The sequence below is a fragment of the Paracoccus sp. TRP genome, assembly GCF_000185925.1.
GTDB lineage: Bacteria > Pseudomonadota > Alphaproteobacteria > Rhodobacterales > Rhodobacteraceae > Paracoccus > Paracoccus kondratievae.
Genome location: NZ_AEPN01000006.1, coordinates 106,758 through 154,954 on the forward strand (window position 1 = coordinate 106,758; position 48,197 = coordinate 154,954).

Annotated in this window: 47 protein-coding genes and 1 pseudogene (1 of these 48 only partly in view); 13 read left to right on the plus strand and 35 right to left on the minus strand. The window is 64.5% G+C overall.

All coding sequences use genetic code 11. The annotated features are described in order from the left end of the window. From cysE to fabF, 21 genes and pseudogenes are all read right to left on the minus strand, one after another. Positions 1-479, minus strand: the 5' portion of a protein-coding gene (cysE, locus tag PARACOCCUSGL_RS0105760) for a serine O-acetyltransferase (RefSeq protein ID WP_010394094.1). Its footprint begins 361 nt before the window's first position; the window shows 479 of its 840 coding nt (coding positions 1-479); it begins with the start codon at positions 477-479; its stop codon lies off the left edge, out of view. A 64-nt stretch (positions 480-543) separates the two neighbouring features. After that, entirely contained in the window at positions 544-1,266 is a 723-nt protein-coding gene (locus PARACOCCUSGL_RS0105765; protein ID WP_010394098.1) for a DUF2793 domain-containing protein, read from the minus strand. Further along, positions 1,259-5,152, minus strand: a pseudogene (locus tag PARACOCCUSGL_RS20295) (glycoside hydrolase/phage tail family protein). Before PARACOCCUSGL_RS20295 ends, PARACOCCUSGL_RS0105765 begins: the two are co-directional and overlap by 8 nt. An 18-nt stretch (positions 5,153-5,170) precedes the next feature. Then, a complete protein-coding gene (locus tag PARACOCCUSGL_RS0105775; RefSeq protein ID WP_010394100.1) occupies positions 5,171-5,608 on the minus strand; it encodes an NlpC/P60 family protein in 438 nt (145 codons plus the stop codon). Continuing rightward, positions 5,605-6,423, minus strand: a complete 819-nt coding sequence (locus PARACOCCUSGL_RS0105780) for a DUF2163 domain-containing protein (RefSeq protein WP_010394103.1) — start codon at positions 6,421-6,423, stop codon at positions 5,605-5,607. The genes PARACOCCUSGL_RS0105775 and PARACOCCUSGL_RS0105780 overlap by 4 nt, the downstream gene beginning before the upstream one ends. Continuing rightward, the gene (locus PARACOCCUSGL_RS0105785) at positions 6,420-7,052 is read right to left on the minus strand and encodes a DUF2460 domain-containing protein (RefSeq protein ID WP_010394106.1); all 633 of its coding nucleotides are present in this window, start codon (positions 7,050-7,052) and stop codon (positions 6,420-6,422) included. Before PARACOCCUSGL_RS0105785 ends, PARACOCCUSGL_RS0105780 begins: the two co-directional genes overlap by 4 nt. Positions 7,053-7,055: 3 nt before the next feature. Next, on the minus strand, positions 7,056-7,721 hold the full coding sequence (locus PARACOCCUSGL_RS0105790; protein WP_029371601.1) for a phage tail tape measure protein: 666 nt from the start codon (positions 7,719-7,721) through the stop codon (positions 7,056-7,058). After that, a complete protein-coding gene (locus tag PARACOCCUSGL_RS22670) occupies positions 7,624-7,962 on the minus strand; it encodes a phage tail assembly chaperone (protein WP_083825816.1) in 339 nt (112 codons plus the stop codon). The genes PARACOCCUSGL_RS0105790 and PARACOCCUSGL_RS22670 overlap by 98 nt, the downstream gene beginning before the upstream one ends. Then, positions 7,959-8,291, minus strand: coding sequence for a gene transfer agent family protein (locus PARACOCCUSGL_RS0105795; protein ID WP_010394111.1), 333 nt, complete (start codon positions 8,289-8,291; stop codon positions 7,959-7,961). The genes PARACOCCUSGL_RS22670 and PARACOCCUSGL_RS0105795 overlap by 4 nt, the downstream gene beginning before the upstream one ends. Next, on the minus strand, positions 8,278-8,691 hold the full coding sequence (locus PARACOCCUSGL_RS0105800) for a phage major tail protein, TP901-1 family (RefSeq protein ID WP_010394113.1): 414 nt from the start codon (positions 8,689-8,691) through the stop codon (positions 8,278-8,280). The genes PARACOCCUSGL_RS0105795 and PARACOCCUSGL_RS0105800 overlap by 14 nt, the downstream gene beginning before the upstream one ends. 12 nt (positions 8,692-8,703) lie before the next feature. Beyond that, positions 8,704-9,123: a DUF3168 domain-containing protein gene (locus tag PARACOCCUSGL_RS0105805; protein ID WP_010394115.1), complete on the minus strand. Its 420-nt coding sequence runs from the start codon at positions 9,121-9,123 to the stop codon at positions 8,704-8,706. Beyond that, positions 9,120-9,470, minus strand: coding sequence for a head-tail adaptor protein (locus PARACOCCUSGL_RS0105810; protein ID WP_029371603.1), 351 nt, complete (start codon positions 9,468-9,470; stop codon positions 9,120-9,122). The genes PARACOCCUSGL_RS0105805 and PARACOCCUSGL_RS0105810 overlap by 4 nt, the downstream gene beginning before the upstream one ends. Continuing rightward, positions 9,467-10,090 carry a hypothetical protein gene (locus PARACOCCUSGL_RS0105815; RefSeq protein WP_010394119.1) on the minus strand — a complete coding sequence of 208 codons (624 nt, stop codon included), beginning with the start codon at positions 10,088-10,090 and terminating at the stop codon, positions 9,467-9,469. Before PARACOCCUSGL_RS0105815 ends, PARACOCCUSGL_RS0105810 begins: the two co-directional genes overlap by 4 nt. 141 nt (positions 10,091-10,231) lie before the next feature. After that, on the minus strand, positions 10,232-11,398 hold the full coding sequence (locus tag PARACOCCUSGL_RS0105820) for a phage major capsid protein (RefSeq protein ID WP_029371604.1): 1,167 nt from the start codon (positions 11,396-11,398) through the stop codon (positions 10,232-10,234). Between the two features lie 22 nt (positions 11,399-11,420). Further along, positions 11,421-11,957 carry an HK97 family phage prohead protease gene (locus tag PARACOCCUSGL_RS0105825; RefSeq protein ID WP_040601730.1) on the minus strand — a complete coding sequence of 179 codons (537 nt, stop codon included), beginning with the start codon at positions 11,955-11,957 and terminating at the stop codon, positions 11,421-11,423. Between the two features lies 1 nt (position 11,958). Continuing rightward, the gene (locus PARACOCCUSGL_RS0105830; RefSeq protein ID WP_010394124.1) at positions 11,959-12,192 is read right to left on the minus strand and encodes a hypothetical protein; all 234 of its coding nucleotides are present in this window, start codon (positions 12,190-12,192) and stop codon (positions 11,959-11,961) included. A 1-nt stretch (position 12,193) separates the two neighbouring features. After that, positions 12,194-13,387, minus strand: a complete 1,194-nt coding sequence (locus tag PARACOCCUSGL_RS0105835) for a phage portal protein (protein ID WP_010394126.1) — start codon at positions 13,385-13,387, stop codon at positions 12,194-12,196. 122 nt (positions 13,388-13,509) lie between these two features. Beyond that, positions 13,510-14,850: a DNA-packaging protein gene (locus tag PARACOCCUSGL_RS0105840; protein ID WP_010394128.1), complete on the minus strand. Its 1,341-nt coding sequence runs from the start codon at positions 14,848-14,850 to the stop codon at positions 13,510-13,512. Then, positions 14,801-15,163, minus strand: coding sequence for a hypothetical protein (locus tag PARACOCCUSGL_RS20300; protein ID WP_010394130.1), 363 nt, complete (start codon positions 15,161-15,163; stop codon positions 14,801-14,803). The genes PARACOCCUSGL_RS0105840 and PARACOCCUSGL_RS20300 overlap by 50 nt, the downstream gene beginning before the upstream one ends. A 261-nt stretch (positions 15,164-15,424) precedes the next feature. Further along, positions 15,425-16,603, minus strand: a complete 1,179-nt coding sequence (gene mltG, locus PARACOCCUSGL_RS0105850) for an endolytic transglycosylase MltG (RefSeq protein WP_010394132.1) — start codon at positions 16,601-16,603, stop codon at positions 15,425-15,427. Beyond that, the gene (fabF, locus tag PARACOCCUSGL_RS0105855) at positions 16,600-17,862 is read right to left on the minus strand and encodes a beta-ketoacyl-ACP synthase II (RefSeq protein ID WP_010394134.1); all 1,263 of its coding nucleotides are present in this window, start codon (positions 17,860-17,862) and stop codon (positions 16,600-16,602) included. The genes mltG and fabF overlap by 4 nt, the downstream gene beginning before the upstream one ends. A gap of 236 nt (positions 17,863-18,098) precedes the next feature. Between fabF and PARACOCCUSGL_RS0105860 the strand changes: the two genes are divergently transcribed. The 5 genes from PARACOCCUSGL_RS0105860 (at position 18,099) to PARACOCCUSGL_RS0105880 (ending at position 23,784) form a co-directional block, all read left to right on the plus strand. Then, entirely contained in the window at positions 18,099-19,274 is a 1,176-nt protein-coding gene (locus PARACOCCUSGL_RS0105860; protein WP_010394137.1) for a toxic anion resistance protein, read from the plus strand. Further along, on the plus strand, positions 19,271-20,317 hold the full coding sequence (locus PARACOCCUSGL_RS0105865; protein WP_010394139.1) for a DUF2927 domain-containing protein: 1,047 nt from the start codon (positions 19,271-19,273) through the stop codon (positions 20,315-20,317). The genes PARACOCCUSGL_RS0105860 and PARACOCCUSGL_RS0105865 overlap by 4 nt, the downstream gene beginning before the upstream one ends. An 82-nt stretch (positions 20,318-20,399) precedes the next feature. Next, positions 20,400-21,524 carry an SPFH domain-containing protein gene (locus PARACOCCUSGL_RS0105870; RefSeq protein ID WP_010394143.1) on the plus strand — a complete coding sequence of 375 codons (1,125 nt, stop codon included), beginning with the start codon at positions 20,400-20,402 and terminating at the stop codon, positions 21,522-21,524. A 9-nt stretch (positions 21,525-21,533) separates the two neighbouring features. Then, a complete protein-coding gene (locus tag PARACOCCUSGL_RS0105875; protein ID WP_010394145.1) occupies positions 21,534-22,841 on the plus strand; it encodes a hypothetical protein in 1,308 nt (435 codons plus the stop codon). 22 nt (positions 22,842-22,863) lie between these two features. Next, positions 22,864-23,784 (plus strand): carbohydrate kinase, encoded by a 921-nt coding sequence (locus tag PARACOCCUSGL_RS0105880; RefSeq protein WP_010394148.1) that lies wholly within the window; start codon positions 22,864-22,866, stop codon positions 23,782-23,784. Between the two features lie 73 nt (positions 23,785-23,857). Here PARACOCCUSGL_RS0105880 and hflX read toward each other — a convergent pair whose 3' ends face one another. The 9 genes from hflX to PARACOCCUSGL_RS0105925 form a co-directional block, all read right to left on the minus strand. Beyond that, entirely contained in the window at positions 23,858-25,165 is a 1,308-nt protein-coding gene (gene hflX, locus PARACOCCUSGL_RS0105885) for a GTPase HflX (protein ID WP_010394150.1), read from the minus strand. Continuing rightward, a complete protein-coding gene (hfq, locus tag PARACOCCUSGL_RS0105890; RefSeq protein ID WP_010394165.1) occupies positions 25,166-25,399 on the minus strand; it encodes an RNA chaperone Hfq in 234 nt (77 codons plus the stop codon). A 76-nt stretch (positions 25,400-25,475) separates the two neighbouring features. Continuing rightward, the gene (locus PARACOCCUSGL_RS0105895; protein ID WP_010394168.1) at positions 25,476-27,098 is read right to left on the minus strand and encodes a potassium transporter TrkG; all 1,623 of its coding nucleotides are present in this window, start codon (positions 27,096-27,098) and stop codon (positions 25,476-25,478) included. Between the two features lie 9 nt (positions 27,099-27,107). Next, entirely contained in the window at positions 27,108-28,484 is a 1,377-nt protein-coding gene (trkA, locus tag PARACOCCUSGL_RS0105900; protein WP_010394170.1) for a Trk system potassium transporter TrkA, read from the minus strand. Positions 28,485-28,653: 169 nt separating this feature from the next. After that, a complete protein-coding gene (locus PARACOCCUSGL_RS0105905) occupies positions 28,654-30,042 on the minus strand; it encodes a sigma-54 dependent transcriptional regulator (RefSeq protein WP_010394172.1) in 1,389 nt (462 codons plus the stop codon). Continuing rightward, positions 30,039-32,297, minus strand: coding sequence for a PAS domain-containing sensor histidine kinase (locus PARACOCCUSGL_RS0105910; protein ID WP_029371612.1), 2,259 nt, complete (start codon positions 32,295-32,297; stop codon positions 30,039-30,041). Before PARACOCCUSGL_RS0105910 ends, PARACOCCUSGL_RS0105905 begins: the two co-directional genes overlap by 4 nt. A gap of 84 nt (positions 32,298-32,381) precedes the next feature. Continuing rightward, positions 32,382-33,848 (minus strand): response regulator, encoded by a 1,467-nt coding sequence (locus tag PARACOCCUSGL_RS0105915; RefSeq protein WP_010394177.1) that lies wholly within the window; start codon positions 33,846-33,848, stop codon positions 32,382-32,384. A 9-nt stretch (positions 33,849-33,857) separates the two neighbouring features. Continuing rightward, positions 33,858-35,015 carry a nitrogen regulation protein NR(II) gene (locus tag PARACOCCUSGL_RS0105920; protein ID WP_010394179.1) on the minus strand — a complete coding sequence of 386 codons (1,158 nt, stop codon included), beginning with the start codon at positions 35,013-35,015 and terminating at the stop codon, positions 33,858-33,860. After that, positions 35,012-36,061, minus strand: coding sequence for a tRNA-dihydrouridine synthase (locus tag PARACOCCUSGL_RS0105925; RefSeq protein WP_010394181.1), 1,050 nt, complete (start codon positions 36,059-36,061; stop codon positions 35,012-35,014). Before PARACOCCUSGL_RS0105925 ends, PARACOCCUSGL_RS0105920 begins: the two co-directional genes overlap by 4 nt. A gap of 229 nt (positions 36,062-36,290) precedes the next feature. Here PARACOCCUSGL_RS0105925 and PARACOCCUSGL_RS0105930 point away from each other — a divergent pair, with 229 nt between their 5' ends. From PARACOCCUSGL_RS0105930 to PARACOCCUSGL_RS0105950, 4 genes are all read left to right on the plus strand, one after another. Further along, complete coding sequence (locus PARACOCCUSGL_RS0105930; protein ID WP_010394185.1) at positions 36,291-37,673, plus strand: L-serine ammonia-lyase; 1,383 nt, start codon at positions 36,291-36,293, stop codon at positions 37,671-37,673. A 126-nt stretch (positions 37,674-37,799) separates the two neighbouring features. Beyond that, positions 37,800-38,693: a hypothetical protein gene (locus tag PARACOCCUSGL_RS21200; protein ID WP_138918289.1), complete on the plus strand. Its 894-nt coding sequence runs from the start codon at positions 37,800-37,802 to the stop codon at positions 38,691-38,693. A gap of 93 nt (positions 38,694-38,786) precedes the next feature. Further along, complete coding sequence (locus PARACOCCUSGL_RS0105945) at positions 38,787-40,988, plus strand: YjbH domain-containing protein (RefSeq protein WP_010394189.1); 2,202 nt, start codon at positions 38,787-38,789, stop codon at positions 40,986-40,988. After that, positions 40,985-41,650: a YjbF family lipoprotein gene (locus tag PARACOCCUSGL_RS0105950; protein WP_010394193.1), complete on the plus strand. Its 666-nt coding sequence runs from the start codon at positions 40,985-40,987 to the stop codon at positions 41,648-41,650. The genes PARACOCCUSGL_RS0105945 and PARACOCCUSGL_RS0105950 overlap by 4 nt, the downstream gene beginning before the upstream one ends. A gap of 188 nt (positions 41,651-41,838) precedes the next feature. Here the strand turns inward: PARACOCCUSGL_RS0105950 and PARACOCCUSGL_RS0105955 are convergent, their stop codons facing one another. From PARACOCCUSGL_RS0105955 to PARACOCCUSGL_RS0105970, 4 genes are all read right to left on the minus strand, one after another. After that, positions 41,839-42,042: a hypothetical protein gene (locus PARACOCCUSGL_RS0105955; RefSeq protein WP_029371618.1), complete on the minus strand. Its 204-nt coding sequence runs from the start codon at positions 42,040-42,042 to the stop codon at positions 41,839-41,841. A gap of 214 nt (positions 42,043-42,256) precedes the next feature. Then, positions 42,257-43,039 carry a metal ABC transporter permease gene (locus PARACOCCUSGL_RS0105960; RefSeq protein ID WP_010394197.1) on the minus strand — a complete coding sequence of 261 codons (783 nt, stop codon included), beginning with the start codon at positions 43,037-43,039 and terminating at the stop codon, positions 42,257-42,259. Between the two features lie 6 nt (positions 43,040-43,045). Further along, the gene (locus PARACOCCUSGL_RS0105965) at positions 43,046-43,813 is read right to left on the minus strand and encodes a metal ABC transporter ATP-binding protein (RefSeq protein WP_010394199.1); all 768 of its coding nucleotides are present in this window, start codon (positions 43,811-43,813) and stop codon (positions 43,046-43,048) included. Continuing rightward, positions 43,810-44,313, minus strand: coding sequence for a Fur family transcriptional regulator (locus tag PARACOCCUSGL_RS0105970; protein ID WP_010394201.1), 504 nt, complete (start codon positions 44,311-44,313; stop codon positions 43,810-43,812). Before PARACOCCUSGL_RS0105970 ends, PARACOCCUSGL_RS0105965 begins: the two co-directional genes overlap by 4 nt. Before the next feature lie 80 nt (positions 44,314-44,393). On the opposite strand from PARACOCCUSGL_RS0105970, the gene PARACOCCUSGL_RS0105975 reads away from it, so the two are divergent. Next, a complete protein-coding gene (locus PARACOCCUSGL_RS0105975; protein WP_010394203.1) occupies positions 44,394-45,326 on the plus strand; it encodes a zinc ABC transporter substrate-binding protein in 933 nt (310 codons plus the stop codon). A gap of 171 nt (positions 45,327-45,497) precedes the next feature. Beyond that, positions 45,498-45,674 carry a hemin uptake protein HemP gene (hemP, locus tag PARACOCCUSGL_RS21380; protein WP_010394206.1) on the plus strand — a complete coding sequence of 59 codons (177 nt, stop codon included), beginning with the start codon at positions 45,498-45,500 and terminating at the stop codon, positions 45,672-45,674. A gap of 21 nt (positions 45,675-45,695) precedes the next feature. Here the strand turns inward: hemP and PARACOCCUSGL_RS0105985 are convergent, their stop codons facing one another. Beyond that, a complete protein-coding gene (locus PARACOCCUSGL_RS0105985; RefSeq protein ID WP_010394209.1) occupies positions 45,696-47,114 on the minus strand; it encodes a pseudouridine synthase in 1,419 nt (472 codons plus the stop codon). 108 nt (positions 47,115-47,222) lie between these two features. On the opposite strand from PARACOCCUSGL_RS0105985, the gene PARACOCCUSGL_RS0105990 reads away from it, so the two are divergent. Both PARACOCCUSGL_RS0105990 and PARACOCCUSGL_RS0105995 read left to right on the plus strand, forming a co-directional pair. Continuing rightward, positions 47,223-47,672: a nucleoside deaminase gene (locus PARACOCCUSGL_RS0105990; RefSeq protein WP_010394212.1), complete on the plus strand. Its 450-nt coding sequence runs from the start codon at positions 47,223-47,225 to the stop codon at positions 47,670-47,672. A 94-nt stretch (positions 47,673-47,766) separates the two neighbouring features. Then, the coding region (locus PARACOCCUSGL_RS0105995; protein WP_304412096.1) for a biotin carboxylase N-terminal domain-containing protein at positions 47,767-48,197 on the plus strand (431 nt) is incomplete at its 3' end.

Below are 48,197 nucleotides of genomic sequence, written 5' to 3' on the forward strand. Positions count from 1 at the left end.
GCCGGGTGGATATCGACGCCAAAAACCTCCGAGCAGCGCATCTGCACGAAATAGGCCATGTCGCTCCGGCCCTGCTGCCACAGCCAATGCCCGATGCGATAGGCTTGCAGCGCCTGATAACCTTTAAAGAACAGGATCGGCTGCATCAGCCGGTGGGTAGCCGGATCACGGTCATAGACCGCCAACAGATCGGCCTGCGCCGCCGAAGAAAGCTCGGGCGCGCGGGAAAAAGCGTCGTCCGCAATCTCGCGCAAGATCTGCTCACTCATCTCGCGCGAGGCAAGTTTCAGCGAAAAACGATAGGCCAAAGCCGCCTCAAAGGTGGCGTGGTGCAACAGCCCGGCATGGATCAGCGCCCCCAGCAGGGGTTCGTCGCGCACGGCGATCCGCGCTTCGCGCTGGATACGGCCCCAGACCGAATCGCGCGGGGCGTCCCGCGCGTCCGATAGCGGCTCGATCATATCTTTCTGCAGGTTCATTCAGGCGCGCCCGTCAGTTTCATTCACCGAGTCTAGCGGAAACCGACGGGCGCGAAAAGTCTGCTCAATCCGGCAGCCGCAATTCCCACCAATGCAGGACGACACGCACCTTGCCACCAGCGAACTGGCCGCCCTTTGCAGTCAGCCTCAGTGGCACAGGCTCCCAGAACACCATGGGTGGCGACAAAAGCCCCCGCGCCCATGAGCCCTGCGCCTTGCCAAGCCCCTGGCCAAACCGGACAAGACTGTCTGCATTGCCCGGCGTGCCCAGCGACCATGAGGTCGCGCCACCCGTGATCCCCTCGATCACCCGCGCCGTCGCGCCGAAGACCAGCGCCCCCGCGGGAATGAATATCGCCGTATCGAATGAGGGGCCCTGCCCCAGCGCAACATCCTCGGACAGCTGCCGCGCAAGCAGCCCCGAACCATGGCGGCCCAGCGTCACCGCACCCGGCACCCAGTGTGAACCGTCATGGATCGCCGTCACCCCTTCATCGGCAATGATCGCGCGGCGGCCAAAGCCCGGCTGAACAAAGATCCAGCCTCCGTTTGCGCCAATGGCGATCTTGCCGCCCTGCCCCTCCCAGGCGTTGACCGCACCTTGCGGCACACCCCAACACAGCCCTTCGGCCACCGTATCGGGCGGGTTGATACGCGTCACGCTTTGCATGACCAGATCGACCTGACCGTCCAGGCGCATCAGCGCCTCGTTGACGGTGACATGTTTTTGCGCCTGCGCCGGCATCAGCAGCGGCAGGTCGCAGTTGGCGGTCGTATTCTCAGACATGGATCATCCTTTTTGCATAGGGACCCGCTCCGAACAGGTCGGAAAGCTGGGCAACCTCAAGGGCAAGGCCGCCTCCTGTTGCGGCCTCGGCCCAAACATCCGCGGGTACCGTCCAGCGCGGCTCATCGACCACGGCACGTGCCAGTACATGCCCGTCGTCCCGAACCAGCCGGACCAAGTAACGCTCCTGCGTCTCGCCCAAGGGAACGTCAGCCCCCTCCCAGCCGTCGCCCTGTATCCGCGTGCGGCGGATCCAGGTCGCAACCCGGCCGCGCATCTCCAGATGACAGGGCGATAGCGGCCGCAGCCCAGCGCCTCGGAACGCCATGGCGATATGGCGATAGCTCGGATCATCGGGAGCACGCACCGCCGGACCGACACGCCAGTGACGCAGCTGATTGCGGGCCGAGGGCGGCAGATCCACCTGCTGCGCCGCACCATCCAGTAAGACAACAATGCTGCCCACGGGCCAGACCAAGGGCATAAAGGCATCTGTACCCGCCTGCCCGCGCAGCCGGGTCGATATCTCCCACAAACCGGCCGAGATCAGGCGCGCCTCGGCAAACTGCAAAAGCTCCCACCCCTCGGGCGAACCGTCACCGATGGCCAGCAGGTTCGCCCCCGCCATCAGCGCCTCCTCTGAGGCCGAGCGCAGATTGCCCCCCTTGACCCTCAGACGCAGTGCGGGGCCACGGTCCCAAACCCCGGGCCGGGCCGCAGCAAGCGGGTTTTCAGTACGCCCCATAATCGAAGGCTCAGCAAGCGTCAGGTTCAACCGATACCCGCCGGTTTTCTGCGCCGAGTCCCAGACCGCTGCTGCCCCCGGCCATGGCGTCGCCGTCACCGCAAGATGCGGCGCATGGGGCGCCTCGTCCCCGCGCAGCAACGGCAGATCCAGAAACACCGGCCAGACCGGGATCGGCGGGACAAAGGGACGCAGGACCGTCTCTCCTCCGGCGATCCGGGCGGGACGATAGACCCCCGGTTCGACCCGCACCGCATCGACGGTGATCGCACCCGCCCGCTCGACACGGTCGATGCGCCAGCGTTTCGCCTCGGCCCGGGGTTCGGCCAGCCGCACCACATCACCTGGCCCCAGATGCCCCAGCGAGGGCGGCAGGGCAAAGCGCACCCCGTCCCGCGCAACCGCTGCCTCTGCCAGCCAGCGCTCGGCCAGCGCCCGACCTTCGCCGCGTGTCAGCGACATGGCCAGCTCACTGTCCGAGACCGGCAGGAATTCTGCCCCCGGCATCATCGTCTCAGCCGTGCGCACGGCATAATCACCCCCGGCCTCGACATGGGACAGACGGATACGACCAACCATCTCGGCATCGGCGGCACGCCGGACCTCGACAGACTGGACCTCCTCGGCCAGCGCCATGTCATCGGGACCAAGCTCGGCATCGACGCGCGCGCCGCGCATGACAAAGCGCAGGACACCGTCACGTTCGACGGCATCGAACCCATGCGCCAGCATCAGGGGCTGCAATGCCGCGCGACCGCTTTCATAACCAGAAAGCACATATCCCCGCACCAACCCCCGCAAGCCCTCGACGTCAAAAGCCCGCACGCCTGCCTCATGGCAGATCTCGGCCACGACATCGGCCAGAGGCACGGCACCAGCACGACCGTTCAGCCAGTGACCCCGCTCCCATGCCGGGCCATCCGACCACAGGTCGGTACGGGCGGGAAAGGCCGGATAGGGCCGCGCGTCCCAGCACCAGACATGCGCGCGATCCATGTCGATCATCCGGCCTGCACCCGTCCGGCCATAGGCGGCACGGGCAGGGTTGTTGGCCGGGTCGGACCAGTACTCGGTCATCGCCCGTATATAGGCCGCCTGAATCACGTCATCCCGCCGCCCGTCCGAGAAGTGGGGCAACATCGATTCCGAACTCATCGCATCAAGGAACTTGTTGGGCTGGTTGGTGCCCTTATCCAGCGCGGCACAGCCCATCTCGGTAAACCAGACCGGCTTGCTGCGCGGCACCCATGCGGTGGGCCTGGCCTGCCGCACGCCTCTGATGCGATCGTGATGGCGGTTCTGCCACCAGCCATGGATATCCTTGTAACGCCAGATCCAGTGCTCGTGATGCGCCCCGTCCTCGATCAAGGTGCGACGCTGCGCCTGCCGGTCGGCATCACTGGCGTAATACCAGTCGTAACCCTCTCCCCCCGCAACATTGCCGCGCAGATAGGCGGGATTGTCGATGCGGCCGAAATGGACGTCCAGATGGTCCTCACCCTCGCGCCAATCCGACAGCGGCATGTAATTGTCGATACCGATGAAATCGATGTTCCTGTCCGCCCACAGCGGGTCCAGATGGAAATGTACATCGCCGTTGCCGGGGTGATGGCCGAAATATTCCGACCAGTCAGCGGCATAGCCGATCTTGACCCCCTGTCCCAGAATGGCACGCACATCGGCCGCCAGCCGGCGCAGCTCATCGACCGCAGGGAATGAGTGGCCCGACCCCATGATCGTCGTCAGACCTACCATCTCCGAGCCGATCAGAAAGGCGTCGATCCCCCCTGCAGCCGCGCATAGATGGGCGTAGTGCAGGATGAACCGGCGATAAGACCACTCCTGCGGCCCACTGTAGGAAATAACCGTGCCATCGCGCGAGAAATGCCGCACCTCGGCAGAGCCGAAAAATCGCCTCACCTCGGCTTCAGCCGTCTCCGTGCCCGCGGGACTGCCATCGCGGCCCGCGGCGATACTGGTGGTGATCCGGCCCCGCTATGGCATGACCGGCTGATGCACAGCGCCGCTCCACGGGTCGGGGCGACGGTTGCCTGCCAGCTGCTCCATCAGGATGAACGGATAGAACACCCCCTTCCGGCCACTTGCAGCAATCGCCCGCAGCGCCTCGATCACCGAGGCATCGGCCGGAGTGCCCCCATAGATCGGCCGGTCGTTCACGCGCGCGACCTCACCCGCCTCACCCCGCCCGATGCCGCCAGCGCGCCAGGCCATCTCACGTCCGTCACGGCTGCGATCTTCAACTTTTGGCTGCACAAGGCATTCACCCGCGCGCAGGTCATCGCCAAACCATGACACCACCAGCGAGACCGAACCGACATTCGGCAACTCGCGCCCCAGCGTCCGCATCGAGGCGCGGAAATCGCTCGCAGCCAAAGGTGTGTTGTGATTGATGACCTGCGTCTCGCCCAGGCCCAGATCCAGGCTGACCGCCGTGGTAGCCAAAGAGTACTCTCCGGTACCGGGGATCATTGCCACTGCCTGCACCTCACGCGACAGGCCGCGACCGTCCTTTGCTGCCCGGGTCACCTCGAACGAAAGCTGCGGAACGCGGTTGCCCCATTTCTCAAGCGCCAGCTCCTCGAAGACGACATAGGCAATGCCGCGATAGGCGGGGGCATCATCCCCCTCCTGCGCGGCAATGGCCGGGTCGGGAAGCTGATCTTCGTCCCCCGGATAGACCCGCATGTTCAGATCATCGGCCGAGACCTCCTCTCCATCCGCCCAGACCCGCCCGACACCAAGGATCGGCCCCTCGCACAGTGCAAGGGCAAAGCTCAGCCGATAGCCGATCTCGGTCACACTGGGACCCGAGCCCTTGCCACCGCCATGTTCACGCCGGGTCTCGACCACGGGACCGGCCCAGATCGCGTGCCCGGGCAGCCGCATCTGGCCCCACAGCCTCGGGATCGAGGTTCCCTCGCCCGCAGTCTGAATGCGCAGCCGGTCCACGCGCCCCGTCTCAACCGCCTTCGAGCCACCGCCCAAAAGACGCTGATCAATCACCCGCCCCAGCGTCGCCCCGACCGCCCGGCCAATTACCGCGCCCGAAAGCCCCAGAACCGTGCCGCCAAAGCCCGAACCCAGCGATGCCCCGACCGCCGCCAGCAGAATCGTCGCCATTGCGCTCTAACCTTTCCCTCAAAGAGGCGGAAACCGGAAACGTCCCGCAATCCGCGCCCGCCACGGCGCCGACAGCGGACTGTCCACCACCCCATGCCGGTCATAGGCATGGATGAAACGCGCCTCTGCACCAATTTCCGCCAATATTCCCAGATGCTTGGCGATAGCCCCGGCCCTCATGCGAAAGACCAGCACATCGCCCGGCTGCTCATCTTGGGCGGGCAGCAGATAGCGCCCCGCACCACCCAGGATAAGCTCGGTCCCGCCGACCTCACCCCAGTCGGGGGTATAGGCCGGCATAGGCTCGGGGTCGGTCCCGTAAAGTTCGCGCCAGATACCGCGCATCAGCCCCAGACAATCCGCCCCCGCCCCCCGAACCGATCCTTGATGAACATAGGGCGTGCCGATCCACGCCCGCGCGGCCGCCACCGCAGCCAGTCCCGCAGCCGTGCTCATCGGTTCACCTTGGGCGCGATCAGCCAATCCTCAGGAGGCAAATGAGGAAAGCCGCGAAAGTTCAGGTAATTGAGGAACTTCATCCGGCAAGTCTCGCCGCGCTTGTCGCAGCCGGCCACCAGCCGCACGCGGTCCCCGGCGACGGGTTGAATGCCCGGCGCCGTCCACAATTCAACCGCACGCCGGTTGCCCGGCTGGGCAACATCCGCCTTGACCATGGCCGACAGCCCCTCGGCAGCACCGGACAGCATGATCAGCCGGCCGTGCTCGAACCAACCCGGATCATGGCCCGCAATACCCGAAAGCGTCAGCCGTCCGCCCTCGTCGGCCAGTACCACGCCTTCGGCAGAATAGCCGGGCTTAGACAGATCAAATCGGCATTTGCCGTCGCCCAGCACCGCCGAGCAGCGCGGGTGATAGACCCGGCCCTGCGCCTTGTTCAAAGGTTCGGAAAGTCCGCGCAACTCGGCACTAAAAGCCGCGCCACTGCGCACTACCTCGCCCAGATGGCCACGAAAGATCAGCTGCCGGTTAGCAGCGTTGGACCAGTCCACCTCCCACAGGCGAACCTCGGCACTGTCCCAGCGCCCGGCCATCAGGTCCTGCTCAGTGATCGCGGCATCCGACAGCGCGCCCATGGCTTCGCTGTTATCAACCGACAGGCCAAGGCCCTGCACCAATGCCCGCGCACTCAGCCCTGAATCAGGCCGGAAGGTGATATCCTCAAAGCCCAGTTCCCGGTCATGATCGGTAAAGCCAAGCTCCAGCCCGTCGCGCCGCCGTACCGCCCATGCGCGCGCAATTGTCCCGCTCATGGCCGCACCTCCACCACCGGGACCTGAGGCAGCTCGCCCGCCTGAAACGAAGCGACCGACACCGCGATACGGTCGGCGTCAAAGCGCACCGGTACGTCGAACTCGAACCCCGCGGTCACTACGGCATCCGCCTCGGGCGGCGCGGCAAAGGTAATGATCCCCGTGGCCGTATCGACCTCGAAATCGACGCCCTCGCGCTTTTCGACATGCCCCACGCCGGCACGCACCGTGCCCTCGACAGGCTTGATCACCGGGCGCCGATAGCGACCGACCCCCGAGGCATATGCTTTGCACAGCGCAAATTCACGCTGCACCCCATCGCCGATCCCGATCTCCTGATCCTGAAAGGTGACCTCGGCACTTGGGATGCATGACTTGTAATCGGCCCAGTCCTTCCAGCGGAAACCATGCATCTGCCCCGCCCGCGCCTCGAAAAAGGCAATCAGCGCCGCGACATCGTCAAGCGAGCGCAGGCCAAGCCCCGCATCATAGCGCCGCCGCGAATGCGCCCATGGGGTGCGGCGCTCTTCGTAACCGTTGGTCAGCGCGACGATCTCGGTGCGCCGCTCAGGCCCCCCGACCGAGCCAAAGGAAAGGCTCGCCGGAAATCTGATCTCATGAAATGCCATTGCTCACCCGTTTCTTTCCCCGCGCGCCAGAATGCGGCCAAGCTGCGCGGCAATCTGGCTTTGACTACGCTGGAACCCCGTGACATCGGGGGTCGAGACATTGAAGGTCACATTCACCGGCCGCCCGCCGTCCGCCGCCGCGACACCCAGCCGACCATCAGCACTGCGGCGCAGGGGCATGATCGCCTCGGGTCCGGCCTCGCCCATCAGCCCGGTCGCGCCGCGCATTGGGAAAAAGGTCGGCTGACTGACCACGCCACCCCGGGCAAAGGGCATGACCCGACCCTGCACAAAGGCCGCGCCATCCCGAAAAGGCAGCACCGCCGAAACCATCCCGTTCACACCCTGCGCGATGGCTCCGGCCAGCGCCTGTTCGACCGGCTTCATCGCCAGGGAAAAGGCGGTATCCGCCATGCTGCGCGCGATGCCTTTCAGAGCCTCGCTCAGCTTCATGCCGTCAAAAACCAGTCCCGAGAACGCACGGCGCAGCCCGGCACCGATGCCAAAGGCCAGCGTGCTGGCCTCGCGGTTGGTGTAAAGCATGGTCTCGCGCAGGCGGGCCAGTTCAGCGTCAAAGGCTGCCGTCAGCCGGGCATTCTCGTCCAGCCCCTTGATCAGCGCCTCTTGTTCGTCCTCGTCGAGCGGGCCAAGCCCGTCCCTGTTCGTCACCACCGCCGCCTCCTTTTTTCTCATGCTGACCGACAGGCCGGTCAGGATAGCGCGCGGCCAGTTCGGCCAGCCGCGCACGCGTCATCGCGCCACCGCCGTGCGCCGGGTCGACGCCCAGCATCAGCGCCAGCTCGGCCGGGGTCAGCGTCCAGAACTGCCCGGGGGTAAGGCCCAGACCGCCCAGACGTGCGGGGCCCAGCCCGGCACGCAAAAGCCCGGGCCAGTCCAGCCCGCCACTCATGTCCCCTCGATCCGAAAGGCGCGCGACAACAGCGCCGCCGCCGCATGAGCAGCCGCGACCGGCCCACCGCGCAGATCGGCCAAGGCCAGATCATCCATGCCGCCCGTCCAGCCGCCGCCGCGCAGACCCGCAACCAGAACCGCCATCACGTCACGACTGGAAAAGCGGCCACCCTCGAACCGCTCGACCAGCGCGATCATGCTTTCGGCGCCCAGCTCGGCCTCAAGCGCAGCCAGCGCGCCCAGGGTCAGTCTTGCGACATGGCGCTGACTGCCCAGCCAGATCTCGACCTCACCCGCAAGCGGGTTGATGCCGTCAAAGCGCGACAAAGCTGATCGGGCCCGCGCTTGCCAGGGAAATCTCATAGGTTGCCTCGCCATTGTAACTACCCGCATATTCCAAAGCCGTGATCTGGAACGCCCCCTCGACCGTGCCGAAATCCGGGATCACCACCTGAAAGCGCGGCACCTCGCCATCAAAAAAGGCCTGCCGCGCACGCTCATCCGTCGTGCCATCACGGAACACACCCGAGCCCGAGATGCTGGCCGAGCGCACCCCCGCACCCGCCAGCAGTTCGCGCCAGCGACCCTCGCTTTCCAGGCTCGTCACATCCACAGTCTCGGCATTGAAACCCAGCCGGGTCGCCCGCAGGCCGGCTATGGTTTCGAAATGACCGTCGCCGGTCATATCCATCTTGATCAGCAGGTCGCGTCCGTTCTGAACCGCCATCACCGTTTCTCCTCATCCAAGGTCGATGCGCGCGCGAAAGGTCAGATCGACCCGCCGCCCCGCGCCTTTTTCCGTCCGTCGTGCCCGGGCACGCAGGAACCACAGCCCCGCCAGATGGCCACACCCGATGGTCATGCCCGCACTTTCCAGTGCGTCGCAGACCGCAGCAGCAGCCGCCTTGACCGTCGCGAAACCGCCGGTCTCATCAGCCCCCGACAAGACCGAGACGGTCAGGTCATGCACTGCCCCCGCCCCGGTCATGTCGCCCGCATCGCGCGCTTCTTCGGGACCCAGCGCGACATGAACCCCTGCCGGGGCCGAAACCGGCATCGCGTCATAGATCGCGTCCCCGACCAGTTCGCGCAGCGCCGCATTATCGCGCAGCACCTGATAAACCGCCGCCTGCAAGGCAGCCGTTGCCCGGTAGCTCATGCCGGAATCTCCTCTTGCGCGATACAGACCAGCCAGCGCCCCCCGGGGTCGCTTTCGGCGACTGCGTCGATGCGAAAGCGCCGCGCCTGCGCGCCCTCACCCAGCCGCAACCTCTGCCCGGGGCGCGGGCGGCGCGTATCGCCCGCAGGCGCTGCCCTGACGGTGATCCGCCAGGTCACGACGCTCTGCGTCCCCAATGCGGCGACACGTTCACCACCCGCGCCCGAGCGCATCTCGGCCCAGATCCGCCCGACCTCCTGCCAGGACTGGCGAAAGCCGCCCATCCCGTCGGGCAACCGGGCCGAGGATTCCACGACCAGCGGCACTGTCATGCGTGGCGTGCTCATGCACCGCCACGCGAATTGCCGCGCCCTCCCAGCACCCGGACAGAGCGCCAGCGTTCAATCAGCACACTGACATCGAAAGGCAGCGCACTCTGGGTGCCCTCAAAACTGCGGTCCTCGTGATAATGCGCAGCCAGCATCAGCGCCGCCTGCGCCAGATCAGCCGGAACCCGGGACCAGTCAGCCCCGAAACCAGCCAGAAAGCTGATCGTCACGCATCCCCCGTGCGGGACAGATGGCAGAAAAACGCCCACCGGCTTCAGCACCGGTCGTTGCATATCCCGCACCAGACGATAGCGCGCAGAATCAAGCACCGTCCCTGCCCCCGTGGCGTCAAGGATCTCAACCCCCTCGACCGCCTCGACCGGGGCCAGTGGCAGCGGCTGGCCCTGCGTATCTCGCCACCGCTCCAGCTGCAGCCGAAACCGCCGCGTCAGCAGCACCTTGCCGGTACGCGCCTCGATTGCGGCAATGGCAGCGCGCAGATAGCCCGCCAAAGCCGCGGTCTCGGCCACATCCTCAGCACCAGGCCCGCCAAAACCACAGCCCAGCCGCAAGTGATTGCGCAACACCGCGACGGGCAGCGCCTCGGCTACAGGCGCTGTCACTTCCTCAAGCATCATCTTCTATTCTCCCATTCGCTGGGGTGCCGCATCCTCGGGTCACGAAAGGGGCCGCGCCGCTGCCCGCCCTCGCGCGCGCGGACAGTTGCACTTGCCGGTAAGGCGGGCATGAAATCCGCGCGGCCCCGCTTCGGCCCTGGATCAGCCGAAGATCATCAGCTTGATGGCGCGGGCATCAGTAACGCCGCCGCCAACGCGCTTGGTGGCATAAAACAGAACATGCGGCTTGGCCGAGAACGGGTCGCGCAGGACGCGCAGATCGGGACGCTCGACGATGGTATAGCCGGCGCGAAAATCACCAAAGGCGATCGCAGCAGCGCCACGGGCGATATCAGGCATCTCTTCGCAGATCAGCACCGGATAGCCCAGCAACTGCGCCGGCTGCCCCAAAGCCAGCGAGTCCGTCCACAAAAACCGGCCATCGGCATCGCGCATCTTGCGCACCGCCGCAGCGGTCTTCGAGTTCATGACAAAGCTTGCATTGGCCCGATATTGCGCGCCCAGCGAATAAACCAGGTCGATCAAAGCATCTGCCGGATTCCCTTCGGCAAAATCTCCATCACCACCTGACAGCAAGGTTCCGATCCTGGAATCACCAGCCTCATGATGGGGCGCCGTAGCATGGGTCAGGAATCCCTTGGGCTTGTTGATACCGTCGCCTTTGACAAAGGCTGCTGCCTCCGCTCGGGAAAATTTGTCGGCAATCCGACCGGCAAGCCAGCTTTCGACGTCAAAGGCACTGTCGTCCAGCAGGCGCTGGCTCGCCTTGGGCATGGCAGAAAGCTCGTGCACCGGAATCACGACCCGCTGAACGGTCGGCGTACCCGTTTCTGCCTGAGCGGTATCCTCGCTCGCCCAACCATGGGCGATATCGCCCATATCGACCAGCACCTCATAGCTCGCCGATTCCACTGTCACGACATTGGCAATCCGTCGCAACGAGGCGGTGCCGGTCAGAACGTCCTGCACCTGCATCGCCACGGTCGGAGCAACAAGGAACCCGCCATCCGAGGTCGAGGTCATTGCCTTACCTTCCAACGGCAACCCGCGCAGCGCCGCATCGTCCCCATGGCGGACATAGGCGTCAAACGCCTTTTGATAGGGCGCGCCCTGATCGGCCTCAGCCGACAAAGGGGCACGCGCCCGGGAAATGCTCTTGCGGTCCATGATGGTCATGCGATCTTCCTGTACTTTCAGTTGTTTCTGAATGTCTGAGCGAAACTGCTTGAGTTCATTTACGAATCCCAGCATTTCAGCCCCCAGTTCTCCGGGCAGTTCTGTCCCGGCCGCGGCTTTCACCTCGGTCATGCTCCCCTCCATTTGGATGAAATCATTCGGCGCGCAGCGCCTGCGTTGCGGCCCGAAAAGCCGCTGCCAGTTCGTCGATTCCGCCTGATTTTCGGCCCACCTTTGCCTCGGCAAGCATGGGAAAGGTGACCAAGGACACCTCCCACAGCTCGACCTCGGTCAGCCGCCGCCGGCCCTTGGCATCGCGCTCGGCCGAAATTGTGCGATAGCCGATCGACAACCCGTCGATGGCACCAGCAGCGATCAGCGCCGCCGCCTCGCGGGCCTGGGCAATGTCGGGCAAAAGCCTACCCGCGACCCACAGACCCTGCTCGTCCTCTCGTATCTCGTCCCAAACGCCGATCGGCCGGGTCGGGTCATGCTGCCACAGCATCCGCACACGGTCGCCGCGCGCGGCAAGCCGCCTCAGGCTTTCGGCATAGACCCCGCGCAAGACGACATCGCCGCCCTGATCCGTAACGCCGAACAGGCTGGCATAGCCCTCGATCCGCGTACCGTCCAAGATCAGGGACGATCCCGCCGCAAACTTCAACTCTAGCCCGTAATCCTTTGAATTCACGCTATCCCCCTTTTGGCGTAAAGGTCATGATCGATTGCACGGCCTGGGTCAGGATCACCGCGACAACGCCATAGACCGTCATCCATAAGCGCCGCTCCAGCCCTTCGATCAGCGCCTCGATCCGCTCCAGCCGGCGCTCGACCTGACCAAACTGCAGCGCCATGATCCGCTCTTGGGTGTTGAGGCGCTGGTCATGCCAGTCAAAGGGCTCCTTGACGAAACGCGAGCCCTCCATCCTAGTCCTCCTGCGCAGGCGGCAGGCCCAGAACCGCGCGCTTTTCCGCCTCGCTCAGAAAGGCCGCCTCGCCGACACGCCGCCATTGGGCGTCGCGTTCCTCAGCAAGCGCAGGCACCTGATCCGGATCGGCACGCAAGTCGATCTCATTGCCCAGATGCTCGGACAGCCACCACGCCACGGCACTCGCCACGCGCGAGACCAGAGGCAGAACCGTCAGCCGATAAAACGCCCGATGCGCCTCGGCGTAGTTGGCATAGGTCGCCTCGCCCGGAATACCGATCAGCATGGGTGGCACGCCAAAAGCCTGTGCAATCTCGCGCGCAGCGGCCAGCTTGGTCTGATGAAACTCCATGTCCGAGGGGGAAAACCCCATCGGCTTCCAGTCCAACCCGCCCTCCAACAGCATCGGTCGACCGGCATTACGGGCGCCCTGATGATGCATCTCCATCTCGGCAACCAACCGATCATACTGGTCGGGCGACAGGTTCCCCTGCCCATCTGCACCGCGATAGACGATAGCGCCGGAAGGCCGCGCAGCATTATCCAGCAAAGCCTTCGACCAGCTCGAAGCGCTGTTGTGGACATCGACAGCCACCGCAGCCGCCTGCATCGGCGACAGCCCATAATGATCGTCCAAAGGATGAAAGCTGCGGATATGGCAAATCGGATCGGGACTACCCGCCATATCGAACCGAACCTTGCGGCCGCCCACACCATATTCATAGGCGATGGGCCAACCATCCGGCCCCGGCACCACCGCCATCCGATCAGCGCGCAAGACATGCAGCTCCGCAGGCAGGCCTTTGGGCCCCATACCGACCGCCTCCAGATAACCGTTACCGCTTAACAGGATCTGGCCATAAAGCGCCTCGAATATCTCGGCACGGCCCTGCGCCGGATTGGGCCTGCGCAGCAGATCCAGCACCGGATGCACGTCATAACGCCGCTCTCGGTCCTGACAGATCAGCGGCACCGCAGCCGCCGCTTCGGCAATCAGCCGTACGGCTCGGAAACCGACCGGATTGCCGATGAACCCGGCATTGGTCAGGCTGACCGTATCACGCGGGGACCAGACAACCCGACCTGACCCCGCTGCCAACGCCACTACCTTACCGGCGGCGCTGGCCTTTTTCTCGACTGCGGTGGTTGGCCGCGCCGATACCCCATTCCGCCCGAACCAGGGAAATGCCATAGGCTCCTCATGAAAATCCCAAGAAAAAAGGGCCGCTGACCGCGACCCTCACGAGCCCCATGGCCCGTTCTTCCGTGTCCAAATATCCATGCGACAGCCCCGCAAAAGCGGCGCCGAAGCCGCTAGAGCGCGCGTACCGCAGGACGCGTATAATGCGCCGCCGGCTCAATCATCAGCTCGTGAATAGCCCAGACCAGAGCATCCAGACGATCCGGTGAGCCCTTGCCACCATAGCCCGCGACGGTCATGCGGCACATCTGATCTTCAAGGATCCCCAGGCCGCGCAGGTGGTGAACCCGACCCTGCTCATAAAGCGCCGCGACCGGCTCGGCCCGCAACCCCTTGCCCCGCCCGGCACGCAAGGCGCGAAAGGGCACCAGCGGGTCGATCTGGCGCAAAACACTTTCCACCAGATCGCCGCCCTGATTGATCTCGGCCACCAGCCGCTCGCCGCCATGCCGCTCCATCGCCTGAATTGCCGCCCGCGCCCAATCAGACGGCCCGCCCCGGACCGAGGCATCCTCAAGCACATAGGCCCGCCAGTCGGTCACCGGACCCTCGGCCACCACCCCGGCGACGACGATGCCGCATTCATCAGCGCCAGCCCCGCCCGTCACCGCGGGATCGACCGCAATCACGATACGCGATAGCGTCGGGGCCGCATCGACCCTGCACCGTTCAAGCATCGAAGTCGTCCAAAGCGCGCCCTCGACATCTTCAAGAAGCAGCCCCTCAAGCTCCTGCCGTCCAAGCCGTGTGCCCGCATAGCGCGCCTCGACCTCGGCAAGAAAGCTCTCGGCCAGATAGGCACGGTTGGCATCGGTCGGCGCATGGGTGGTCACGGTCGAGGCATTACCCAGAATCCGCTTCAACACCGGGACATTCTTTGGCGTCGTCGTCACCACCTGCTGAGGGTGTTCCCCCAGACGCAGGGCAAATTGCAGCATGTCCCAGGTCTCCTCGGCCTTCTTCCACTTGGCCAGTTCATCGACCCAGGCGGCATCGAATTGCGGACCACGCAGCGCCTCGGGCTCATGCGCCGAATAAACTTGTGCGGTGGCGCCATTTGCCCAGACCAACCGCCTCCGTCCCGCCTCCCACACCGGACGGCGATCCGGAGGCGAGCAGGCCAAAATCCCCGACTCGCCAAAGACCATGACGTCACGCGCCTGATCAAAGGTCTCACTAACCAGCGCAAGGCGACGGGCACGGCCCGGCGCATCTGGGGTAGCTCCTTCAACCTGCATGCGCACCCATTCGGCACCGGCGCGGGTCTTGCCCGCGCCGCGTCCCCCCATGATCACCCAGGATTTCCAGTCGCCCTCGGGCGGCAGCTGATGCGGCAGCGCCCAGAACTCGAACAGCCAGGGCAGTGCCGCAAGGGCATTGTCGCCAAGGCTGCCCAGGAATTCGTCAACCTCCTCCTGCGCGGCGCAGGCAAGCCAGGCGGCGCCCGATCTCATCGCGTGCCGCGACAAGGTCAAGCGTTCCCGCGCCGACCTGTCCGGCAGCTTCCTTGCGAAGCTTGTCAACCTTGCTCCTTTCCTCCAGCACCAGTTGGGTCGCGGCCCTCAGGTCGCGCACCATCCGGACGGATTCCTTCAACTCGTCCATCTCGCCGGCCTGAATCTTGGCCCGCAATCGGGCAAGATCCGCCGCATAAGACCGGAACAGCCCATCCGCGATCGCAAGCACATCCATGTCAGGCGCCGCGGCGGCGCCGGGCACGAAAGGCCCTTCCGGTGCCTCCGGCCCCGGATCGAAATTCATCGTCATTCCTGATCGTCCTGCCCTCGTGTGTCTGTCCGCACGAGCAAGAAATGAAAAAAGCGGCCTCGGGTCATCCGACCCGGCCGCTTGCCCACCTCTCCCAGCATGGGTAATTTCTACTTTAGGGCGTTCGCAAAGTCAATAAAAACCCATTGGTTGCGTTCGGCATCTCAGGATAAATCAATGAAAACAACAGGATGGGCCGCGCAACACCTCAGCGCACGCAATATGCAACGGGGGCGAAAACGCCCCCGTCAACTGCCGAATCTAGTCACCCTGAACCGGGGAAAGCGGCTGTCCGCGCTGACGCTCGATCTCACGCCACCGGGCAACATTGCTGTTGTGCTCTTCCAGCGTCCGGGCAAAGGCGTGACCACCCGAACCGTCCGCGACAAAGAAGACGTAGTCCGTATCCTCGGGGTTCAGCGCTGCCTCGATGGCAGCCCGGCCCGGATTGGCGATCGGCGTCGGAGGCAGCCCGTCCACCTGATAGGTGTTATAAGGCGTGCGCCGCCGCAGCTCAGAGCCGCGAATGCCGCGATCAAGAACCCCTTTGCCGCCAGTGATGCCGTAGATCACGGTCGGGTCGGTCTCCAGTCGCATTCCCTGGCGCAACCGGTTCACAAAGACACTGGCGACCACGCGACGCTCTTCCGGGATCCCGGTTTCTTTTTCGATAATCGAGGCCATGATCAGCGCCTCTTCGGGCGAAGCATAGGGCAGATCCGGCGCCCGCGCCTCCCACGCCGAGGCCAGGATCGACGATTGCCGCCGCGCCATTTCGGCCAGCAGGGTGGCGCGATCCGCACCCTTTTCGACATCATAGGTGTCGGGCGCGAGGCTGCCCTCGGCAGGAAGCCTGCCGACCTCGCCGCCCAGGAAACCTGCTTGCTTCAGACCCTCGGCCACCTGCCAACTGGTCACGCCCTCCGCGACCGAAATACGCAGCCGCGCGTCCGGCTTTTGCTCGGCGGCGGCAATGACCTCAGGCGCAGGCTCGGTGGCGGGGTTGTATTTCGCCTGTTCGGCAAAAACGCCAGTTTCGGAATCCATGTCTCGCAGGATCACCGAGTTTTCGCGCACACCAATGCGGAACACGACCTCGGTGCCACAGGTGCTGGGGCCGCCTGCGGTAATGACGCGAGAGATTTCGGCCATGCTGGCCTGCGGAGGGACCAGATACGAGCCGAATTTCAGATTGCGCGACTTGCCTTCATAATCAGCGCCGACCCGAAAGACATAGGCATTCGAGATCACGCCCTGTTCGGCCAGCTGCTGACTGATCGCGTTCAGGCTGGCGCCAGGCGCGACACGCACACAAGCAGCCACGGCGCTTGGGCCGGGCCGGTCGTATTCATGCTTGCCCCAGGCGACCGCGGCCGCAACCGCAATCAGCACCACAATCAGCAGTGTCAGGAAGTTCGACGCGATATGGCGCCAGATCATTCCTTGACCCGTCCCATCACCAGGCTGGCGTTGGTGCCGCCAAAGCCAAAGCTGTTCGACAGCACGTAATCCACCTTGCGGCGCACAGCAGCATTGGCGGCCAGATCGACGGGCGTTTCACGCGCCGGATTGTCAAGGTTGATGGTCGGCGGACAGATCTGGTCACGCAAGGCGAGAATACAGAAGATCGCCTCGACCGCGCCTGCCGCGCCCAAAAGATGGCCGGTGCTCGACTTGGTCGAGGACATCACCACATTGCCAGCCGCATCGCCAAGCAGCCGCTCGACCGCGCCAAGCTCGATCACGTCGGCCATGGTCGAGGTGCCATGCGCGTTGATATAATCCAGATCGCCCGGCTTGATACTGGCACGAGCCAAGGCATTGGACATGCTGCGGAAACCGCCTTCGCCATCCTCGCTTGGCGCGGTGATGTGATAGGCGTCGCCCGACAGACCATAGCCCAGAATCTCGGCATAGATATGCGCGCCACGGGCCTTGGCGTGCTCGTATTCCTCAAGCACCAGAACGCCCGCGCCTTCGCCCATGACAAAGCCGTCGCGATCCACGTCCCAGGGCCGCGAAGCCGCCTTCGGATCAGCCTCGCGCTTGGTGGACAGTGCCTTGCAGGCGTTGAAGCCGGCGATGCCGATCTCGCAGATCGGGCTTTCGGTGCCGCCAGCGATCATAACGTCAGCGTCGCCCAGGGCAATCAGCCGCGCCGCATCACCGATAGCATGGGCGCCGGTCGAACAGGCGGTCACTACTGCATGGTTCGGCCCCTTGAAACCAAAGCGGATCGAGACCTGCCCTGAAACAAGGTTGATCAGCGCCCCGGGAATAAAGAAGGGCGACACCCGTTTCGGTCCGCGCTCTTTGATCAGAACCGCAGTTTCGGCGATCGACTGCAACCCGCCGATGCCCGAACCGATCAGCACGCCGGTACGCTCGCGGTCAGTCTCGTTTTCGGGCACCCAGCCGGAATCGCGGACGGCCTGCTCGGCAGCGGCCATGCCATAGACGATAAAATCGTCCACCTTGCGGCGGTCCTTGGCCTCCATCCAGTCATCGGGATTGAATGTGCCGTTCGAACCATCCCCGAACGGAATTTCGCAGGCGTATTTCGTCGCCACATCCTTGGTGTCGAAACGAGTGATCAGGCCGGCACCGGATTCTCCGGCCAGCAGTCTCGACCAGGTCTCTTCGACCCCCGAGGCCAGCGGTGTGACCATCCCCAGTCCGGTGACGACAACTCTGCGCATGCACGGGCTCCTTCGCAACGCTCGATCGGGCAGGTTCTACACGCCCCCCGCTGCCCGTGCAACGCAAAGCGACCCCCGCCGGCAAGCGCCCGCCCCATCATGGCCCGTCCCACCCCGGCAGGATGGCAACACCACCAAAAACAAAGGGAACTGATGGGCAGGGCGCTCGTTGAACTCGACGGGAAAGGGCCTATTCTGCTGCCGGGCCCTTGCGACACATGAAAGGACTACACCGGATGACCACGCAGACACAGGCCAGCGCCCAGGCAGCCCTGGACGAAATCCAGACCGTGACCGCGGTCGTCCTGCCCGAACCACCTGCAGCAGCCCCAACCCTCAGCGAGGCCAACCCTGAGCTTGCCGAGGAAATCCGCAAGCGCATGGCCGAGGTGAATATCCGCGACTCTGGCTCGATCGTGCATTTCGGTGCCCGCGCCCAGAATGAGCTGCAGGAAATCAGCCAGGCGATGCTTGAAGGGGTCAGGAACAAGGACGTTGGCCCCGCCGGCGAATCGCTGCGCGAGATCGTGACCACGATCCGCGGCTTTTCGGTCAGCGAACTCGACGTAAGGCGCAAGCGCAGCTGGTGGGAAAAACTGCTGGGCCGTGCCGCTCCATTCGCGAAATTCGTCGCCAACTACGAAGAGGTTCAGGGCCAGATTGATCGCATCACCGCCGATCTGGACCATCACCAGCACCTGTTGTTGAAAGACATCAAATCGCTGGACCTGCTTTATGATCGCACGCTGAACTTCTACGACGAGCTCGCGCTCTATATCGCAGCGGGCGAGGAAAAACTGGCGCAGATCGACCGTGACGAGATCCCCGCAAAGGAAGCCGCCGTCGAGGCTGCGGCAGAAAACGACAAGGTCATGGCCGCGCAAGAACTGCGCGACCTGCGCTCGGCGCGCGACGATCTTGAGCGTCGGGTCCATGACCTGAAGCTGACGCGACAGGTGACGATGCAGTCTCTGCCTTCGATCCGGCTGGTGCAGGAAAACGACAAATCGCTGATCACCAAGATCAATTCGACACTGGTGAACACCGTGCCCCTGTGGGAAACGCAGCTGGCTCAGGCAGTCACCATCCAGCGCAGCGCCGAGGCCGCCCGCGCGGTCAAAGAGGCAAACGACCTGACCAACGACCTGCTGACCGCAAACGCCAAGAATCTGCGCGAAGCGAATGCCCAGATACGCACTCAGGTCGAGCGGGGCGTCTTTGACATCGAGGCGGTGCGCACCGCTAATGCCGAGCTGATTTCGACCATCGAGGACAGCTTGCGCATCGCTGACGAAGGTCGCGTCCGCCGCGCCGCCGCCGAGGAAGACCTCAGGACGATGGAAGCGGAACTGCGCAAGACCCTCGCCTCGGCCCGAGCCGGCTCCACCTCCCCAGCCTCGACACCATCGTGACCCTGACCACCCGCCCCCGACTTTTGGCACAGCCGTTCGCTCTGCCTTTTGCGCTGGCTCTGCTGGCGCTGCTTTCCGCCTGTGCGCCCGAAACCCAGACCGAGGCGCCGCCGCCCGTAATCAAGGCACCGCCACCCCCGGACCGGCCCGAACCACCCGAGGTCGATCAGGCAGCCCTGCGGCGCGAACGCGCTGAAACCGCACGCGCCGCAACCGCGCGGGCCGAGGCGGCGGCCGCCTCTCCGGCCAGCCGCAGTATGCGCGAATATCTTGCCAATGTTGAGGAAACGCTGATCAGCCGCGGGCGTCTGCGCACCGATGGGGGGACCGAGATCACCCTGACCCCCGAAAAGCTGGCCGAGGATTTCATCGAGGTCGCCCTTCACGACGAATATATACGCGAAGGGGGCAAGCTGATCCCCCGCGCCACCCCAGCACCCCTGCGGCGCTGGCAACAGCCGGTGCTGGTGCGGGTCGAATTCGGGGACTCGGTCGCTCCGGCGCTGCGGGCCCGTGACCGGGCCGACATCGCGGGCCTTGCCGCACGGCTGCAAAGCGTCAGCGGCCATCCGGTCGGGCTGACCGGCGGTACGGGCAATTTCAACGTCCTGATCGTGAACGAGGATGAGCGGCGCCAGATCGCCCCGCGCCTCGCCTCGCTCGTACCGGGCATCCCGGCAAGCGATATAGACGCGCTGCGCGATCTGGCGCCGCAGAATTACTGCACGGTCTTTGCCTATTCCAACGGCAACTCGCCGACCTACACCCAGGCCGTGGCGCTGATCCGGGCCGAGCTGCCTTCGCGGCTGCGCCGTTCGTGCATTCACGAAGAATTGGCACAGGGCATGGGCCTTGCCAATGACAGCCCGCGGGTGCGGCCCTCGATCTTCAACGATGACGAAGAATTCGCCTATCTGACCCCGCATGATGAGCTGTTGCTCAAGATCCTTTACGATCCTCGGCTGCAGCCCGGCATGACCGTGGCCGAGGCGCGTCCGATCATCCTGCAGATCGCCCGCGAACTTCTGGGAACCGAAGCCTAGCCCCGGCAGTCGGGGCTTGACGCGGGACAGGCGCGGGGATCATCCTCGCCACGCGTCCCGGCAAGCGCGAAAGGCAAGCCTCATGAGCATTTTCGACATCCTCGGCGGCGAGTTCATTGATGTCATCGAATGGACCGACGACAGCCGCGACACCATGGTCTGGCGCTATCCGACGGTAGGCAAGGCGATCAAATACGGCGCCAAGCTGACCGTGCGCGAGGGTCAGGCGGCCGTCTTTATCCATGAGGGCCAGCTTGCCGATGTGTTCCAGCCCGGTCTTTATATGCTGGAAACCAACAACCTGCCGATCCTGACCCGGCTGCAACATTGGGACCACGGCTTTCGCAGCCCCTTCAAGTCCGAGATCTATTTCGTCAACACCACCCGTTTCAACGACCTGAAATGGGGCACGCGCAACCCGGTCATCGCCCGCGATCCGGAATTCGGCCCGGTGCGCATCCGCGCCTTTGGCACCTTCTCCATGCGGGTGACCGACCCCGGCCGCTTCATGACCGAGATCGTCGGCACCGATGGCGAATTCACCGCCGATGAGATCAGCTTTCAGCTGCGCAATATCATCGTGCAGGAATTCTCGCGCATGATCGCAGGTTCGGGCATCCCGGTTCTGGACATGGCGGCAAATACCGGCGATCTGGGCCAGATGGTCGCCAAAGCGATCAGCCCCACGATTGCGGCGTATGGACTGACCATTCCAGAATTTTATATTGAAAACATTAGCTTGCCTGACGAAGTTGAGAAAATGCTTGATAAGCGGACCTCGATGGGCATCGTGGGCGATCTGAACCGCTTTGGCCAGTACGCGGCATCCGAGGCAATGCTGAACGCGTCAAACCAGCCCGGGGGCATGGGGGCAGGCATCGGCGCCGGACTGGGCGCGGGCCTTGGTGCCGCCATGGCGCAACGCGGTCCGTGGGGTGCCGTGCCCCAGCCACAGGTCGCGCCGCAGAGCCCGCCGCCGCTGCAACCCGAAACGGTCTGGCATATCGCCATCAATGGCGAAGCCGACGGCCCCTATGGCCGCGCCCACCTGGGCCGGCTGGCACGCGAGGGGCAGTTTGCCCGTGACACCCTGGTCTGGACCCCCGGTCAGGACGGTTGGAAACGGGCCGAGGACGTGGCCGAGCTGGCCCAGCTGTTCACCGTCGCGCCGCCTCCCCCTCCGCCGCCGCTGCCCAAGGCAGAGTGACGGACAGGAATGCCGACCCCGCCTTCGGAATACCGCTACCCGTGCGAGAATTGCGGCGCGAGCCTTGAATTCTCGCCCGGGCAGCAAAGCTTGCTCTGCCCTTTTTGCGGACACCAGCAGGATATCGGCCCCGGCCCCGCGCGTGCTCCGGCCCGCCAGCCGCAGCAGGGCCCCTGGGGCGAAAGCGCCATTCTGCGCGACCCTGCGACTGGCCGGGCGCTGCAATGGGACGGGGGGCACAAATCACCCGGCCTGCGGGAACTGCCGCTTGAGGATGGCCTGTCGCTTGACCGCAACAGCGAGCTGGCCGAAACGGTCCGCACCCTCTCTTGCCCTAATTGTGGCGCAAAGGTCGAAATCACCAGCGACCGCCACGCCTCGGCCTGCCCGTTCTGCGCCACCGCCGTGGTTACGGACACCGGCACAACCCGGCTGATCAAACCACAGGGCGTGCTGCCCTTTGTCATCAGCGAGGCTCAGGCAAAAGCGGCTCTTGAGGATTGGCTGCGCGGCCTGTGGTTCGCCCCGTCGGGCCTGACCGCCTATGCCCGCCGCGGCAAAAAGATGAGCGGGGTCTATTCGCCCTTCTGGACCTTCGACGCCGATACAGCCTCACGTTACAGCGGCGCGCGCGGGGATTGGTATTATGAAACGGTCTATGTCACCCAGATGGTGGACGGCCGCCAGCAGCGGGTCGCCCAACAGGTGCGCAAGACGCGCTGGACAACGGTATCGGGTCAGGTGGCGCGGAATTTCGACGATGTGCTGGTGCTTGCCTCCAGCTCTCTGCCACGCCGGATCACCGATGCGCTGACCCCATGGGATCTGTCGCATCTGGTGCCATATCGGCCCGAATATCTGGCCGGCTTTCTGGCCGAGGGTTATACAATCCCGCTCAGCGCCGGCCATGACATTGCGCGACAGGAAATGGCAGGTGTCATCGCCATGGACGTGCGCCGCGACATCGGCGGCAACGAACAGCGCATCCACGGAATCGAGACCCGCTACACGGATGAAACCTTCAAGCATATCCTGCTGCCGGTCTGGACAGCGGCTTATCGCTATAACGGTAAAAGCTACCGCTTCGTCGTCAACGGTCAGTCGGGCCGGGTGCAGGGCGAACGGCCCTGGTCGGTGTGGAAGATCACTTTCGCGGTGCTTCTGGCACTTGTCCTGCTGCTCGCACTGATCTGGATGAATGAGCGCGGCGGTTTCGTGCGGATTGGTGAGGCGGACTTCACACCGGATATTTTCATCGCCGACAGTTACCGCTATCAGAAGGCCGGAATGGGCGGCCTTGCCGCCCCAAGCGGTTAGGAACGGGAAGGGAGGGGTAACCATGATCCTGTGCGTCGGAGAATCGCTGATCGACATGGTGCCCGAAGGGGCGAACTATCGCCCTCTGCCCGGTGGCGCCGTCTATAACACCGCGATTGCGCTTGGCCGTATGGGCGTACCGACGGGCTATCTGTGGCCGCTATCGCGTGACCGCTTTGGCGAGACGCTGATGCGCCCACTGGCCGAAGCCGGGGTCGACACCGCACTTTGCCCGCGCAGCGACCGGCTGACCACGCTGGCTTTTGTCTCGTTAGAAGGGGGCGAGGCACGCTATTTCTTTTATGACGAGGGCTCGGCCGGGCGCATGTTCTCGCCCGAGGACCTGCCCGAGATCCCGGAAACCGTCTCGGCACTGTTCATCGGCGGGATCAGCCTTGTTCCTGATCCCTGCGGCGCTGCGGTCGAGGAACTGGTCAGGCGTGTCCGCCACCGCATGCCGATCATGCTGGACCCGAATATTCGTCCCTTCTTTATATCGGATTCCAACGCCTATCGCGCGCGGCTTGAGCGGCTGTTTGCCATGGCCGATCTGGTCAAGCTTTCGGGCGACGACATGGATTGGCTGATGCCCGGCAAAAGCTACGAAGAAGCCGCGGCGGCGATCCTTGCCCGCGGCCCTCGCGTCGTGTTCCAGACCGGCGGTTCAGCCGGGGCGCGGGCTTTCTGGGCGGGCGAGACCCAGATCGCCCAAGCGGTGCGGGTCGAGGTTGCCGACACTATCGGCGCAGGCGACACGTTCAACGCGGGCGTCATGGCCGCACTTGATCGCGCAGGGGCACTTAGCCGTGACGCCCTCGACAGGCTTGATGCCCAGACGATCGCCAAGGCGCTGACGCTTGGCACCCGCGCGGCCGCCATCACCGTCTCGCGCCCCGGGGCAAACCCGCCCTGGGCGCATGAGCTTGAAGGGCAACCGGCCTGACGGGACGACTTCACCCGCAAAACGGGCGAAGATTCAGCTTTAACATTTGGAAATAACTGCCTGAGAAAGCCGGTTAAAGAGCCTCGAACGCTGCCTTTTGCCGGTCGGTCCAAAGCAGGCGCAGGCGCACACCGTCCTCGGTCATCTCTTCAGAGGTAACCACACCCTGACCATGCAACCAGGCGCGGCGGCGACCGTCAGAGTGGGACAGAAGCCGCTCTGCCTCGCGGCGTGGTTCGTCCAGCGCCTCGGCCAGTTTGGCCTCGATGGCAGACAGCAGCGCGGGGATACCCTCTCCGGTCAGGGCCGAGATCGCCTGCACATCCTGCTTGCGTGCATCGGTATTCTGCAAAGCCTGCCGGATGTCGGACGACAGCGCGTCAATCTTGTTCCAGACCTCGATCAGCGGCACGTCATCCTCAACACCAAGCGAATCGAGGATTTCGCCGACATCGGCTGCCTGTTCCTCGGTCTCGGAATGACTGATGTCGCGAACATGCAGAATCAGGTCAGCCGCCAACACCTCTTCCAGCGTAGCGCGGAAGGCGGCGACCAGCTCATGTGGCAGGTCCGAAATGAAACCCACCGTATCGGACAGAATCACCCTTCGCTCGCCCGGCAGTGTCAGTTGACGCATGGTCGGGTCGAGCGTGGCAAAAAGCTGGTCCCTGGCCACAACCTCGGCCCCGGTCAGGCGATTGAAAAGCGTGGATTTACCGGCGTTTGTGTACCCAACCAGCGCCACGATTGGATAGGGCACCTTGGCGCGGGCCTTGCGATGCAGCTCGCGCGTTTTGACCACGCGCGACAATTGCCGACGCAGGCGGACCACCTGTTCGTCAATGGCGCGACGGTCAGCCTCGATCTGCGTTTCACCCGGCCCGCCGACAAAACCCAATCCGCCGCGTTGACGTTCAAGGTGGGTCCATGCACGGACAAGCCGGGTGCGCTGATAGGCCAGCGCCGCCAGTTCGACCTGCAAGACCCCCTCGCGCGTACGGGCGCGGTCGGCAAAGATTTCAAGAATCAGCCCGGTGCGGTCAAGAATCTTGACCCCCCATTCCTTTTCCAGGTTGCGCTGCTGAACCGGGGTCACCGGTCCGTCAATCAGCACAAGCTCGGCCCCTTCGCCATCGGCTACGGCCTGCAGATGCGCGCCGATCTCTTCGCGCTTCCCCTTGGAAAACAGCATCCCCGGATCAGGTTTGCGCAGCCGCGCCACCTCGGCCCCCGTCACCTCAATGGCGGGCAGCGCATGGGCAAGGGCGACCGCCTCCTCCAGCGCCAGTTCGGGGGCGCGGCGGGTGCGGGCATTGCCCAGATCAGGATGGATGACATAGGCCCGGGTGGGCCGCTCACGGGTTTCCGATGGCTCGGCCAATCAGTCCTCGCCCTCATAGAGGCTGATCGGCTGCCCCGGCATGATGGTCGAGATGGCGTGCTTGTAAACCAGTTGCGATTGTCCATCGCGGCGCAAAAGTACGCAGAAATTGTCAAACCAGGTGATCACGCCCTGAAGTTTGACCCCATTGATGAGAAAGATCGTGACCGGAACCTTGCCCTTGCGCACATGGTTCAGGAAAGCGTCCTGGAGGTTCTGTTTGTCGCCGGCCATTCGGGGCACCTTGTTCTTATCGCTGGTTTTCAAGACTTAGGGGAGCAGGCGGCGGCTTGCAAGCATGTGATCTGCGTTAACGCCGCCAGTAATCAGGCGAGAAGAGCGCAAGGATGGCCAAAGTCTCGACCCGTCCGACGACCATCGCACCGGCAAGCACCGCTTTGGTAAAACCGGGCAGACCAGCCCAGCCTGCCCATGGCGCGCCTGCCATGCCGGCTGATCCCTGAAATGTCGGCGTCAGCGGAATCGCACCGGCAAGCTGTCCGGTATTGGTCAGCGACGCGATGGAAAGAATCGTCGCGCTGTCAAACTCGATGCGCTGCAACGAAATCAGCATGATCGTGACCGCAATCGAACTGGCAAACAGCATGAAGAAAATGAAAGCGAGATAGGCCCCCTCGCGCCGCAGCCGCCGCGCCATCAGCCCGCCGCCCCCGACAGAACTAGGGTGGATGATGCGGTCAAGCTCGCGCTCGCTGTGACGGGCCAGCGCATAGACCCGCAGCAGCTTGACCCCGCCCGCGGCGGTGGCCACGCCTCCGCCCATCATCGCAAGGCCCGCCAGCATCAACCCCGGAGAGCTGAGACCTGACCAGCTGCGCGCGCCCTCCCACTCGACCGAGTTCCAGCCGGTGGTGGTCAGATAGCTGAGACCATTGAACACCCCGCCCCAGGCCGCCGAAATCGCACTATCGAGCGTATCGACGATTCCCTTCGCGCCGGTCGGCGAGACGCCGACAGCCCCGGCGAAATGGCGCACGAACAGCGCAAGCGACACCAAAAGCACCACACCTGCCGCCATGCGCAATTCGGGGTCGTCGTTCCAGCTTTCACTGGCCTTAAGCTCTCCTCCGCCGGGCCAGAACCGCCGCGACAGCGCCGGAATCAGGAAAAGAAAGATCACGACCTCGCCGGTGATACCGCTGCCCTGTCCAGCAGGACCCGAGACCGGGCTGATGCCGCTGGTCGACAGCGTCCCCATCGCCCGGGTCAGCGCCACCAGCCCCGGCTCACCCAGCATCAGAAGCAGCATCCACATCAGCAGCGTCAGCCCAGCATAGACCGGCAGCACTGCCCGCCCCGCCCGCATCGCCCGCTGCACCGGATCGGAAAGTTCGGTCTGATAGGCTGGATGCGACAACGGCGTAAGAATCAGCGGCTCATTGCCCGAGCGCGGCAGATGTTCGAACCGTTCGCTGCGCCCGTAGGGAGAGGTCATGATCTCAAACCCGCCGACCCGCAGGGGGGCAAGCAGCGCAATCGCCGCGACCAGCATGAACAGCCCACCCAGCCAGCCAACCAATGACCGCCACAGATGCAGCGGCGCCGGCAGCAGGTCGGGCGCGTAAAGCGAAGCGCCCGTCGTGGTAATGCAGGAGACCATCTCCCACCAGGCGTTGAAAAAGCCGGTGTCGGGCAATGACAGGGCAAAGGGCACAGCCAGCATCGCGGGCAGGCCCGCCATCGTCCCCAGCATGACCAAAAGCACGCTGCTGGCGCGTGTCCCCTGGGCACGATCAGCGGTTGCCAGCCCCAGCATGGCGGCCAACAACAGAAACAGCCCCGCCGCGCCAAGGAAGATCGAGCCGATCTTGTGCTGGTCCAGCGCATGGGCGTAAAGTCCGGGCAGGACCATGGCCAGCGCCCCGATACCCCCCAGGATCACGATCAGCGGCAGGCGCAGCAGCAGCGTCATCGCCCCGCCTCAGAAATAATCAATCGAGACCTGCAACAGGCGCTCGACTTCGGGAATGTCAGAGGCAAGGGCAAAGATCACCACGATATCGCCCTCTTCGATGCGCAGATCCCCGGTCGGCTTGATCACGCGTTCACCCTTGCGGACAGCGCCAAGCAGCGCGCCGCCGGGAAAGTCGATATCGCGCAGGGCCCGCCCGGCGATGGGCGAGGTCGAAAGTACCTGAGCTTCAATCACCTCGGCCTCGGCATCGCCGATCGAGTAGATATCGCGCACCCGTCCGTGCCGCACATGGCGCAGAATGGTCGAAACCGTGCTGGCCCGCGGGTTGATAAAGGCGTCGATGTCCAGAGGCTCCATCAGCGGCATCAGCGTCGGGTCGTTGACAAGCGAGATCGCCAGCTTTGCCCCCGCCTGCTTGGCACGCACCGCGGCAAGGATGTTGGTCTTGTCGTCATCCGTGATGGCAAGAACCGCATCGGCGCGTGGTACCGCCGCCTCTTCCAGCAGTTCGGCCGACAGCCCGTCGCCGTTCAGAACGATGGTACGGTTCAGCGCGTCCGCCGCATCCTCGGCCCGGGCGCGGCTGCGCTCGATCAGCTTGACACGGATACGTTCGGGCCGCGCCTCCAGCGCCTGGGCCACGGCAAGGCCCACGTTGCCCGCCCCGATGATGACCACGCTTTCCTGTTTGGCCATCGGCTTGCCAAAGATTTCCAGCGTACGCGGCACATCGACGGCATGGGTAAAGACATATACCTGATCGCCCTCGAACAGCTGATCGCCCGGCTCGGGGGCAAACAGCTTGCCGCCCCGCCGTACCCCGGCCACGATGTCGCTAAGGCTGGTGAACATGTCGTTCAACTGGCGCAGAGGCGTGTTCAGCACCGGACTGTCCGCCTCCAGCAAAATGCCAAGCAGGTGCAGCTGCCCGTCCAGAAAGGTCTCGGCATCAAAGGTCGAAGGGGCGGAAAGGCGCTGGATCGCCGCCCGCGCCACCTCGCGCTCGGGGCTGATCACCACGTCGATCGGCAGGTGATCGGTGCGGTAGAGATCCGAGTAAATCGCGTCGAGATAGGCCGAGCTGCGCAGCCGCGCGATCTTGCGCGGCACCTGAAAGACGGAATGCGCGACCTGACAGGTGACCATGTTCACCTCGTCCGAATGGGTCGCGGCAATGATCAGATCGGCATCGCGCGCACCGGCGCGGTCCAGCACATCGGGATGGCTGGCAAAGCCTGTCACACCCTGCACATCCAGCGCATCGGTGGCGCGCCGGATCAGTTCGGCATTGGTGTCGATGACGGTGACATCGTTCCGCTCGCCCGAAAGGTGGCGGGCGATATGCCAACCGACCTGACCTGCCCCGCAGATGATGATCTTCATACCGGCTCCAATTCAACCCTTGGTAAGGCGCGATCCTAACGCGCCGGAATGGTAACGGATACAGGGAAACGTCCCGCAGAGCCACGGCATCCGACAGACATGGCTAATCGCGCGGCAGCCGGGCCACAAGCCCGCGCCGCAACGCGCCCAGGCGATCACCTCGGGGGTGTTACTTGCCGACCAGCTCTTCTTCGACGCGCACGCCACCGACAACGCCCAGCGACTTGAGCTTGCGATGCAGGGCCGAACGCTCCATGCCCACAAACTGCGCCGTCCGGCTGATATTGCCGCCAAAACGGTTGATCTGGGCCAGCAGATACTCCCGCTCGAACAGCTCGCGTGCTTCGCGCAGGGCAAGGCTGGTGATCTGCGGCCCCAGAGCCAGCACCTCGGCGCCGCTTGCGCTGCCGGTCTGGCCTTCCAGCTCGGACGGCTGGATTGGCCCGGTGCCGTCGCCAAGGATCAGCACCCGCTCGATCACATTGCGCAGCTGGCGAATGTTGCCCGGCCAGTTCATTGCCTGCAAAGCGGCGGCGGTCTCTTCGGGCAGTTCGCGCTGGGGCAGACCCTGACTGGCGTGGAACTGCTCGATGAACGACTCGGCCAGCAGCGGGATATCATCGCGCCGCTCGGCTAGCGATGGAACCGCAACCGGCACGACGTTCAGCCGGTCATAAAGCTCTTGCCGGAACCGGCCGGCAGCGATTTCGGCCGCAAGGTCGCGATTGGTCGACGAGATCACCCGCAGATCCACCCGCACCTTGTCCGTGCCGCCAGCACGCTGAAACTGCTGCTCGGTCAGCACGCGCAGGATCTTGGGTTGGGTGCCAAGGGGCATATCCGCCACCTCGTCGAAATAGATCACCCCGCCATGGGCCTGTTCCAGAAGCCCCGGTTCGATCCCCCGTTCGGGGGTTTCGCGGCCAAAGAGCACTTCTTCCATATGCTCGGGCTCAATGGTGGCGCAGGGCACGGTGATAAAAGGCTCACGCGCCCGCGGGCTTTGGGCGTGAACATAGCGCGCGGCGGTTTCCTTGCCGACGCCCGGCTCACCGGTCAGCATGACCCGGCCGTTCGACTTCGCGACCTTGTCCAACTGTTCGCGCAGCCGCCGGAAGGGGGCAGAGTTGCCCAGCATCTCGGCGCCCCGTGCCTCACCCCGCCGCAGTGTCGCATTCTCGCGGCGCAGGCGCGCCGTCTCCATCGCGCGGCGGATCACCACCAGAAGCTGGTCGATGTTGAAGGGCTTTTCGATAAAGTCATAGGCGCCCTGTTTGATCGCCGCGACCGCGATCTCGATATTGCCATGGCCCGAGATGATGACGACCGGCACGTCAGGGTTGTTGCGCTTGACCTGCTTGAGAATGTCGATCCCGTCCATCTTGCTGTCCTTCAGCCAGATGTCGAGGATCATCAGCGCCGGTTCAGCCGTGTTCAGTTCGGCCACCGCCTGATCAGAATTGGCGGCGAGACGGGTCGAAAAGCCCTCGTCGCGCAGGATATCGGAAATCAGTTCACGGATGTCCCGTTCGTCATCGACAATCAGAATATCGCTCATTTCATTGCTTCCTGCTCGTGTTTCTGGCGGCGCGCGGACAGGCGCACTGGCTGGCGTTCGCGCGGCAATCGTATTTCGGCCATGGCTCCCCGCCCTTCGGGCGCGTCGGTCAGCACAAGGCGGCCGCCGTGCTCTTCGACAATCTTTTTAACGATGGGCAGGCCAAGGCCTGTGCCGCCAGGTTTCATGGTGACATAAGGTTCAAAAAGCCGGGTCCGATCCTCGGGCAGGCCGGGGCCGTTATCGATGATGCGGATGGTTACGGCATCGGGGGCAGCGGTCATAGTGACCTGAACCTGCGGCTCCCATCCTTCGGGCGGAGAGGCGCGCAATTCGTCCAGCGCCTCGCCCGCATTCTTTAACAGGTTGGTAAAGACCTGCCGCATCATCCCGGCATCGGCATCGACAATCACCGGCTCATCAGGAATATCCGAGATCAGCGCGCCTTGCAGCGCATCGCGCTGCATCAGCTCGGTGTCGCGCAACAGCTTGGTGATATCGGTTTCCTTACGGTCGGGTTCCGGCATGCGGGCAAAGCGGCTGAACTCGTCCACGATCCGGCGCAGGTCGTTGGTCTGGCGGATGATGACTTCGGTATATTGCTCCAGCGCCTCGCGCTCATCCCCGGCAATCGGGCCGAACTTGCGCTTCAGCCGCTCGGCCGAAAGCTGAATCGGCGTCAGCGGGTTCTTGATTTCATGCGCAACACGACGGGCAACATCGCCCCAGGCTGCCATGCGCTGCGCCGAGACAAGATCGGTCACATCATCCAGCGCGACCACGTAACCTTCCAGTCCGCCCGCTGCACCGCGGCGGATCGCCATGCGCACCAGCAGGCTTTCCACCCGCCCCTCACGGGACAGGCGAATCTCGTCCTGCACCGATTCATTGACCGAATGCTCCAGCCGATCAAACAGCGGCGAAAATTCAGGCACCGCTTCGGACAACAGCCGGTCATGCGCTGTTACCGGATCCAGCCCCAGCAACCTCGTGGCCGAGCGGTTAAGAAAGTCGATCTCACCCGCAGCATCCAGCCCGATCACCCCGGCGGTAACCGAAGACAGCACGGAATCAAACAGCCGGCGCTGATCGTCCACCGCGCGATAGCTTTCGACCAGCTCTTCATGCTGCAACTTAAGCTGGCGCGTCATGTGGTTGAAACTTTCGCCAAGGGTCTGGATCTCGTCCCCGGTGTCGGGGGTGGGGATCTGCAGGTCCAGATTGCCCTTACCCACCTGTTCTGAAGCCTCGGCCAGCCGGCCGATGGGGCGCGACAGGCGATCTGCAAACCACAGGCCCAGCCACATAGCTGCCGCCACCAGCAGCAGCGCAAAGCCCAGATAAAGCAGCGAAAATTCAAGCAGGACCCGACCCCGCTCCTGCTCAAGCCGCTGGTAATCGCCGACGGTCTGGCGCGTATCGTCCAGCAGCCCCAGCAGGCTGCCATCAACATCGCGGGTGACATAAAGATAGCGGTCCGGCAGCGGGGTCAGCGGCACAAGGGCACGGAATTCGTTGTTTTGCCAATCCTCGATCAGCACCAGCCCCCGGGTCGCCGCCTCGTCGAACTGGGCAGGGCTCGGCTGTTCGTACCAGAACTGATAGCTGCGGTCGCCGCGCGCACGGATCGTGCCGCGGCCATCGACGATATAAGCCTCGCGCAGGCCACGCTGGATCTGGCTTTGGTAATCGGTCAGCAACAGGCGCAGGTCGCCTTCCTCAAGCATCGGGTTCTGCCGCGCCGCCTGCGTCAGTGCACCGGCAAGCAGCCGCGCGTCATTGGTCAGGTCGCGGCGATGCTCTTCCTGATAGGCCTCGGCGGCGGCAAGCGAGCTTGAGACCACCTGCTGAACGCGATTCGAAAACCAGCCCTCAAGGCCGATGTTCACCGTCAGGCCGGCGAAAAGCGCGACCAGAACGGTCGGCACCAGCGCGATGGTGGCAAAAACGCCGACCAGCCGCATGTGCAGGCGCGACCCGGCGGCCGATTTGCGCCGCGCCGCCACGATCTGCACCATACGCGCCACAACAAGGCCGATGAGCACGATCAGGTAAAGAAGGTCGGCAAGCAGCACCAGCCGCAACGCCGCCCCGCCCGAGCTGGCATTGTCAAAGGGGCCCATCACCGCAAAGGTCAGACCAGCCAGCACCGGCCCCAGCAGGACAAGCCCAAGCGTCGCCGCATTGCGATACCAGCGCAGACGTCGCAAACGCGCGACTCGTTCCCATGTACCCCTGGACAGCGTTCCCGCCACCTTGCCTGCCCTCACGGTTCCGCCGCCGTGCCGCGGCTGTTCTGTGGCCGTTCAGCGACTCTCGCAAGGCCATCTGTGGCTGTTTTACATCAGTTTGCGCCGCCGTGTCACCTCAATATTCAGGTCGGTCAATTTCTTGCGCAGAGTATTGCGATTGATGCCCAAAAGATCGGCACAGCGCAGCTGATTTCCGCCAGTCGCATCTAAGGCAATCTCAAGCAAAGGCTTTTCGATCTCGCGCAGGATCCGGTCATAAAGGCCGGGCGGCGGCAGTTGATCGCCATGCAGATCAAAGTAGCGCTGCAAGTGCATTTCGACCGATTGGGCCAGCCGCATGTTCGCAGGCTCACCCAGCGGAACGGCAGCGGCGGCCGGGGCCGCGACCGGGGCGGGTGCTCCGTTACGGACAGCGGGTGCACCTGCCGGGGCGGGGGGGACGATTGGGCTGGATTCCGCCAATGCGGTATGGGCCTCAGCCTCGGATATCTCGGATCCGGCGGCAGTCAGCGCCAGCCGACGGGTCAGGTTTTCCAGCTCGCGCACGTTGCCGGGAAAGGGATAGGCGCGGATCAGTGCCGTCGCCCCTTCGGACAGGGTGCGATGTGGCAGACCCTGCGCCGCGGCGCGGGCAAGCAGGTGGCGCGCAAGTGGCGGGATGTCATCCACACGGGCTCGCAGCGGCGGCACGGTGATCGTGACCCCGGCAAGGCGGTAATACAGATCCGCCCGCAACCGCGCGGCTGCCACGTCCGCCTGCGGATCAGCGCCGGTGGTCGATACAAGGCGCGGCATGAGGTTGCGGCGCGGTCCGACCTCCCATGCCTCGATCATGCCGATCAGCCGGGCCTGAGCGGCGGTGTCGAACCCGGCCGGATCCTCGATCAACAGCGTACCGCCCTGGGCGCGGTCGGCGGCATTATGGATCGCCTCTTCGGACAGATCGGCCGAGGTCAGCACGACAAACCCCGCCTCGCGCCGGTCCGAAAGGTCATGGAATGAGCGCGCGACCACGGTCTTGCCCACCCCGGCCTCGCCCGCGATCATCACCGGCAGATCGGCGTTCAGAACCCGGGCTACCATGCGGAACAGGTTCTGCATGGCCGGAGCATGACCAATCAGCGGCAGGGCCGGATCGGCAACCGCCTCGGGCACAGGCGCGGCCGAGGGCGCTGGATCGGTTTTGCGCACCCGCCGCGACAGCGCCTGATTGGCCCGCGTCATCAGCTCGGGCAGGTCAAAGGGCTTTGGCAGGTAGTCAAAGGCGGCCGCCTCGGTCGCACGAATGGCGGTGACGATGGTATTCTGGGCCGAGATCACGATCACCGGCAGGTCAGGCCGTGCCTTGTGGATCGCCGGGATCATGTCGATGCCATTGCCATCGGGCATCATCACATCGGTAATGACCAGATCTCCGCGGCCCTCCTCGACCCAGCGCAAAAGTTGCGACAGTGAGCCGGTGGCGTGGACCCGGCAGCCAGCACGGGTCAGGGCCTGGGTCAGGACCGTGCGGATGGTGCGGTCGTCGTCAGCGATCAGAACGGTGCCGTCCATGAAGAAACCTCAGGCTTTGGGCAATGAAATGCGGAAAACGGTGCGACCAGGCCGGGATTCCAGCGCAATCCACGCGCCATGGTCAGTAATGATCTTGGAAACAAGCGCGAGACCCAGCCCGGTGCCGTTCTCGCGCCCCGAAACAAAGGGCTCGAACACCGCGCCGATCAGCGACTCGGGGATGCCGGGACCGTCATCCTCGATCTCGATCTGCAGAGGCAGGCTGCGGCCCTGCGGCTCGGCCTCGGTCGGGGCGAGGCGCAGGGTGCCGTCGTAAAAGCTGCGCAGGCGGATGGTGGTGCCCTGCCCCGCCCTGCCAATCGCCTCGGCGGCATTCTTGACGAGGTTCAGGCAGACTTGCACCAGTTGATCGGAATCGACCAGCGCCGGCGGCAATGAGGGGTCGTAATCGGGTACGATCCGCAGCCCTCTGCCAAAGCCGACAGCAGCCGAGCGGCGCACACGTTCAAGCACGTCATGGATATTCACCGCCGCCAGGCGGGGGGCCGAGGTGTCGCCAAACCGCTCGACCTGATCCAGCAGTTCGACGATGCGGCGCGATTCCGCGACGATCAGATCGGCAAGGTCGCGATCCTCGGCCTCAAGGTTCATGCCGATGAGCTGCGCCGCGCCGCGAATACCTGCCAGCGGGTTCTTGATCTCATGGGCCAGCATCTCGGCCATGCCGATGGCCGAGCGGGCGGCAGACCGCGCCGCCTGCCCCTGCCCCAGCCGGCCACCCCCGTCGCTGGGGGCAAGCAGGATGACGGTTCCCCCTTCGGGGCTGGGGGCCTGCCCGGCGTGAACGGTGGCGACACGATCGGAATGCCCGCCCGAGCGGTCGCCGATCTCAAAGCGCACACCGGCGTGGTTCAGCGCCTCATGCCCTTCGCGCATTCGCTCAAGGATCGAGCCAAGCGAGGGCACGATGCGCAATCGTTTGAGCATCTCGGGCCCTTCCAGCGCATGGCCCAGGGATGAGCGGCACGAGATGTTCAGAAAGGCCTCGGCCAGGTCGTTCATCGCCGCGATCCGGCCCTGCGCATCCAGAATGATCGCTGGCAGGGGAAGCGCCGACCAGTTCGGCCCTACCTCTGCCGGAATGAAGCCGCCTGCGGTTTCCACCTCAAGGTCGGGCAGCATTTCGGACCGAACGCGGCTGGTCATGAGGGCACCTCGGTCGCCTGAGCGTTGGCATGGACCGCATCAACCAGCGCCACATCGGCATCGCCGAACCCGGCGCGGATTGCGGACATCGCCGCCTCGGGGGTCGGGGCGCGCAAAAGCTCGGCGCGGTTCGGGGCACCGTTCGCCTCGGCATACCAGCCCAGATGTTTGCGCGCGACGCGCAAGCCCAGCTCACGACCATAAAGCGACAGGATGTCATCGTAATGCTCGGCCACCGCCCCGGCCAGGGCAGCGCCTTTGGGAATGACCGGGGCGGGCGTACCCCACAGTTCATGCGCGATCTGCGCCAGCCGCCAGGGCGCCCCTTGTGCGCCACGACCGACCATGACCGCATTGGCCCCCGATTGGCGCAACGCCGCGCGGGCACTGGCCGCATCGACCACATCGCCATTGGCGACCAACGGCGGGCGATCAGGCAGGTTCGCCACGGCCCGGATCGCCGCCCAGTCGGCACTGCCGGTATAGAACTGCGCCCGGGTGCGGCCATGGACTGTCAGCATCCGGACCCCGGCCCCGCTGGCGCGGCGCGCCAGTTCCGGCGCGTTCAAACAGTCGCCATCCCAGCCCAGCCGCATCTTTAGCGTCACCGGCAGATCGGGCACGGCCGAGATCACCGCCTCGATCAGTCCCAGTGCATGATCAAGGTCGCGCATCAGCGCAGCACCCGACAGCCCGCCCGTGACGTTTTTCGCCGGGCAGCCCATGTTGATATCAATAATGCGTGCGCCCATGCCCGCGACTATGCGCGCCGTTTCGGCCATAGCGCCCGCCTCACGCCCGGCAATCTGGACACTGACGGGCAACGCCCCCTCGGTCAGGGCCCTGGCGCGTACCGCCGCGCGGGTCGAGGGGCGCGGGGTCACCATCTCGGTCGAGGCGACCATTTCGCTGACCATCAGCCCCGCACCGCCATGACGCGCCACCGCGCGACGAAAGGGCAGATCGGTGATGCCGGCCATCGGCGCAAGAAAGACCGGAGGGCCAAGCCGCACAGAGCCAAGGGTGATGGGTTCGGGCAATGTCATGGGAAAACTCGTATGTCACACTGCGGGAATGCGAAAGAATGCGGCGTCTGCCTGATTGGCAGGCGATGCCGCGATTGGGAATTTTGCCTGTTTTTGGTGCTTGATGCCTAAATACAGGGCAGAGCCGGTTTCGTCAAATGTCGCGGAGCTTCAGGCCCGCTGTCGCAACGGCTCTGGCTTCCTGGGGGCAAGGGCGGCTAGGCTTGCCCTGCCAGCCAGGGAGTGCGCGATGTTTCTTTCCGTCTTCGACATATTCAAGATCGGAGTCGGCCCTTCCTCCTCTCACACCATGGGACCCATGGTGGCGGGGGGCCGTTTTCTTGACGCTCTGCGCCAGCAGCCCTTTCGCGCCCATGGGCTGCGCGCCAGTCTGCATGGCAGCCTGGCGTTCACCGGGAAAGGCCATGCCACCGACCGCGCCACCATCCTTGGCCTTGCCGGTTTCCTGCCCGAAACCATGGATGCCGAGGCAGCCGAGGACACGCTGGCCCGCAACCGCGAAACAAGGGTGCTGTCGCCTGCGGGATTGGGCGATCTGATCTTTGACCCGGTGCACGACCTGATCTTTGACTATGACCGTCCGCTGCCCGGCCACGCCAATGGCATGATCCTGATGGCAACCGACGCGCAGGGCGACGTGATCTTTCAAGAGATCTATTATTCGATCGGCGGCGGTTTCGTGATGACCGAGGCCGAACTTGCCGCGCGTGGCGACGATACCCGGACCGATGCCGCCCCCAAGGTGCCCTATCCCTTTGCCTCGGCCGCCGAGATGCTGGAGATGGCGCAAAAATCGGGCAAATCCATCGCCCGGATGAAGCACGAGAATGAGCGCGTCTATCGCACGGATGCTGAAATTTCGGCCGGACTTAACCGAATCTGGCAAGTGATGCGGGACTGTATGGACCGCGGCCTTGCAACCCGCGGCATCCTGCCCGGAGGGTTGTCGATCCGCCGCCGCGCCGCCGCCATCCATGAGGCGCTGAAGGCCGAGGCGGGCATGAACCTGACCGCGCCCCATGTCATCAATGACTGGATGTCGATGTATGCCATGGCCGTGAACGAAGAAAACGCGGCCGGCGGTCAGGTTGTCACCGCGCCGACCAATGGCGCGGCGGGCGTGGTACCGGCGGTAATCCGCTACTGGCTCGACCATGTCCCGGGAGCCTCGGAGCGGCAGCTGGACGATTTTCTGCTGACCGCCGCAGCGATTGGCGGGCTTATCAAACATAATGCATCGATCTCGGGGGCGGAATGCGGCTGTCAGGCCGAGGTCGGCTCGGCCAGCGCCATGGCGGCGGCAGGGATCTGTGCGGTCATGGGCGGCACCCCCGAGCAGGTCGAGAACGCTGCCGAAATCGCGCTTGAGCACCACCTGGGCATGACCTGCGACCCGGTCAAAGGTCTGGTGCAGGTGCCGTGTATCGAGCGTAACGGGCTTGGCGCGATCAAAGCCGTTTCGGCGGCCAGTCTGGCCCTGCGCGGCGATGGCCAGCATTTCGTTCCGCTGGACGCCGCCATCGAGACCATGCGCCAGACCGGTCGCGACATGAGCGACAAGTATAAGGAAACTTCGCTCGGCGGGCTTGCGGTCAACGTCCCGAACTGCTGACTGCGTGCAAATTATCGCGCACCGGCGGTCCTGACCCCTTGCGGGCCCTGTCTGTGCTTGCTCAAGCCCTGCCCTTCCTGTAGCCAATCGGCATAAGCAATACCCATGGGAACCGGGACAGAGCAGATGAAATTCCGTTCGGCATGCGCCGTGCTTGCGATGACAGTGGCCCTTGCCGCCTGCGGCGAGTTGCCCTTCCAGAAATCGGCCGAGCCCGAGGCGGCCCCCGGCCATTCCGGCCCGCCCGCCGTCTCGCCGCTGGAACAGCCGATCGAGACCGGGGGCGAGGCGAAACCTATCGCTACTGCCGAGGCACGCACCCTCAACACCGCGATCTTCCGCGCCGCTGGCGCAGGCTGGGCGGTGACCGCCAACGACAAGACCGCCGTCTATGAACGGTCGGGCGCGAAATCCGTCGGCGTTACCGTGCGCCGCATGGTCTATGGCCGCGGGGTCGAATTCATCGGAACGATGAACGGTTCGGTCTTTGCGCTGAATATTCAGGCGGCCGAATGTGAGGTCGGCGATCAGAAATCGCCCTTTACTGCGCGGTTGCGCGTCGGCAGCCAGCGCCTGACCGGCTGTGCGGCCCCGACCGACACCATGCCCAAGGCTCAGGTTCGCGCATCGTCCGCCGCGCCAAAGCCGAAAGCTCAGCCTAAACCTGCCGCTCCGGCGACGAAACCGGCCGCCCCCGCCAGCGACACGACGGCACCCGCCGCGGAAAACGCGACCGGGACCAGCAAGCCGGAAACCTCGACCGACAACAGCCCGGCGACGACCCCGGCAACCACGACGCCCGCAACCACGACCCCGGCAACGACTGCGCCTGAGACCACGGCCCCCGCCACCGGCTCGACCAGCACCGCACCGGCCAGCACCACTCCGGAAAGCGCGGCGCCCACGACCGCACCGGCGGCACCGGCCAGCGAACCCGCCCCGGCGGCAAGCGGCAGCCCGGCACCGGCCAGCGGTGTGCCTGCGCCCGAACTGGTCCTGCCGCCCGCCACCAGCGAGTAAGTCACAAAAACCCAGACGCCGCGCGGAAGGGTTCGCGCGGTGTCGGCCCACCCGCCGCCCTTGCTGCGGGCCAAGACCTGAAAGGACCCGCCGATGCGCGCCCATTCGCTTCTTACCCGCCGCCTGCTGGCCTCGACCGTGCCGGTGGCGCTTTTGCTGGGTCTCGGTGCCCAGCCAGCCCATACCGATCCGCTGATCGGCAATGTGCTGAACAGTTACGGCTTGCCGGGCGGGGTCGATACCCCGACCGCCGAGATGCTGCCCGATGGCACGTTGGGCGGGACGGTTTCATATACCGACCGGGCGCGCCGTCATAACGTGGTATTCCAATTGCATCCCCGGCTGACCACCGCCCTGCGCTATTCGCGGGTCGAGGGGATTAATGACCACAACAATCTTGGCCATATCTGGGACCGCTCATTCGACCTGCGCTTCCAGTTCATAGACGAACAGGGCTGGCGCCCCGCAGTCTCGGTCGGGCTGCAGGATTTTCTGGGCACCGGGGTCTATTCGGGCGAATATATCGTCGCGACCAAGACCATCACCCCCAACATTCGCGCCAGCATCGGTATCGGCTGGGGCACGCTGGCAGGCAAGCCCCGGACCATCGACACCGAGGACAACGGCGGCAAACCGAATGTCGACGAGTGGTTCTCGGGCAGCGCCAAACCCTTTGGCTCCATCACCTGGCAAGTCAATGACAAGCTGAGCCTGGTCGCCGAATACTCACATGACCGCTATCTGGCCCGCTATCTGCGCCCCAATGGCACCATTGATGATGTGCGCCAGGGTGACGACGAACCCGACAGCAAATTCAATTTCGGAGCTTATTATACCTTCAACCCCAGCTATCAGGTCGGGCTTTACACACTGGGGGGCGATACTTTCGGGGCTCAGTTCAGCTTTGCGCTGAACCCGCGTAATGCGCCCTTCCCCTCGGGGCTGGAAAAAGGCCCGGCGCCGGTGCGGCCGCGCCCCGCGCCTTCGGCCGATCCCGATGGCTGGTCCGGCGCCTGGTCGGCCGATCCGACCGCGCAACCCGCGATCCAGACCGCACTGGGCAAGGCGCTGAAGGATGAAGGGCAGATCCTTGAATCCATGGCGCTGTCCTCGAACCGCGCCGAAGTGCGCATCCGCAACACCCGCTATATCCAGCAGGCCGAGGCTGTTGGCCGCACAGCGCGGCTGATGACCCGCGCGCTGCCGCCTTCGGTCGAGACGCTGGTCATCACTTCGAATTCCGAAGGTATGGCGACCTCGTCCGTGGTGCTGCGCCGCTCGGATGTCGAGCGGCTTGAGAATACTGAGGCGAGCCGCATCGCCGAGGCGGCACAGCTGGTCGATGCCGAACCGCGCCCCGACGGTCTGGTGACCACGCCGGATCTGTTCCCGCGCTTCCGCTGGAAGCTGGCACCTTATCTTGAGCTGGGGGTTTTCGACCCGCAGGATCCGCTGCGCTATGAACTTGGAGCCGAACTGAAGGCCAGCTACGAGATCATGCCGGGCCTGATCCTGTCGGGTACGGTGCGCCAGCGCGCGCTTGGCACCATGAAGCAGCGCGGCCCGGGTATCCCCGGCAAGCGCGGCGAACATTACACGCCCGAAGAATATGTCTCGAACCCGGATTACGAGTATTTCAACGGTGTCCCGCGCGTGCGTTCGGATACCCGGATGTACACAGGCAGCGACAGCCCGACGATCCCCGAGCTGACACTGGCCTGGTATGCTCAGCCGACCCGCGCCGTCTATACCCGCGTGACCGTCGGCCTGCTTGAGCGTGCCTATGGCGGCGTCTCGGGCGAGGTGCTGTGGAAACCGGCGAATTCGCCGCTGGCCTTTGGTGCAGAGGTCAACCGGGTGAGAAAGCGTGATTTCGAGGATGTCTTTGGCTTCCGCGATTATGAGGTCACCACGGGTCATGTCTCGGCCTATTACGAATTCGCAGAAGGGTTCACCGCGCAACTGGATGTCGGCAAGTATCTGGCAGGCGACAAGGGCGCGACCTTTACCCTGACGCGCGAATTCGCCAATGGCTGGCGCGTCGGTGCCTATGCCACCAAGACCGACCTCAGCGATGAGGAATTCGGCGAGGGCTCGTTCGACAAGGGGATCACGATCTCGATCCCGGTGTCCTGGGCAACGGGCACGCCGTCGCGTGATCGCGCCGGAACCACGCTGCGTTCGCTGTCGCGCGATGGCGGGGCCAAGGTTCACGTGAACGGGCGCCTTTACGACAAGGTCCGCGACGCGCAATCGGTCAAACTCTATCAAGGCTGGGGGAGCTTCTGGCGATGATCACGAGCCGCATCCACCACGCAGCGCTGTCCGCGCTGCTGATCGCGGGCCTCGCCGCCTGTGGCAACGACGACACCGGCAATGCCACCAACCCGCTGCTGATCGCCGCCAAGGCGGCCGGAGGCACGGTTGCCCAGATGCGCAACGAGAAGGCCGAACCGGCCGCCCCGAAGCGTACGCCCGAGCAGATGGCCGCCGAGGCGCTGCGCGTCAACCCGGCACCGCTTGTCATGGTTGGCTTTGAGTCGCTTGGCCGCACTCAGGTCATGGCCATGACCGGGCAGAACGGCGCAATGCGGACCTTTATGGCCCCGTCAGAAGAGGCGCTGATTCTGCGCGACGGTATGGTCGTCGGCACCCGCGGTCTTGGCAACGACCTTTCAGTCGCTGAGCCGAGGACCGAGGCGCTGATCCGCGCCGGGCGCCCGGGCTCGGCCAAACGCGTCATGCGCTATTACAGCGGCGACGGGCTGGAACGGCCGCTGAGCTTTGACTGTGCCGTCGGGCCGGGTCCAAAAGCGGGTGTTGTCGTCGAAAGCTGCGAAGGCCACGGTACGAGCTTCCAGAACAACTATATGGCACAGGGCGGGCATCTGCCGGTCTCGCGTCAGTGGCTGGGGCCGAAGCTGGGCTATGTGACCATCCAGACGCTGCGGCCCTGAAGCAAACCACGACAGCATGGAAAACAGCAAGCCGGTCCTCACGCGAGGGCCGGCTTTCTTCTTAGCTGATGAGCTGCGCAGAAAGCCCATGATGAAACGCGGCCAAGGGCCTGTTTGCGCAAAAGAAAAGGGGCCGACCCGAAGGTCAGCCCCTGATCCTGACGGAACCGTAAGGTTCCGCTGTAAGATCAGCTGTCGTCGTCGTCCGAAGCGACGGCGGCGATGACGCCCAGCAGCAGCAGAGCCGGGACGACAAGGCCGGCGTTGCTCGAAGCGGGCTTCTCGTCAACGACGACCGGCTCGACGTCGACGACCGGGGCGACGTAGCCACCAGCGAGAGCGGTCGAGGCCGACAGGCCCAGGGCCAGGGCGAAAGTAGCGAATTTGGTCATGATCATGCTCCGTTCAGTACTTTGACGGCTGCCGTTTCCGGCAACATCGGTGCGACAGTCGCATAAACCCAAGGACTTGGAAAGCGGTCTTGAATGAGAAGCCCCGCTCGACCTGGGCAACTGTTGCATAATAGCCAAACCCGGAAACAGTGGGCAGGATACCGCCAGCCGACCGGCCGAAATTTGCCGGCCCCAGACGGCTGCACGAAACCGGTTATTTCCGCCAAATGCCTAAAGTTACGACATAAATAAGTGCGGAAATGGCCACGATTGATGGCCCTGCGGGCGTATCGAGCCTGAGACTGGCCCAAAGTCCGCCAAGGACTGCGATCGCGCCGATCAATGTTGCGGAACCGGCCATGCGTTCGGGCGTTGCCGAGAATCCCCGGGCTGCCGCAGCCGGCACAATAAGCATGGCCGAGATCAGCAGCGCGCCAACGATGCGAATCGCGATCGCCACCACCACGGCCAGTGCCAGCGACAGGATCAGCCGTTCACGCGCGGGATCGATTCCTGCTGCCATCGCCAGTTCCTCGTTGACCGAGGCAGTGACCAGCCGCTGCCAGCGCCAGATCAGCAGGCCAAGGACCAGCGCCGACCCGCCCCAGATCCAGACAATGTCGGTCCGGCTGACCGCAAGGATATCGCCAAACAGGAATGCGTCGAGCCCGACCCGCAATGAGGGCACAAAGCTTGCCCCAACCAGACCCAGCGCCAGTGCGCTATGGGCCAGCACCCCCAGAACCGTATCCATGGACTGGCCGCGCCCGGTCAGATGAGCCACCACCAACGCCATGGCGACGGCGACGGCAAGCGTCCCAAGATAGATCGGCGCCGACAGGGCAAAGCTTAGCGCCACGCCTAAAATCGCCGCATGGGCGGTCGAATCGCCGAAATAGGCCATGCGTCTCCAGATCACGAATGAGCCCAGAGGGCCGGTCGCCAGCACCAGACCAAGCCCAGCCAGTGCGGCGCGGGTCAGAAAATCGTCAAGCATGGGACCTCAATGCGGATGGGTGCAGCCCGGGCCATGGTGGTGGCCCCCGGCGATATGATCGTGGTCGTGGTCGTGTTGATGGCGGTAAAGGGCCAGCGTCCCTTGCGATTCGGCACCAAACAGCGCGCGATAGGCCGGGGCGGCGCTGACCGCCTGAGGCGTCCCCTCGCAGCAGACATGGCCATTGAGGCACACCACCCGGTCCGAGGCGCGCATGACCACCAAAAGGTCGTGACTGACCATCAGAACGGCTGCACCAGTCTCGGCCCGGACCTCTTCGATCAGCTTGTAAAAGGCAACGATCCCCGGCTGGTCCAGGCCCTGAGTAGGCTCATCAAGGACAAGCAGCTGCGGGTCGTTCAGCAATGCTCGGGCCAGCAGGACGCGCTGGAACTGCCCACCCGACAAGGCGGTAATCTGGCGCTGCTCAAGCCCCGGCACCCCGGTCCGCGCCAGGGCTGCCGCGGCCAGATCGTCACGGACCCGGTGCGGCAACGACAGAAAGCGGCGCACGGTCATGGGCATCGCGCGTTCGATATGCACGCGCTGGGGAACATAGCCTATCCGCAGTCCCGGCGCGCGCTCGACCCGGCCCGAATCCAGCGCCACATGACCCAGAAGCGCGCGTATCAGCGTCGATTTGCCCGAACCGTTTGGCCCGACCACGGTAACGATCTCGGCCGGGCGGATCAGAAAATCGACATGGCTCAGCACCGGGGACCCCAACCCGCCATGGCTGACCGTCAGATCGGTGGCCTCAATAAGCGAGGTCACGCGCCAGCCTCACGGCAACGGTCGCAAAGACCCAAAAGCTCAACCGTCGACCGCTCAATAAGAAAGCCCGAGCTGCCGGCGAGATGCTGAAGGGCAGTGCGCAGCTTTGTCGAATCGGCCTCGGCCACCTGCTCACACCCGCGGCAGATCAGGAAAGCGGGTGAGTGGTTACGCTCGTCCGAGAGGCAAGCGGCGTAGGCGTTCAGCCGCTGGACGCGATGGGCAAGGCCCTGCTCGACCAGAAAATCCAGCGCCCGGTATGCGACAGGGGGCTGTTTGCCAAAGCCTTCGGCCGACAAACGTTCAAGCACCTCATAGGCCCCCATCGCGCGATGCGATTCGAGCAAGATTTCAAGCGCGCGACGGCGCACCGGGGTCAGGCGCACGCCCTCGGCCCGGGCCTGCTCTTCGGCACGCGCCAGCACCGCCGAGGCGCAACGGGCATGATCGTGGTCGTGGAATGGATCTTCCGGCTCGGCCGGGGCAGCAGGATCAGACATGATGTTACATTGTTACATTTTTACTTGACGAGTTACAATATAACATAAATAGATTGGGAGTTTCTGCAAGTGAGTTCGCCATGACCCGACCCTCCCTTTCGTTTTTCAGCCTTGCGTTTGGGGCTTTCGCCCTGCCCGTCCATGCCGAGGTGCCGCGCGTCGTGACCGATGTTCCGGTCGTGGGTGCATTGGTCCAGCAGGTGATGGGCGATCTGGGCCGGCCGGACATCCTGCTGGAAGCCGGCGGTGATCCGCATAGCTATTCGCTGCGCCCCAGTCAGGCGCGCAGTCTGCAAAACGCCGATCTGCTGATCTGGGTCGGCCCTGAACTGACCCCATGGCTCGCCCGCCCCGCCGAAAACCTGGCCGCCGGCAGCCACAGCATGACGCTGCTGGACCTGCCCGCCACCAGGCGCCACGAATACGCCGACGCACATGAGCATGAGCATGAGCATGAGCATGATGACCACGGACACGACCACGTCCACAGCGGCACTGACCCTCATGCCTGGCTTGACCCGGCCAACGGCCAAGCATGGCTAGAGGCCATTGCCGAGGCGCTGGCAGCACGCGACCCTGACCATGCCGCAGTTTATACCGACAACGCAGCCAAGGCCGCCGCCGAGATATCGGCGCTGGATGCTGAGCTGGGTGCCCTGCTTGCCCCCGCCAAGGGCAAGCGATTCGTGGTCTTTCACGACGCATACGGTTATTTCACCGCCCATTACGGGCTTGAGCCGGCAATTGCGGTCAGCCTTGGCGATGCCTCGACCCCGTCAGCAGGCAGGCTTGAGGCGATCCGCAACGAGATCTCATCCCAAGGCGCGGTCTGTGCTTTTCCAGAGGCGAATCACGACCCCCGCCTGATTGCCGCCGCGACCGAGGGAACCGAGGTCCGGCAGGGCGAAGCGCTGGACCCCGAAGGCAGCGGCGCGCCAGCTGATCCCAACCTGTATCCGGCCGTTCTGCGCGGGCTGGGCAAGGCGCTGGCGGACTGTCTGAACCAAGGCTAGAATCAGCCGAATCCATAACCATCACAAAAGCCGGGCACCCAACCAGTGCCCGGCTTTTTTAATTACATAACAAATAATTAACAGGATGGAAAATTCCCGACTATTTTCCTTTGACATCTCTTATAAATTTTGTCAGGTTACCCTCACCGCGACAGAAACGAGGAACTGGACATGACCGCGACCCGCCCTGCCGAATTCACGCGTCCCGGCGTGACCGCATTGCAGCGTCTTCCCGAATATGATGCAGAATTGCTGACTGCCGGCGGCAATCAGGCACTGATCGTTCTGGGTGATCAGGTGTACAACCTGCGCATCACCCGGGCCGGCAAACTGATCCTGACGAAATAACCCGATCAAGGGCGGCGCGTGTTACCCGCGCCGCGGACCCTTTCCCTCTGGTCGCGCTCCCTTGCCGGGGGCGCGATTGGTTTTTGCAAACCCCGGTTTCCCCCCCGACTTCGGTCCTGCCTTTGGGCCAGGTTTGCCAAAGGGCTTGCCAGCGCCCTTCCCGCCGTCGCGACCGGTTTTGAATTCCTTGAAATCACGGGCCGGTTTGGCGTCGCGGGCAGGTTTACCCTGAGCGCGCGGATTCGCACCCCTCTCGCCCTCGGCCGCACGGAGCTTGAAGCCGGATTTGCCACCGGGTGCAGAGCGTTCGCCATCGCGCGGGCCTTTGGCAAAAGGTTTGCGGGCCTCTCCATCACGGGCGGGTTTGCCAAAGGGTTTACGCCCCTCGCCGTCGCGTGCAGCCTGACCAAAGGGCTTGCGACCCTCACCGCGCGGCGCGGATTTGCGGTCATCCCCCTCGGCGCGCTTGCCAAAGGGCTTGCGCCCGGCGTCATCACGGCGGGCGGTAAAGCGACGCTCTCCGTCCTCACGGCGGGTCGGGCGCGATTCGCCATCCTCGCGCTTGCCCATCGGACGGCGCGGCCCGTCAGAACGGGCCCGCCCCTCGCCCGGCTTGCCATCCGCCCTGGCCGCACCCCGATCCCGGAACGAGCGCGGTTTTTCCTCGGTCTCCCCGGTCAAAAGCCCGCCAAGCTGGTCGCGCAGGACCTTGCGCTTGACCTCGCGGACCTCGTTTTCCTCCATCCCCGTCAGCTTGAAGGGGCCATAGCCGATCCGAATCAGCCGGTTCACGATCAGCCCGACATGCGCCATGGCGCGACGAATTTCGCGGTTGCGGCCTTCGCGGATCCCGACGGTCAGCCAGGCGTTCGCACCCTGCTGGCTGTCCAGATTGATCTCCATCGGCGCGAATTCCTCGCCGTCGATGGTCACACCCCGGCGCAGCGGCGCAAAGGTCAGGTCGGTCGGCTGACCGTTCACCCGCACGCGATAACGGCGCAGCCAGCCGGTGCTGGGCAGTTCCAGCCGACGCTTAAGCTCACCATCGTTGGTCAGCAGCAGCAGCCCTTCTGAATTCAGGTCCAGCCGCCCCACGGTCATCACCCGCGGCATGTCGCGCGGCAGGGCATCAAACACCGTCTGCCGCCCCTTTTCGTCCGAAGCCGAGGTCACCAGCCCAACCGGTTTGTAGTAAAGCCACAGCCGCGTCTCTTGCGGCGCGTCCATGGGCTTGCCATCAACCGTGATCCGGTCTGATGGCAGGACATCCAGCGCAGGGCTGTCGATCTTGCGCCCGTTCACCGACACCCGGCCTTCGACGATCATGCGCTCGGCCTCGCGGCGGCTTGCGACGCCGGCACGGGCCATCACCTTGGCGATACGTTCGCCAGCGGCAGGTTTCGGGGTGTCGTCCGGGGTGGTTTCGGGGGTGTCGGTCATGGCGATCTCCTGCGCATCTCTGCGGTGGCAAAGCGGGCTCTCTACGCCCAATGACTGAAGATGGAAAGCAGTTCTTGCAAGCAATGCAAGCCCGCGCGAAAAGCGCGCATGGTCTTTGCCTCGCATATGCCCGCCGCTCTGGCTGAGGCCCGCGCCGCCGCCCGGCGCGGCGAGGTGCCGGTGGGCGCTGTTCTGGTCGGTGCGGATGGCACGGTTCTGGCCCGTGCCGGCAACCGCACGCGCGAACTAAGCGACCCGACAGCCCATGCCGAAATCCTGGCCATTCGCATCGCTTGCGCGACTGTCGGTTCGGAGCGGCTGCCGGGGGCGCGGCTTTGGGTAACACTGGAACCATGCCCGATGTGCGCTGCCGCCATCTCAGCCGCGCGCATTGAAACCCTTTATTACGGGGCTGATGACCCGCGCATGGGGGGCGTGCGCCACGGCGCGCGCGTTTTTGACCACCCCCAATGTCACCACCGGCCAGAGATCATCGACGGCATTTCCGCAGAAGAATCGCGGCGGCTGTTGCAGGAGTTCTTTCGCAACCGCCGCTAACATGACAAATCCACGTCACGAATCCGTCGCAATGGGTGCTTGCGCTGCACCGCAGCATGAATAGGATGCCTGGCGAGCGAACATGGGGGGACTGATGTTCCGGAAGATTCTTGTAGCGAACCGAGGTGTGATTGCGATCCGCGTGAAGCGGGCGGCAAACGAGCTTGGGAAGAAGACGGTCGCAGTCTATGCCGAGGAGGACAAGCTGAGCCTGCACCGCTTCAAGGCGGACGAAGCTTACCGCATCGGCGCGGGGCTGGGGCCGGTCGCGGCCTATCTGTCGATCCCCGAGATCATCCGGGTGGCGAAGGAATCCGGCGCCGATGCCATCCACCCGGGCTATGGGCTGCTTTCGGAAAACCCCGATTTCGTCGATGCCTGCGCCGAGGCGGGGATCGCCTTCATCGGTCCTTCGGCGGATACGATGCGGGCGCTTGGCGACAAGGCCAGCGCACGGCGCGTCGCCATCAAGGCTGGCGTCCCGGTCATTCCGGCGACCGAGGTGCTGGGCGACGATATGGAGGC

Bases quoted from the DNA above. Each gene is read 5' to 3' on its own strand.
- PARACOCCUSGL_RS0105765 (WP_010394098.1), bottom strand. From the start codon at position 1,266: ATGTCTGAGAATACGACCGCCAACTGCGACCTGCCGCTGCTGATGCCG.
- PARACOCCUSGL_RS0105775 (WP_010394100.1), bottom strand. From the start codon at position 5,608: ATGAGCACGGCTGCGGGACTGGCTGCGGTGGCGGCCGCGCGGGCGTGG.
- PARACOCCUSGL_RS0105780 (WP_010394103.1), bottom strand. From the start codon at position 6,423: ATGAGCGGGACAATTGCGCGCGCATGGGCGGTACGGCGGCGCGACGGG.
- PARACOCCUSGL_RS0105785 (WP_010394106.1), bottom strand. From the start codon at position 7,052: ATGGCATTTCATGAGATCAGATTTCCGGCGAGCCTTTCCTTTGGCTCG.
- PARACOCCUSGL_RS22670 (WP_083825816.1), bottom strand. From the start codon at position 7,962: ATGAGTGGCGGGCTGGACTGGCCCGGGCTTTTGCGTGCCGGGCTGGGC.
- PARACOCCUSGL_RS0105800 (WP_010394113.1), bottom strand. From the start codon at position 8,691: ATGGCGGTTCAGAACGGACGCGACCTGCTGATCAAGATGGATATGACC.
- PARACOCCUSGL_RS0105805 (WP_010394115.1), bottom strand. From the start codon at position 9,123: ATGAGCTACCGGGCAACGGCTGCCTTGCAGGCGGCGGTTTATCAGGTG.
- PARACOCCUSGL_RS0105810 (WP_029371603.1), bottom strand. From the start codon at position 9,470: ATGAGCACGCCACGCATGACAGTGCCGCTGGTCGTGGAATCCTCGGCC.
- PARACOCCUSGL_RS0105815 (WP_010394119.1), bottom strand. From the start codon at position 10,090: ATGATGCTTGAGGAAGTGACAGCGCCTGTAGCCGAGGCGCTGCCCGTC.
- PARACOCCUSGL_RS0105820 (WP_029371604.1), bottom strand. From the start codon at position 11,398: ATGACCGAGGTGAAAGCCGCGGCCGGGACAGAACTGCCCGGAGAACTG.
- PARACOCCUSGL_RS0105830 (WP_010394124.1), bottom strand. From the start codon at position 12,192: ATGGAGGGCTCGCGTTTCGTCAAGGAGCCCTTTGACTGGCATGACCAG.
- PARACOCCUSGL_RS0105835 (WP_010394126.1), bottom strand. From the start codon at position 13,387: ATGGCATTTCCCTGGTTCGGGCGGAATGGGGTATCGGCGCGGCCAACC.
- PARACOCCUSGL_RS0105840 (WP_010394128.1), bottom strand. From the start codon at position 14,850: ATGAGATCGGGCGCCGCCTGGCTTGCCTGCGCCGCGCAGGAGGAGGTT.
- PARACOCCUSGL_RS20300 (WP_010394130.1), bottom strand. From the start codon at position 15,163: ATGACGATGAATTTCGATCCGGGGCCGGAGGCACCGGAAGGGCCTTTC.
- mltG (WP_010394132.1), bottom strand. From the start codon at position 16,603: ATGATCTGGCGCCATATCGCGTCGAACTTCCTGACACTGCTGATTGTG.
- fabF (WP_010394134.1), bottom strand. From the start codon at position 17,862: ATGCGCAGAGTTGTCGTCACCGGACTGGGGATGGTCACACCGCTGGCC.
- PARACOCCUSGL_RS0105860 (WP_010394137.1), top strand. From the start codon at position 18,099: ATGACCACGCAGACACAGGCCAGCGCCCAGGCAGCCCTGGACGAAATC.
- PARACOCCUSGL_RS0105870 (WP_010394143.1), top strand. From the start codon at position 20,400: ATGAGCATTTTCGACATCCTCGGCGGCGAGTTCATTGATGTCATCGAA.
- PARACOCCUSGL_RS0105875 (WP_010394145.1), top strand. From the start codon at position 21,534: ATGCCGACCCCGCCTTCGGAATACCGCTACCCGTGCGAGAATTGCGGC.
- PARACOCCUSGL_RS0105880 (WP_010394148.1), top strand. From the start codon at position 22,864: ATGATCCTGTGCGTCGGAGAATCGCTGATCGACATGGTGCCCGAAGGG.
- hfq (WP_010394165.1), bottom strand. From the start codon at position 25,399: ATGGCCGGCGACAAACAGAACCTCCAGGACGCTTTCCTGAACCATGTG.
- PARACOCCUSGL_RS0105895 (WP_010394168.1), bottom strand. From the start codon at position 27,098: ATGACGCTGCTGCTGCGCCTGCCGCTGATCGTGATCCTGGGGGGTATC.
- trkA (WP_010394170.1), bottom strand. From the start codon at position 28,484: ATGAAGATCATCATCTGCGGGGCAGGTCAGGTCGGTTGGCATATCGCC.
- PARACOCCUSGL_RS0105905 (WP_010394172.1), bottom strand. From the start codon at position 30,042: ATGAGCGATATTCTGATTGTCGATGACGAACGGGACATCCGTGAACTG.
- PARACOCCUSGL_RS0105915 (WP_010394177.1), bottom strand. From the start codon at position 33,848: ATGGACGGCACCGTTCTGATCGCTGACGACGACCGCACCATCCGCACG.
- PARACOCCUSGL_RS0105920 (WP_010394179.1), bottom strand. From the start codon at position 35,015: ATGACCAGCCGCGTTCGGTCCGAAATGCTGCCCGACCTTGAGGTGGAA.
- PARACOCCUSGL_RS0105925 (WP_010394181.1), bottom strand. From the start codon at position 36,061: ATGACATTGCCCGAACCCATCACCCTTGGCTCTGTGCGGCTTGGCCCT.
- PARACOCCUSGL_RS0105930 (WP_010394185.1), top strand. From the start codon at position 36,291: ATGTTTCTTTCCGTCTTCGACATATTCAAGATCGGAGTCGGCCCTTCC.
- PARACOCCUSGL_RS21200 (WP_138918289.1), top strand. From the start codon at position 37,800: ATGAAATTCCGTTCGGCATGCGCCGTGCTTGCGATGACAGTGGCCCTT.
- PARACOCCUSGL_RS0105945 (WP_010394189.1), top strand. From the start codon at position 38,787: ATGCGCGCCCATTCGCTTCTTACCCGCCGCCTGCTGGCCTCGACCGTG.
- PARACOCCUSGL_RS0105950 (WP_010394193.1), top strand. From the start codon at position 40,985: ATGATCACGAGCCGCATCCACCACGCAGCGCTGTCCGCGCTGCTGATC.
- PARACOCCUSGL_RS0105955 (WP_029371618.1), bottom strand. From the start codon at position 42,042: ATGACCAAATTCGCTACTTTCGCCCTGGCCCTGGGCCTGTCGGCCTCG.
- PARACOCCUSGL_RS0105960 (WP_010394197.1), bottom strand. From the start codon at position 43,039: ATGCTTGACGATTTTCTGACCCGCGCCGCACTGGCTGGGCTTGGTCTG.
- PARACOCCUSGL_RS0105970 (WP_010394201.1), bottom strand. From the start codon at position 44,313: ATGTCTGATCCTGCTGCCCCGGCCGAGCCGGAAGATCCATTCCACGAC.
- PARACOCCUSGL_RS0105975 (WP_010394203.1), top strand. From the start codon at position 44,394: ATGACCCGACCCTCCCTTTCGTTTTTCAGCCTTGCGTTTGGGGCTTTC.
- hemP (WP_010394206.1), top strand. From the start codon at position 45,498: ATGACCGCGACCCGCCCTGCCGAATTCACGCGTCCCGGCGTGACCGCA.
- PARACOCCUSGL_RS0105985 (WP_010394209.1), bottom strand. From the start codon at position 47,114: ATGACCGACACCCCCGAAACCACCCCGGACGACACCCCGAAACCTGCC.
- PARACOCCUSGL_RS0105990 (WP_010394212.1), top strand. From the start codon at position 47,223: ATGGTCTTTGCCTCGCATATGCCCGCCGCTCTGGCTGAGGCCCGCGCC.